The organism is Pseudomonas sp. 313 (assembly GCF_000316965.1).
Taxonomy (GTDB): Bacteria; Pseudomonadota; Gammaproteobacteria; order Pseudomonadales; family Pseudomonadaceae; genus Chryseomonas; species Chryseomonas benzopyrenica.
Genome location: NZ_ANBZ01000061.1, coordinates 227,017 through 283,082 on the forward strand (window position 1 = coordinate 227,017; position 56,066 = coordinate 283,082).

Sequence of the window (56,066 nt, forward strand, 5' to 3'; positions counted from 1 at the left end):
TCACCGACTCTTCCCGCTCGCCCGGCAGGTACTGCCAGATCTCGTCGGCGGTAAAGGACAGGATGGGCGCGATCCAGCGCACCAGGGCCTCGGCGATCAGATACAGCGCGGTCTGGCAGGAGCGGCGCGGCAGGCTGTCGGCCCCGGTGGTGTACTGGCGGTCCTTGATGATGTCGAGGTAGAAGCCGCCCAGCTCCTGCACGCAGAAGTTGTGCACCTTCTGGTAGACGTTGAGGAAGCGGTACTCGGCGTAGGCCTGCTCGATTTCCTGTTGCAGCAGCAGCGCACGATCCACCGCCCAGCGATCCAGGTCGATCATGTCTTCGGGAGCGACCCGATTCACCGCCGGATCGAAGCCGGAGAGGTTGGAGAGCAGGAAGCGCGCGGTGTTGCGGATACGGCGATAGGAGTCGGCGCTGCGCTGCAGGATCTGGTCGGAGACCGCCATCTCGCCGGTGTAGTCGGTGGAGGCGACCCAGAGGCGCAGGATGTCGGCGCCCAGGCTGTCGATGACCTTTTGCGGGGCGACCACGTTGCCCAGCGACTTGGATTGCTTGCGGCCCTGCTCGTCCACGGTGAAGCCGTGGGTCAGCAGTTCCTTGTAGGGCGCGTGGCCGTCGATGGCGCAACCGGTCAGCAGCGAGGAGTGGAACCAGCCACGGTGCTGGTCAGAGCCCTCAAGGTAGAGATCGGCCGCCGGACCCTGCTGGTGCGCCAGTTCGGCATGGGAGCCGCGCAGCACGTGCCAGTGGGTGGTACCCGAGTCGAACCAGACGTCAAGGGTGTCGCGGCTCTTGTCGTACTGGCTGGCTTCTTCGCCAAGCAGTTCGACCGGATCGAGCTTGAACCAGGCTTCGATGCCTTCACGCTCGACGCGCTGGGCGACCTCCTCCATCAGCTCGACGGTGCGCGGGTGCAGCTCGCCGCTTTCCTTGTGGGTGAAGAAGGGAATCGGCACACCCCAGTTGCGCTGGCGCGAGATGCACCAGTCGGGCCGGCCGGCGATCATGCCGTGCAGCCGCGCCTGGCCCCAGGCCGGGACGAACTGGGTCTGCTCGATGGCCGCCAGGGAGCGCTCGCGCAAGGTAGCGCCTTCGTTGGGCTGCTTGTCCATGCCGACGAACCACTGGGCGGTGGCGCGATAGATCAGCGGGGTCTTGTGCCGCCAGCAATGCATGTAGCTGTGATTGATCGCCTCGTGCTTGAGCAGTGCACCCGCCTCTTCCAGCGCGGCGACGATGGCCGGATTGGCCTTCCAGATGAACTGGCCACCAAACAGCGGCAGCGACTCGGCGTAGACGCCATTGCTCTGCACCGGATTGAGGATGTCGTCGTTGCTCAGGCCGTACTGCTTGCAGATACGGAAGTCATCTTCGCCGTAGGCAGGCGAGCAGTGCACGATGCCCGTACCGGCGCCCAGTTCGACGTATTCGGCCAGGTAGATGGGCGACAGCCGCTCGTACAGCGGGTGGCGGAAGTTGATCAGTTCCAGGGCGGTACCCGGGGCAGTGGCGATCACCTCGCCCTGCAGGCCGTAGCGCGCCAGGCAGCTTTCCACCAGCTCCTCGGCCAGCAGCAGCAGGCGATCGCCGACGTCCACCAGCGCATAGGTGAACTCGGGATGTACGTTGAGCGCCTGGTTGGCCGGGATGGTCCAGGGGGTGGTGGTCCAGATGACGATGGCGGTGGGCTTGGCCAGCGCGCCGAGGCCGAAGGCGGCCGCCAGCTTGTCGGCATCGGCGACCGGGAAGGCCACGTCGATGGCGTCGGAACGCTTGTCCTGGTACTCCACCTCGGCCTCGGCCAGGGCCGAGCCGCAGTCGAAGCAGAAGTTGACCGGTTTGAGGCCCTTGAAGACGAAGCCCTTCTTGACCAGTTCGCTCAGGGCACGGATCTCGCCGGCCTCGTTGGCGAAGTTCATGGTCAGGTAGGGATTGCTCCAGTCACCCAGTACGCCCAGGCGGACGAAGCCGGCCTTCTGCTCTTCGATCTGCTCGCTGGCATAGGCGCGGCAGCGCTCGCGGGTCAGGTCCGCCGGCTGATTCTTGCCGAAGGTGGTCTCCACCTTGTGCTCGATGGGCAGGCCATGGCAGTCCCAGCCCGGCACATAGGGGGCATCGAAGCCGGCCAGGGTCTTGGACCGGGTGATGATGTCCTTGAGGATCTTGTTCAGCGCATGACCGATGTGGATGCTGCCGTTGGCATAGGGCGGACCGTCATGCAGGATGAAGGTCGGCCGGCCCTTGCCGATGGCGCGCAGCTTCCCGTACAGGTCGATGTCCTGCCAGCGCTTGAGCGCTTCCGGCTCGCGCTGCGGCAGGCCGGCTTTCATCGGGAATGCCGTTTCCGGCAGATTGAGCGTCGCTTTGTAATCGGTCATGTCAGTCCAGGCTCGTTGACGGTTGCCCCTGCCAGTAGGCGCGGGCCGTGGCGACGTCCGCTTCGATCGCCGCCTTGAGGGCCTCCAGAGAGGCGAATTTCTGTTCGTCGCGGACCTTCTGTACGAAGGTCACGCTGAGGTGGCGGCCATAGAGGTCGCCGGCAAAGTCCAGCAGATGGATCTCCAGGTGCGGACGACCATCGCCCTGCACCGTCGGCCGCTGGCCGATGTTGGCCACGCCTGGCACCACCCGCCCATCGATCAAGCTGCTGACCAGATAGACGCCGCGCAGCGGCGGCCGGCGCCGCTTGAGCTGGACGTTGGCGGTGGGCCAACCCAGCTGACGCGCCAGCTTCTGGCCATGCAACACCCGCCCCGAAAGGCTGTAGGGTCGTCCCAGCATGCGTGCGGCCAGGGCCAGATCGCCATCGGCCAGGGCCTGGCGGATCAAGGTACTGCTCACCCGCAGGCCATCCAGCTCGACGGTGGTGGCAGCTTCCAGGGTGAAACCGTGGTCGCGAGCGGCCAGATTCAGGTAGGTGAAGTCGCCGGCACGGTCGCAGCCGAAACGGAAGTCGTCACCGATCTCCAGGTGCTTCACCCCCAGGCCGTCCACCAGCACCTGCTGGACGAAGGCCTCGGCGGACAACTCGCGCAGCCGCCGATTGAAATTCAGGCAGAGCACGTTGTCGACGCCCAGGCGCGCGAAGCATTCCAGCTTCTCGCGCAGGCGGGTCAAGCGCACCGGCGCGATGTCAGGCAGGAAGAATTCGCGGGGCTGCGGTTCGAAGATCACCACGCAACTGGGCACCCCGAGCTCCGCCGCCCGCTCACGCAGCCGCGCGAGGATGGCCTGGTGCCCCAGGTGAACCCCGTCGAAGTTGCCGATGGTGGCAACGCAGCCCTTGGGAAAGGCGTCGAGATGATGGAGACCGCGAAACAGCTGCATGGGTAGGGATTGCTCAGAAATTAATCGATTATATCTGGATGCCCGCCGCGAGGACAGGCGCACACCCGGCCATGTGCAATCACAGCACCGCCCGCCGATTGAAGTCGCGCAGGCGGAAACCGAGCAGGAACAGGCTGGCGAAATAGGCCAGTACGCCCGCCGCGACTAGGCCGCCCAGACGCAGCAGGCGCTGCCACATCAGCCCTTCGCTCCAACTGGGCAGCAGCTGCATCAGGCCGAACAGGACGGCGCTCATCACCGCCACCGCGATCAGCAGTCGCAGCAGGAAGCCCGTCCAGCCGGCCTGGGGAATGAACAGGTTATGGCGGCGCAACTGCCAGAATAAAAGGCCGGCGTTGAGACAGGCCGCCAGACCTATTGCCAAGGCCAGGCCGACGTGCTGCAGCGGCCCGATCAGGATCAGGTTGAGCACCTGGGTCACCGCCAGGGTGAAGATGGCGATCTTTACCGGCGTCTTGATGTTCTGCTGGGCATAGAAGCCCGGCGCCAGCACCTTGACCAGGATGATGCCGAGCAGTCCCACGGCATAGGCAACCAGCGCCCGCTGGGTCATCAGGGCGTCATGGGCATCGAAGCGACCGTACTGGAACAGCGAGACGGTCAGCGGCTCGGACAGCAGCGCCAGGGCCGCGGAACAGGGCAGCACCAGCAGGAAGCACAGCCGCAGGCCCCAGTCGAGCAGCCGCGAGTATTCCTGGCGATCGGCCTTGGCATAGGTCCGCGACAGCGCCGGCAACAGGATGGTCCCCAGGGCCACGCCGAGTACCCCCGAGGGCAATTCCATGAGGCGATCGGCGTAGTACATCCAGGACACCGAGCCGGCGGCCAGGAAGGAGGCGAAGATGGTGTTGATGATCAGCGAGATCTGGCTGACCGAGACCCCGAGGATCGCCGGCCCCATCTGTTTCATGACCCGCCAGACACCGGCGTCGCGCAGATTCAGCCGCGGCAGCACCAGCATGCCGATGCGCTTGAGGTGCGGCAGCTGATAGAGGAACTGCGCCAGGCCACCCACCAGGGTCGCCCAGGCCAACGCCATGATCGGCGGATCGAAATAGGGCGTCAGGAACAGCGCGAAGATGATCATGCTGATGTTGAGCAGGGTCGGCACGAAGGCCGGTACGCTGAACCTGTTCCAGGTGTTGAGCACGGCGCCGGCCAGGGACGCCAGGGAGATCAGCAGGATGTAGGGAAACGTCACCCGCAGCAGGCTGGAGGTGAGGGCGAATTTCTCCGGGGTGTCGGCGAAACCCGGCGCGGTGATCCAGATCACCAGGGGCGCAGCCAGCATGCCCAGCACCGTGACCACGGCCAGCACCAGGGTCAGCAGGCCGCTGACGTAGGCCAGGAAGGTGCGGGTGGCCTCCTCGCCCTGCTGGGCCTTGTATTCGGCCAGGATGGGTACGAAGGCCTGGGAGAAGGCACCCTCGGCGAAGATACGCCGCAAGAGATTGGGCAGCTTGAAGGCGACGAAAAAGGCATCGGTGGCCATGCCGGCGCCAAAGGTGCGGGCGACGATGGTGTCGCGCACGAAACCCAGCACGCGGGACAGCATGGTCATGGAGCTGACGGCGGCCAGGGACTTGAGCAGATTCATGACTGAGAGAGCACTCGGTGAACGCAGCGGGAGGTGACGAAAGATGCGCGTGAGCGCAGTCGCGCGATGGGCACAAGCGATCGAGTGTAACGACGCACTTCATCGGCGACCAGCCGGATATCCATCCAGACAGCCTTGACAGCCGCCGCCAGGGGCGTCAAGATTCGCGACCTTAATTTAGCTCTGTACTCGCTACAGAGTTCGCTCTGTACCCAATACAGTCTTTTTCGAAGGAGCTCCACGGTGGCTAACTCCCCCTCCGCCAAAAAACGCGCCAAACAGGCTGAGAAGCGTCGCAGCCACAATGCGAGCCTGCGCTCCATGGTGCGCACCTACATCAAGAACGTCGTCAAGGCGATCGACGCCAAGGACCTGGAAAAAGCCAAGTCCGCCTATATCGCTGCCGTTCCGGTCATCGACCGCATGGCCGACAAGGGCATCATCGACAAGAACAAGGCCGCTCGCCACAAGAGCCGCCTGAACGCTCACATCAAGGCCCTGGCTACCCCCGCCGCCGCCTGATCAGCGTTCGAATAGAAAACCGGCCTCGGCCGGTTTTTTATTGCCTGCGATTTGAGAACACAACGCCTCCGAAGAGGCGCCAGGATCGACGATCGTCAGACCAGGACCAGATTGTCCCGATGGATCAGCTCGGGCTCGTAGACGTAACCCAACTCGACGACGATGGCATCCGAAGGTCTTCCCAGGATGCGTCGCGCCTCGGTCGCACTGTAGTTGACCAGACCACGCGCCACTTCGCGCCCATCCGGACCGACGCAGGCGACCATCTCGCCACGCCGAAAGCTGCCCTCCAACTCCCGCACACCCACCGGCAGCAGACTACGATGCCCGCCCACCAGGGCCTGCACCGCACCGGCGTCCAGGCGCAGGGTGCCACGCACCTGCAAATGCCCGGCCAGCCACTGCTTGCGCGCCGCCACCAGGCCGCGCTCGGGTGACAGCAGGGTGCCCAGCTGCTCGCCCTGCTGCAGGCGACTGAGCACCTGCTGGATACGGCCACCGACGATGACGGTATAGGCACCGGAGCGCGCCGCGAGACGAGCCGCGCGCAGCTTGGTCTGCATGCCGCCACGCCCCAGGGCGCCGCCGGTACCGCCAGCGACCAGATCCAGGGCCGGATCGTCGGCGCGCGCCTCGCTGATGAGGCTGGCGTCGGGGTTGTTGCGCGGATCGGCGTCGAACATGCCATCGCGATCGGTGAGGATGACCAGCAGATCGGCCTCGACCAGGTTGGCCACCAGGGCAGCCAGGGTGTCGTTGTCGCCGAAGCGGATCTCGTCGGTCACGACGGTATCGTTCTCGTTGATCACCGGCACCACACCCAGGCTCACCAGGGTGCGCAGGGTGCTGCGGGCATTGAGATAGCGCTTGCGATCGGACAGGTCGTCATGGGTGAGCAGGATCTGCGCGGTCTGCACCTGATGCTCGGCGAAACTGGATTCCCAGGCCTGCACCAGCCCCATCTGCCCCACCGCCGCCGCGGCCTGCAACTCGTTGATGGCGGTCGGGCGCTGCGCCCAGCCGAGCCGACTCATACCAGCCGCCACCGCCCCCGAAGAGACCAGCACCAGCTCGATGCCGGCCTGGTGCAGCGCCACCATCTGCTCGACCCAACCGGCCATGGCCCCGCCGTCCAGGCAACGACCGTCGTCGGTCAGCAGGGCACTACCGATCTTCACCACCCAGCGCTGGGCGCCAGACACCTGATCACGCATGGGCAAGCTCCTTTCTTACCGTACGTAGAAGATTTCCGGACCGTCGCCGTCGTCTTCGTCATCGAAGTCGTCATCGGCATCGTCCACTGCCTTGACTCCGGAACGACGCAGCGCACGCTGGTCGTCCAGCGCCTGCAGCCGCGCCCGCGCCTCGTCCTCGATGCGCTGATCGAGTTCTTCCAGCGCCTCGGCATAGGCCGGATCCTCGGCAAGACGCAGGGTACGCTCGTCGAGGTACTGCATGATCGCCTGACAGAGCTGCTCGGTGCCTTCCCGCTCCAGGGCGGAGATGACGAAGACCGGACCCTGCCAGTCCAACCGCTCGACCACCGCCTTGAGGCGCTCTTCGCGCTCGTCATCGAGCAGCTGGTCGGCCTTGTTCAGCACCAGCCAGCGATCACGCTCGCCCAGCGCCGGGCTGAACTTGGTCAGCTCGTTGATGATGGTCTCGGCAGCCTCGGCCGGATCGCTCTCGTCCAGGGGCGCCATGTCGACGAGGTGCAGCAGCAGGCGGGTGCGCGCCAGGTGCTTGAGGAAACGAATCCCCAGGCCCGCGCCTTCCGAAGCGCCTTCGATCAGCCCCGGAATGTCGGCGACCACGAAGCTCTTGAAACGCCCGACGCTGACCACGCCTAGGTTCGGCACCAGGGTGGTGAAGGGATAGTCCGCCACCTTGGGCTTGGCGGCCGACACAGCACGGATGAAGGTGCTCTTGCCGGCATTGGGCAGGCCGAGCAGACCGATGTCCGCCAGCACCTTGAGCTCCAGCTTGAGGTCGCGCTCTTCACCGGGCTTGCCGGGGGTGGTCTGCCGCGGCGCGCGATTGGTACTGGACTTGAACCGGGTGTTGCCCAGGCCGTGCCAGCCGCCTTGGACGACACGGATGCGCTGACCGGGCTGGGTCAGGTCACCAATGATTTCCTGGGTCGCCGCATCGATCACCGTGGTGCCCACGGGAACCGGCAGCACTAGGTCTTCACCCTTGGCGCCGGTGCACTCGGTGCTCCCGCCCTTCTCACCGTTCTGCGCGGTGAAACGCCGGGTGTAACGGTAATCGACCAGGGTGTTCAGGTTGATGTCGGCTTCGAGCCAGATCGACCCGCCATCACCGCCATCACCGCCATTGGGGCCACCCTTCTCGATGAATTTCTCCCGGCGGAAACTCATCATGCCGTTGCCGCCGTCACCCGCTTTTACGTGTATGGATACTTCATCGACGAATTTCATCTGGACCTCCCGCGCTCGCGGGCCGCTGCAAACAAGGAAATAGCTTAACTACAAGGGAAATAGCTTAACTACAAACGAAAAAGCCCCGTCGGGTAGACAGGGCTTTTCTTTCGTCACGGGCCTTAGGCGGCGGCGACGATGCTCACGTAACGACGGCCGAAGGCGCCCTTCACGTCGAACTTGATCACGCCGTCCACTTTCGCGAACAGGGTGTGATCCTTGCCGAGGCCCACGCCGTAACCGGCATGGTACTGGGTGCCGCGCTGACGCACGATGATGTTACCGGCCTTGACGACCTGGCCGCCGTACAGCTTCACGCCAAGGCGTTTGCTTTCGGAATCGCGACCGTTACGAGTAGAACCACCCGCTTTTTGTGTGCCATGAGTCAATTCTCCGTTAGAGGCGAGATCAGGCCTGGATGCCAGTGATCTTGATTTCAGTGAACCACTGACGGTGGCCCTGACGCTTCATGTGATGCTTACGACGACGGAATTTGATGATGGTGACCTTGTCGTGACGGCCCTGGGCGGTCACTTCGGCGGTCACTTTGGCACCATCAACGACCGGCAGACCGATCTTGACGTCGTCACCGTTGCCAACCAGCAGAACCTGGTCGAAGGTGACGGTTTCACCGGTGGCGATGTCGAGCTTCTCGACCTTCAGGTACTCGCCTTCGGCGACCTTGTATTGCTTGCCACCGGTAACGATAACTGCGTAGGACATGGTAAATCTCCGTTAAACCTGCTCACCCGGTGCTTTATAAGAGGTATCGTCGACCGGCATGGCTGCACGGGACCGGAAGGAGCGCCGCGCAATTGCGTAAGACAGGGGGTTAACCCTAGGAATGTTCAGGGCCCGCGATTCTACGCAAGCCAAGGCCCGGAGGCAAGAGCCGCCCGCCCGCGCCTTGACAGTCCCCCACCCCACCCCTAGCATGCCGCGCAACCTCGTTCAGCGGCCATGCCGGGCCGGTGCCCAACCGAATCGGCAGGAGCGGCGAGCCGCGGGAGCGCGATGGCAATCCCTGGGCATGGCACTGGTGCCGGTCCCTAGGGCATAGTCTGGCGGTCATGCGCCATCCGGCCGCCTGAATATTGCCCGGACCTCCAGTGGACACCTCTCAATGACGCAGCAATCCCAGTCCTTCTATCGCGTGGTGACGGACGATTTCGCCGCCGTAGACGGCATCATCCGCCAGCAGCTGACCTCGCGCGTGCCGCTGGTCGAGAAGATTGGCGACTACATCGTCTCCGCCGGCGGCAAACGCCTGCGTCCGCTGCTGGTGCTGCTGGCCGGCAAGGCCCTCGGGCGCGCCGACCACGATCTGCAGTTGCTGGCGGCGACCATCGAATTCCTGCACACCTCCACCCTGCTGCACGACGATGTCGTCGATGCCTCAGGTATGCGCCGCGGCCGTTCCACCGCCAACGCCCTCTGGGGCAATGCCCCCAGCGTGCTGGTCGGCGATTTCCTCTATGCCCGCTCCTTCGAGATGATGGTGGCGCTGGGCTCCATGGAGGTGATGCGCATCATCTCCCAGGCGACCCGCGTCATCGCCGAAGGCGAGGTACTGCAGCTGTCGAAGATCCGTGACGCCAGCACCACCGAAGATATCTACATGGAGGTCATCCGCGGCAAGACCGCCATGCTCTTCGAAGCCTCCACCCACAGCGCGGCGATCCTAGCCGGCGCCAACGCCGAGCAGGCCGAAGCCCTGCGCCGCTATGGCGATCACCTGGGCGTGGCCTTCCAACTGGTCGATGACCTGCTCGACTACCAGGGCGACGCCGTGGCCCTGGGCAAGAACGTCGGTGACGACCTCGCCGAGGGCAAGCCGACCCTGCCGCTGATCGTGACCATGCGCGAAGGCACTGCCGAACAGGCGGCGCTGGTGCGCCAGGCGATCCGCCAGGGCGGCAGCCAGGACCTGGAAAGCGTGCGTGCCGCCGTCGAAGCCGCCGGTGCCCTCGACTACACGGCGCGCAAGGCGCAGGAATTCGCCGAGCGGGCCATCGCCTGCCTGGACGCCCTGCCCGCCAGCGAATATCGCGACGCCCTCGCCGACCTGGGTCGTTTCTCGGTGGCCCGGACTCACTGACGCTTGCGCCGACCGATCGAGCCCGCCGTCGCCAGACCGCGGGCTTTTTCATGTCCGACCAAAAAAGTCAGGTAATCCCTTGCTATTTATTGAATAAGAATTATTCTCATAAATAGCACAGCAGGAGCCTTGCCATGACTTATCTGATCGACGCCTGGCTGGACCGGCCTCATCCCTATCTGCGCATCCTCAATCGGGAAACCGGCAAGGTTTGCGCGGAGTTGGACGAGACGGCCCTGGAAGAACTCAAGGACCTGGGCGAGCTGGATCTGCACAGCCTCACTTCCAGCGAACCGCGGGTGGTGAAGGAGCAGATCCGCCAGGTCTTCCTGTTCAGCTACGCCCTGGCGCTGCGCCCGGAAAACGAGGCGCTACGCCTGGACTGCTAGCGTTAGAGAACGTCGAGCAACTCGACGTCGAACACCAGCACGCTGTGCGGCGGGATGCCGCCGACGCCTTGGGCGCCATAGGCCAGTTCGCTGGGCACATGCAGGCGCCACTTGCTACCGGCGGGCATCAGTTGCAGGGCTTCGGTCCAGCCAGCGATCACGCCGCCGACCGGAAACTCGGCCGGCTGGCCGCGCTGGTAGGAGCTGTCGAACACGCTGCCGTCGATGAGGGTACCATGGTAGTGGGTGCGTACCTGGTCTTCGCGGGTTGGCGTAGCGCCCTCACCTTGGGTGAGCACTTCATATTGCAGACCGGATGGCAGCACCACGACGCCAGGGCGCTCGGCGTTGGCCTTCAGGTAGTCGACGCCTTCCTGGGCCGCTGCGGCGGCCTTGGCCTGGGCTTCTGCCTGCATGCGCTCGCGGATGACGCGGAAGCTGGCATTCAGCGACTCGACGTCCACCCGGGAATCCTGGCCATCGAAGGCTTCGGTCAGGCCCGCGAGCACGGCAGCCAGTTGCATGCCGGGGACCGGATTCTGGCGCAGCTGATCGCCCAGCTGGCGGCCGATGCCGTAGCTGACGCGAGCTTCGTCGGTATCGAGCAGGATGTCGTTCATAGCAGCCTTTCCATCGTGAAAAAAGGAGCCGAGCCTAGCACATCAGGGTCCCGGCTCGCCGCCGAGGCTGCCGCGCTGCCGGCGACAGCGCTCGGAGCAGTAGCGCACCTCGTCCCAGCTGCGCTCCCATTTCTTGCGCCAGGCGAAGGGCCGCTGGCAGACCGGACAGACCTTGGTGGGCAGATCGCCCTTCTTCATAGGGATTCTCCCGCGTCGAGACGCGCCAGCAGGGCCTCGCCACGCTGCCAGAGGGCCTGCTGCCGCTCCGGGGCCTGGCGGTCGAGATTGCGATAGAGATTGAGCATACGCGGATACTGGGCGAACCGCTCGCGATGGCGGATCAGGAAGTGCCAGTAGAGGGCGTTGAAGGGACAGGCCCTGTCGCCCAGCGCTTCCGTGACCTGGTAGTGGCAGCCCTTGCAGTAGTCGGACTGGCGACGGATGTACTGGCCGCTGGCGCAATAGGGCTTGCTCGCCAGATAGCCGCCGTCCGCATGCATCACCATGGCCTGGGTATTGGGCAGCTCGACCCACTCGAAGGCATCCAGGTAGACCGCCAGATACCACTCGCCGATGGCCTGGGGCGCGATACCGGCCAGCAGGGCGAAATTGCCGGTGACCATCAACCGCTGGATATGGTGGGCGTAGCCCAGCGCCAGAGTCTGGCCGATGGCCTGGCGCATGCAGGCCATGTCAGTGGCTCCGGTCCAGTAGAAGTCCGGTAGCGCCCGGGTATTGCCCAGCACATTGAGCTCCCGATACTCGGGCATGCGCAGCCAGTAGACGCCATGGACATACTCCCGCCAGCCGATCAGCTGGCGCAGGAAGCCCTCGGCACTGTTGAGCGGCACCCTCCCCTCACGATAAGCGGCATCCACCTCCGCGCAGAGCTGGCGCAGGTCGAGCAGCCCGATATTGAGCGCCGCACTGATCCGGGCGTGATGCAGATAGGGCTCGCCGCGGGCCATGGCGTCCTGGTAGGTACCGAAGTCGCGCAGCCCTGCATCCAGGAAGTGCCGCCAGAGGCGCTCGGCATCCGCGCGGGTCACTGGATAGTCGAAGCCGTCGAGCCGGCCATAGTGGTGAGCGAAGCGCTGCCCGACCAGCTCGAGCACTTCTTGGGTACAGGCATCGGGCGGACAGCTGAAGGGCTCGGGAACAGGATGGCCCCTGGGCAGCGCCTTGCGATTGTCCTTGTCCAGATTCCAAACGCCACCGCAAGGCTCGTCTGGTCCCTCCATCAGCCAGCCGTGGCGCCGGCGCATGCCGCGGCAGAAGGCCTCCATGCGCAATTCGGTGCGGGTTCCGGCCCAGCGGGCGAAGGCGGCGCGACTGCAGAGAAATCGGTCGTCGCCGTGCCAGCGCACAGGCACCGCCAGATCGAGCCCGTGCAGCGCCTGCTCCAGTCGCCATTCGCCGGTCTCGGTCAGATGGACCTCGTGCGCGCCCGACGCCCTGACCCAGCAGGCGATCTCGGCCGGCAGCGAGCCCTGGTTGTCCGGGTCGTCCAGGGTACGGTAGTGGACCTGGAAGCCACGCGCGCGCATCTCGATGGCGAAATGGCGCATGGCACTGAAGATCAGGGCGATCTTGCGCGGATGGTGAGGCACATAGCTGGCCTCGCTCATGACCTCGGCGAGCAGCAAGACGTCCTGCGCGGGATCGGCGTCGCGCAGGGACGCCAGCTGGGGCGACAGCTGATCGCCGAAGACCGGTAGCAGGCGCCGGACGGCGCCCTCGCTCAAGAGGCGTTCCGGTAGTTCAGCGGGATCTTCAGCGGCTCGGTCGAGCGTGGCGCCATGCCGACCATCTCGTCGTAGGCGCTGTGCTGGATGAGAAAGCACGGCAGTGCCGGCAGATCGGCCAGCAGGCGGCGGGCCTGGGCGGCCGAGCCCAAGCGGTAGAAGTGCCCGTCCCGTCCGGTCAGCCGCGTGCGACCGTCCTGAGTGAGCACCTCGAGCACATAGAAGCCGCCCTCGATGGACAGCAGGTTGAGTTCACGGACCTCGCCGGCCTGGGCGCGCTGGGTCAATTCCGGCAATTGCATGGGAACCTCCGGGTCGAGATCGACATCCGGGATGACGTCGATTGGCAGCTGTGAGCATTCGACAACCTAGGACAGGCAAGCGCAGCGGCGCAATCCACAAAGCGTAAGCGGAGATGCCCGGAACGGACGAGCGGCTGCCCTACCCTAGTGCTTGGTCAGACGATCCAGGTAGCCCATGGCAAAGGCAGACACTACGAACACCAGATGGATGATCACGTACCACTTGAGGTATTCGGGATTGGTGTTCTGGGCATCCATGAAGATGCGCAGCAGGTGGATCGAGGAGATGGCGACGATGGAGGCGGCCACCTTGTTCTTGAGCGACCCCGAATCCATCTTGCCCAGCCAGCTGAGCTTTTCCGACCCTTCGTCGATGTCCAGCTGGGATACGAAGTTCTCATAGCCGGAGATCATCACCATGACCAGCAGACCACCCACTAGCGCCATGTCGATGAGCGACAGCACCAGCAGGATCAGCTCGGCTTCGGTGGATTCGAAGATATGCGGTAGGACGTGGAAGACTTCCTGAAAGAACTTGAGCGCCAGCAGAACCAGCGCCAACGACAATCCCAGATAGATGGGCGCCAGCAGCCAGCGGGAGGCGTAAAGGGCTTTTTCGATCAGACGTTCCATGCAGACTCGCTCGGTTTATCAGGGCCGGGCGAGTATACCGGGGCGTTGCGGACGGACCAATGCGGCAGGTTGTACCGTTGCTCAGGCGTCGGGACCTACCTGGAAGCGAACCTGCTGATGGGCGCGTTCGCCATTCATCTTGCGCAGTTCACTCTGCATGTGCAGGCGCCAGATCTGGGTCTCTTCGACCTGGATATAGCCCTGTTCGACCAGGTTCTCGGCAATGGCGGTCATGACGCCTTCGGCCGCCTTGGGCCCGTGGAAAGGCCCCTGGGCCTTGATGGCGGTGGGCTGCTGGCCATTGAGGCCGGCAGCGCACAGCAGGGTCCAGAGGCCCTGTTCCTGACCGAGCGGCTTGATTTCGCATTCGATACGGGTGACGAGGCCCAGGCAGGGACGGATCAGGGTAATGGTGCGGGACATGGCGTCATCCTCTCGAAGCGCTCAATGCTCGCCGGTCCTAGGCCAGAGGTATCCACAAAGGCTGTGGACAACCCTGTTGGTCAACAGGGGGCAAGCGGGTCTGGGCGCCGTGCTACTTGGGCTACGACGCCTTGTACAAAATCCGACCTGCCCCCTGGACCTCAGTTCTCCTCCGCTTCGTTGTTTTTCCCTTTTGCCTTGGAGTTATCACTGAGTTTGTCGGCCAGTTCATCTTCCAGTTCGAGCTCGGCGATTTCCTTGAGACGCTGTACCACGCGCGCATTGACGCTGCCGTCGGGGAAGCGGCCCTTGGCATCAGGCGCCCCGGCCGGCTCGCCCACCAGCAGCGACAGGGCCTCGTCCGCCTGACGTACGGCATAGACATGGAACAGCCCTTCACGAACCGCTTCCAACACGGTTTCGTCGAGCATCAGGTTGGTGACATTGGCGCGCGGGATGATCACGCCCTGCTCGCCGGTCAGGCCGCGGGCTTGGCAGAGGCGGAAGAAGCCTTCGATCTTCTCGTTCACGCCGCCGACCGGCTGGACCTCGCCGAACTGGTTGATGGAGCCGGTGATGGCGAAGCACTGCTTGAGCGGCGTGCGCGACAGCGCGGAGATCAGGGTACAGGCCTCGCCCAGGGAGGCACTGTCGCCATCGACGTAGCCATAGGACTGTTCCAGGGCGATGCTGGCCGAGATCGACAGGGGGAATTCCTGGGCATAGCGACTCCCCAGGTAGCCGGTCAGGATCATCACCCCCTTGGAGTGGATGGGTTGGCCCAGACTGACCTCGCGTTCGATGTCGAGGATGCCGCTGGCGCCCGGATAGACGGTGGCCGAGATGCGCGCTGGCATGCCAAAGGCGGAGTCGGCCACTTCCAGCACCGTCAGGCCGTTGCACTTGCCCACCGCGGCGCCCTGGGTGTCGATGAGGATGAGCCCGGTGAGCATGTCGTCCAGCACCCGGGCACAGACGCGTCCGGTGCGGGTTTCCTTGGCCTTGAGGGCGCGCTCGACATGGCCCTTGTCAGTGCGCTCATCACCGGCCAGATGACGGATGAAATCGGCTTCGCTGACCAGTTGGAACAGATCGCCGATACGCGCTGACAGCCGCCCCTGGTGCTCGGCCAACCGGGCACTGTAGGTGGCCAGACGGGCCACGGCCGCCGAGGTCAGGGGCGCCATGCCCTCTTCCGAGGTGCGCGTCTTGAGCAGCTGGGCGAACTGCTCCAGGCTCTCGTCACGCAGCGGCAGTTCTTCGTCGAAGTCCACCAGCACCCGGAACATCTCCTGGAAGTCCGAATCCAGCTCCTGCAGGGTGTAGTAGATGTTGCGCGAGCCGATGATGATGACCTTGAGCTGCAGCGGGATTTGCTGGGGCGCCAGGCTCATGGCGGTGAGGCGCCCCAGCTCGGCCAGTGGCGATTCCATCTTCAGCTGGCGCGAATGCAGGGCACGCTTGAGCGCGTCCCAGACGAAGGGCTCGGTCAACAGCTTGTCGGCTTCGACGATGAGGAAGCCGCCATTGGCACGATGCAAGGCGCCCGGGCGCAGCTGGCGATAGTTGGTGTAGAGCGCGCCCTGATCGGATTGGTACTCGATGCGACCGAAGAGATTGTCGTAGGTAGGGTGGGACTCGAACACCACGGGTGCACCGCCGGTGACGTGGTGGCCGATGATCAGATTGGGCTCGTACTGCTCGCGCAATTCCTTGCGCCGCTGCATGTCGGGCTTGGCGTCGTCGGCCAGTTGCTCGACCACCGTCTTGAGTAGATCCACCTGCATGGCCTGCAGATAGGCGCAGACCCCGGGGTTGTCGTTGTACTTCTCCGACAAGGGCGCCAGCAGCGGCTGCAGGGCCTGGATGATGGTGTCTTCGTTCAGGGCGCGCAGCTGGTTGCTCGACTCGCGCCGCCATTGCGGCAGGCTGGACAGTTCTTCGTTGAGGCGTTCTTCGAGGCTGGAGATATCGGCGTGAAAGCGCTCGCGCTCGGCTTCGGGCAACTGGGCGAAGTCGGCCTCATCCAGCGCCTTGCCGTCCTTCATGGGGGTGAAGGCGACATTGTTGGCGTCGCGGTAGAGGGCGATCTCCTTTTCCAGGGCGAGCTTTTCCACCACATCCAGGGCCTGATCGTAGCGCTGGTTGAAGGCACGCTCGATCGCGTTCTTCTTCTGCTGGAACGCCGGGTGTTCGAACACCGCCGGAAAGGTGGCCAGCAGGTTGTCGATGAAATGGGCCATGTCGGCCACGAAGGCCTCGCCCTCGCCAGGTGGCAGTTCCAGGGCTCCCGGTGCGCGCGGCTCTTCGAAGTGATTCAGGTACACCCAGTCGTTGGGCGTCGGCTGCCGCTTGGCCTCGGCCTTGAGGTAGCGTTGCACGAAGGAGAAGCGACCGGTGCCCGGCTCGCCCATGACAAAGACGTTGTAGCCGGGCCGCGGCATGGCCACCCCGAACTGCAGGGCTTCGACCGCGCGCTCCTGGCCCAGGATGCCACGGAAGGGTTCGAGCTGATCGGTATCGGCAAAGGAGAATTGTTCGGGAGCGAAGGGGCGGGTCAGCTCATCGGGAGCGAGCCGGAGACCGGCCGCGACGGGATCGTGCATCGTAAGTCCTTGTCAGGCATGCAAGCAGTGTCCGCATTCTGCGACCGGGATGACAGCGGAGGCAAGGCAAGCCGCGCTCCCCTGCGTATTTAAACGCAGCGGTTCGAAGGGGCTGACATGACGTCTGTCGGTATTTTCCGACCCCAGCGTTTTTTGACGAAATTCTCACCAGACGCCTACTAAGCTTTCTATAGGGGGATCAGTCGTAGGATCCCGTGAGGAGGCCCCATGGCTGGCTCTCGTCGTTTCATTCCGCTGTTCTTCCTGCTGTCCGCGCTCGCGGCCTGCACCAGTTATCACGACCAACTGATTGCCAAAGGCTATCCGCCGGCCTATGCCGACGGCTTCAGCGACGGCTGCCAGACCGGCAAGCAGGCAGTCAATGGCATTGGGTACGAACACAAGGATGCGCGCCGCTTCGTCGCGGAGAAACCCTATCAGCAGGGCTGGGACGCGGGCTACGCGCAATGCGTGCAGGTGGCCCAGCGCGAAGAGCAGCAGCGCTTCATCGAGCAGGTCCGGGAAAACCGCGAAGGCGCGGAGCAACTGCATCTGCGCTCCAAAACACGTTGAGGTCGCAGCCATCCTTGCAGCACAGATAGGATGACCTATGCTGGCGGGCCCGCTTGTTGAGCTCAGCCAATGTCCGCCCGTTCGCCGCTGTTCGCCGTCGCCCTGCTGCTGGTCGCCATGACCTCGATCCAGACCAGCGCGAGTCTGGCCAAGACGCTGTTCCTGCGCCTCGACCCGGTGGGTGTCACCACCCTGCGCCTGATCTTCGCCGCCCTGGTCCTGCTGATCGTGCTGCGTCCCTGGCGCAACTTCCGCCGCGAAGCGCTGGGCAGTCTACTGGGCTATGGCGTCGCCATGGGCGTGATGAACCTGACCATCTACATGGCCATGCAGCGCCTGCCGATCGGCATCGCCGTCGGCCTGGAATTCGTCGGCCCCCTGGTGGTAGCGCTGTGCGCCCTGCGCCGCTGGCTGGACCTGCTGTGGATCGTGCTGGTAGTCGCTGGCCTGGCCGTGCTCCTGCCCTTCGGTCACAACGCCTCGGCGCTGGATCCCCTCGGTACCAGCCTGGCACTGGGTGCCGGCGCCTGCTGGGCGTTGTACATCGTGCTGGGCAAGCGCGCGGGCGCGGTCCATGGCACCGGCACGGTGGCCTTTGGCGCTTCCATCGCCGCCCTGGTGATCCTGCCCATCGGCATCGTTCATAGCGGCAGCAATCTCTTGCAACCGGAAATTTGGCCACTGGCACTGGCCTTGGCACTGATGTCCACGGCCATTCCCTATGCCCTGGAAATGGTCGTGCTCACCCGCCTGCCGGCCTCGACCTTTGGCACCCTGATGAGTCTGGAACCCGCGCTGGGCGCCCTTTCCGGCTGGGTGTTCCTCGGCGAGATCCTGGGTGTCGCCCAATGGTTCGCGCTCGCCTGCATCATCGCCGCCTCGATCGGCGCCACCTGGAGCAGCCGTCTGACCCCGGAGCAAACGCCGCTCTAGGGACTCTATAACGAGGCGAATCCTCACGCGGAGTACCGACGATGATCTATCTGATAATGGGCGTCTCGGGCAGTGGCAAGACCACCCTGGGCGAACTCCTGGCCAGCCGACTAGGCTGCCGTTTCGACGATGCCGACACCTTTCACAGCCAGGCCAACAAGGACAAGATGGCCAAGGGTATCGCCCTCACCGACGAGGATCGCTGGCCTTGGCTGGATGCTATCCACGATGCCATGCAGCAGGCGCGGGCCGAGGGCACCACCCGGGTGTTCGCTTGCTCGGCGCTGAAGAAAGTCTATCGAGATCGCCTGCTGAACGGCCTCGAAGGTGTGCGTCTGCTGTTTCTCAAGGGCTCCCCGGAGCTGCTCGCCGAGCGTATCGGCAGCCGCCGTGGGCACTTCTTCGATCCCAAGCTGTTGCAGAGCCAACTCGATACCCTGGAAGCGCCCGACCACCTGGAGGCCCAGGTGCTGGACGTGCGCCAGTCGCCGGAGCAACTGGTGGACGAGGTGCTGGAGCACGACCGCAGCGCCTGAGGGCTGCGAGCACGGCGTCAGACCGCGACCGGCGCCTTGATGTGCGGATGGGCCTGATAGCCTTCCAGCTCGAAATCCTCGAAGCGGAAGGCGAACAGGTCCTGTACCGCTGGATTGAGCTTCATGGTCGGCAGCGGCAGCGGTTCGCGGGTCAGCTGCAGATCGGTCTGCTCCAGGTGATTGGCATAGAGGTGGCAATCACCGCCGGTCCAGATGAATTCGCCCGGTTGCAGCCCGGTGACCTGCGCCACCATCAGGGTCAGCAGCGCATAGCTGGCGATATTAAAGGGCACGCCGAGGAAGATGTCGGCGGACCGCTGGTAGAGCTGGCAACTCAGGCGGCCATCGGCGACATAGAACTGGAACAGCGCATGGCACGGCGGCAAGGCCATCTCGTCCACCAGCGCCGGATTCCAGGCCGAGACGATCAGGCGGCGTGAATCGGGCTTGGCGCGGATCATGTCCACTACCCCGGCGATCTGGTCGATATGGCGACCATCCGGTGCCGGCCAACTGCGCCACTGGTAGCCGTAGACCGGGCCCAGTTCGCCATTCTCGTCGGCCCACTCGTCCCAGATGGAGACGCCGTTGTCCTTGAGATAGCGGATGTTGGTCTCGCCCTGCAGGAACCATAGCAGCTCGTGGATGATGGATCTGAGATGGCACTTCTTGGTGGTGACCAGGGGAAAGCCCTCGGCCAGATCGAATCTCATCTGGTAGCCGAAGACGCTGTAGGTCCCGGTGCCGGTGCGGTCGCTCTTGAAGGTGCCGTGTTCGCGCACGTGGCGCATCAGGTCGAGGTACTGTTTCATGGCGGGAGCGCTACCTGGCAAAAGCCAAATGGTATCAAATCGCGCCCTGCGGGAGCGGTCGCGCTTGTCGCAGCCAGCAGCGGGGCACAAAAAAAGCGGCCCGAAGGCCGCTTCTCGTCGTTTAGCTGTTAGCTGTTGGCCGGCGGCGCCGTGAGAGTCGCCGTCTCGCGCTCGCGCTGGGTGATCTCCGAGGCCGTGGCGTCCATGGCCTCCTGCAGCCCCTGCAGGCGCTTCTTCTCGGCACGCCGGGTGAAGTACCAGGCGAAGAAGGTGAACAGCGAGACCGCCAGCAGGATTAGGCTGGCGATGGCGTTGATCTCCGGCTTCACGCCCAGGCGCACCGCGGAGAACACCTCCATGGGCAGGGTGGTGGAGCCGGGACCGGACACGAAGCTCGCCAGCACCAGATCGTCCAGCGACAGGGCGAAGGACATCATGCCACCCGCCGCCAGCGACGGCGCGATCATGGGAATGGTGATCAGCAGGAACACCTTCCAGGGCCGGGCACCCAAGTCCATGGCCGCCTCTTCGATGGACAGGTCCAGTTCGCGCAGGCGCGAAGAGACCACCACCGCCACATAGGAGGCACAAAAGCTGGTGTGGGCGATCCAGATGGTTGTCACGCCGCGGTCCTGCGGCCAGCCGATCAACTGCGCCATGGAGACGAACAGCAGCAGCAGCGACAGACCGGTGATCACCTCGGGCATCACCAGCGGCGCCGTGACCATGCCGCCGAACACGGTACGGCCGCGGAAGCGCGGGATCCGGGTCAGCACGAAGGCCGCCAGGGTGCCGAGGATCACCGAGGAGATGGCCGTGTAGAAGGCGATTTCCAAGGAGCGGAACACCGCGCTCATCAGTTGGCTGTTGTCCAGCAGGCCGACGTACCACTTCACCGACCAGCCACCCCAGACGGTCACCAGGCGCGACTCGTTGAAGGAGTAGATGACCAGGATGACCATCGGCAGATAGATGAACAGCAGTCCGAGCACCAGCATCAGGTTGGTGAACTTGAGGCCTCTCATAGCTTGCCCTCCAGTTCCTTGGCTTGGTTGCGATTGAACAGCACGATGGGCACGATCAGGATCAGCAGCATCACCACCGCCAGGGCGGAGGCCACCGGCCAGTCACGGTTGTTGAAGAATTCCTGCCAGAGCACGCGGCCGATCATCAGGGTCTCCGGGCCGCCCAGCAGCTCGGGAATGACGAATTCGCCCACCGCCGGAATGAACACCAGCATGCAGCCGGCGATGATGCCGTTCTTGGACAGTGGCACGGTGATCTTCCAGAAGCTGGTGAAGCGACTGGCACCCAGGTCGCCGGCGGCTTCCAGCAGGGTCAGGTCGTGCTTCACCAGGTTGGCGAACAACGGCAGGATCATGAACGGCAGGTAGGAATAGACGATCCCCAGGTACACCGCGAAGTTGGTGTTGAGCATCTGCAGCGGACTGCTGATGATGCCCAGATTCATCAGGAAGCTGTTGATCAGGCCATTGGTGGAGAGCAGCCCCATCCAGGCATAGACGCGGATGAGAATGGCGGTCCAGGTCGGCATCATGATCAGCAGCAGCAACACCGTCTGCTTCTCGCGACTGGCGCGGGCGATGGCATAGGCCATGGGATAGCCGATCAGCAGGCAGATCAGGGTACTGATGCCGGCCATCTTCAGCGAGCCGAGATAGGCATCCAGATACAGCGGATCGCCGGCGAACATCAGGTAGTTGCCGAAGTTGAGCGCGATATCCAGTTGCTGATCGGCGTAGCTGAACAGCTCGGTATAGGGCGGGATGGCCACGTCCGCCACCGAGAAGCTGATCTTGAGCACGATCAGGAACGGCAGCAGGAAGAACAGGAACAGCCAGACGAAGGGCACGCCAATGGTCAGGCGGCGGCCATCGAGCAGGCGCTTGAGCAAGGGAGGTCTGGTCATGCTTGCAGTACCACGCCGCTGTCGTCTTCCCAGTACACCACCACGGCGTCGTCCCAGGTGGGTCGTTTGCCGAGACGCTCGGCGTTGGCGATGAAGCACTGGACGATGGGCCCGGTCCCCAACTTGACGTGATAGACCGAGTGCCCACCCAGGTAGGCGATGTCATGCACGGTGCCGCTGCACCAGTTGTAGTCGGGATGCTCGTGATCCGCCGGCAGGCTGGTGCCCATCAGCAGCTTCTCGGGCCGCAGGGCGAAGGTGACCTGCTTTTCCTGGGCGCGGGTGCTGATGCCGTGACCGATGTAGATCGGCCGCTCCAGTTGCGGACTGTGGATGATGGCATGGTCGGCGCCATCGTCGGTCAGCTCGCCGTCGAAGATGTTGACGCTGCCGATGAACTCGCAGACCAGCCGGCTCGCCGGGGTCTCGTAGATGTCCATGGGGCTGCCCACCTGGGCGATCCAGCCCAGGTGCATGATGGCGATGCGCTCGGCCATGGTCATGGCCTCTTCCTGGTCGTGGGTCACCATCACGCAGGTCACGCCCACGCGCTCGATGATCTCCACCAGCTCCAGCTGCATCTGCGAGCGCAGCTTCTTGTCCAGGGCGCCCATGGGCTCGTCGAGCAACAGGAGCTTGGGTCGCTTGGCCAGGGAACGCGCCAGGGCCACCCGCTGGCGCTGGCCACCGGAGAGCTGGTGCGGCTTGCGCTTGGCGTACTGGGTCATGTGCACCAGCTTGAGCATCTCGGCCACGCGGGCGTCGATCTCGGCCTTGGGCAGCTTGTCCTGCTTGAGGCCGAAGGCGATGTTCTGCTCCACGCTCATGTGCGGGAACAGCGCATAGGACTGGAACATCATGTTGATCGGCCGCTCGTAGGGCGGCATGTCGGTGATGTCCTCGCCATCGAGGAAGATGCGCCCTTCACTGGGTCGCTCGAAGCCGGCCAGCATGCGCAACAGGGTCGACTTGCCCGAACCCGAGCCGCCGAGCAGGGCGAAGATCTCACCCTTGTTGATGGTCAGGGAGACGTCGTCGACAGCGACGGTTTCGTCAAATTTCTTGGTGACCCGGTCGATCTTGACCAGGACTTCCTTGGCTTTCTTGTCGCCGGTGGCGGCTTTCTTGAAGGCACTGGTGGCGGTCGCCATGTACATCTCCCCAGGAAAATCGGGGACCGGCCGGGCCGGTCCGCTTAGCGTTGGTTATTTGCCGGACTTGACCCGCGTCCAGCTACGGGTTTCCAGGCGCAGGAGTTGCGGGGGCAGCTCCTTCATGACGTACAGCTTGTCCATCACCGCCTGAGGCGGATAGACGGTTTCGTCCTGCCGCAGCTCGGCATTCATCAGCTCGCCCGCCTTGGGATTGGGGTTGGCGTAGCCGACATAGTCACTAACCTTGGCGATGACCTCGGGCTGCAGCAGATAGTTGATGAAGGCATGGGCCTCCTTCACGTTCTTGGCATCCTTGGGGATGGCCAGGAGGTCGAACCAGAGGTTCGCGCCCTCCTTGGGAATCGCGTAGCCGATGTTGACGCCCTTCTTCGCTTCCTCGGCACGCGAACGCGCCTGAAAGACATCGCCGGAATAGCCGAAGGCCACGCAGATGTTGCCGTTGGCCAGGTCGGAGATGTACTTGGAGGAATGGAAATAGGTGATGTAGGGCCGCACCTTGAGCAGCTGTGCCTCGGCCTTCTTGTAGTCGTCAGGGTTGGTGCTGTTGGGATCGAGTCCCAGGTATTGCAGTACCGCCGGATAGACCTCATCGGGCGAATCCATGAAGGAGACGCCGCACTTGCTCAGCTTCTTGAGGTTCTCGGGTTCGAACAGGATGGCCCAGGAATCGAGCTTGTCGGTACCCAGCGCGGCCTTGACCTTGTCGACATTGTACCCGATGCCGTTGGTGCCCCACAGGTAGGGCACGCCGTATTGATTGCCCGGATCGCTCTTTTCCAGTTGCTTGAGCAAGGCCGGGTCGAGATTCTGCCAGTTCGGCAGCTGACTCTTGTCCAGTTTCTGGAAGGCGCCCGCCTTGATCTGCTTGGCCAGGAAGTTGCTCGAAGGCACCACCACGTCGTAGCCGGTGTGGCCGGCCAACAGCTTGCCTTCGAGGGTTTCGTTGGAATCGAAGACGTCATAGACCGGGGTGATGCCGGTGGCCTTCTGGAAGTCATCCAGCGTGGTCTCGCCGACGTAATCGCTCCAGTTGTAGACACGTACCGTCGGGTCGGCGACAGCGGTTCCCATGACGGTCAGGGTGGCCATGGCCAGCAGGGTTTTACGCAACGAAAGCACGGGCGGCTCCTTTCATGATGGGCATCGACGACGACACCCTTTCAGCGGTCCATACAGACGTACGGCACGCCGGAGCGACTCCGGCGTGCCGTCCTTTCAGCCGCACGCGGCGGCAGCACTCACTTGCCGGACTTGATGGTGGTCCAGGTACGGGTCATCAGACGCTGGGTCTTGGCCGGAAGATCCGGGAAGGCATACAGCTTGGTCATGGTTTCCTGGGTCGGATAGATCCCCGGGTTGGTGCGGATCTCTTCGGCCACCAGCGGGGTGGCCGCCTTGTTGCCGTTGGGATACTGCACATAGTCGCTGACCGCCGCGATCACCTTGGGCTCCATCAGGTAGTTGATGAACTTGAGCGCGCCTTCGGAGTTCTCGGCATCCTTGGGAATGGCCATGGTGTCGAAGAAGGTACCGGCGCCTTCCTTGGGAATGTTGTAGGCCACGGTCACGCCGTTCTTGGCATCGGCGGCACGGGCCTTGGCCTGAGCGATGTCGCCGGAGTAACCGACCGCCACGCAGACGTTGCCATTGGCCAGGTCCGAGATGTACTTGGAGCTGTGGAAATAGGTGATGTACGGCCGCACCTTGAGGAACAGCTCCTCGGCCGCCTTGATCTCCTTGGGATCCTGGCTATCCGGCTTGTAGCCGAGGTAGTGCAGGCCGGCGGGAATGATCTCGGTGGGCGAATCCAGCACCGCCACGCCGCAGCCCTTGAGCTTGGAGAGATTCTCGGGCTTGAAGATCAGGTCCCAGGAATCCACCGGGGCATTGTCGCCCAGGGCAGCCTTGACCTTGGCCGGGTTGTAGCCGATGCCGATGGTGCCCCACAGGTAGGGGATGGCGTACTGGTTGCCCGGATCGCTGACTTCCAGGGTCTTCATCAGCTGCGGATCCAGGTTGCTGTAGTTGGGCAACTTGGACTTGTCCAGCGGCTGGTAGACGCCGGCCTTGATCTGCTTGGCCAGGAAGGAGTTGGACGGCACCACCACGTCGTAGCCGGAACGACCGGCCAGCAGCTTGGCCTCGAGGGTCTCGTTGCTGTCATAGACGTCATAGACCACCTTGATCCCCGACTCCTTCTCGAAGTTGGCGATGGTGTCTTCGGCAATGTAGTCGTTCCAGTTGTAGACGTGCAGGACCTTGGGGTCCGCCGAGGCGTTGCCGGCAAAGAGGCCGGCCAGGCTCAGCGCTAGAAGAGTCTTGCCAAAAACATTCATGCGGTGGTGCTCCTCAAGTCATCGTTGGTCTTTTGATTCGGTGCGCGGCCAGCGCCCGCGCGCAGTCTGGCAAGGTCCGCCGCCGCGCTCAAGCCTTGCCGGCCATTAGCCACGTTGACGTAGCACCGCATGGGTCTGATCGAGACTCAGGCGCGCCAGGGTGACGAGCTCGTCGATGGACTCCGGCGTGATGACCAAAGGCGGGGCGATGATCATGGTATCGCCCACCGCACGCATCACCAGCCCATTGCGGAAGCAGTGCTCACGGCAGAGCATGCCCGCCCCACCCTCGTACCTGGTCCGCGTCTTCTTGTCGCGCACCAATTCCAGCGCCGCCACCATGCCGACCCCGCGGGTCTCGCCCACCAGCGGATGGTCGGCCAGCTCGGCCCAGCGTTTCTGCAAATAGGGTGCCGTGGCGTTGCGAACCCGGTCGACGATGCCTTCGTCACGCAGGATGCGGATGTTTTCCAGGGCCACGGCGGCGGCCACCGGATGCCCGGAATAGGTGAAGCCGTGATAGAACTCGCCACCCTCGTCGAGCACCCTGACCACTTCGTCGCGTACCACCACGCCACCCATGGGCACGTAGCCGGAGGTGAGCCCCTTGGCGATGGGCATCAGGTCCGGGGCATTGCCGTAGTACTGGCTACCGAACCATTCGCCGGTGCGACCGAAGCCGCAGATGACCTCGTCGGCGATGAAGAGGATGTCGTACTTGTCGAGGATCTGGCGCACTCGCGGCCAATAGCTTTCCGGCGGCACTATCACCCCGCCGGCACCCTGGATGGGCTCGGCGATAAAGGCGGCGACACGCTCTTCGCCGACCTCGAGGATCTTCTGCTCCAACTGATCGGCCGCCCAGACGCCGAACGCCTCCGGACTCATCTCGCCACCTTCACCGAACCAGTAGGGCTGCGGAATATGCACGATGTCGGGCAGCAGACCGCCCTGTTCGTGCATCGCCGCCATGCCGCCCAGGCTGGCGCCGGCCATGGTCGAGCCGTGGTAGCCATTCCAGCGGCCGATGACTACCCGCTTCTCCGGCTGGCCCTTGGTTGCCCAGTAATGGCGCACCAGACGCAGCACCGTGTCGTTGGCCTCCGAGCCCGAACCGGTGAAGAACACGTGATTCATGCCCTCCGGTGCCAGTTCGGCGATGGCCTTGGCCAGCTCCAGCGCCGGCGGGTGGGCGGTCTGGAAGAACAGGTTGTAGTAGGGCAGCTCACGCATCTGGCGACTGGCCGCTTCGACCAGCTCTTCACGGCCGTAGCCGACGTTGACGCACCAGAGCCCGGCCATGCCGTCGAGAATGCGCTGACCCTCGCTGTCCCAGAGGTGCACACCCTCGGCACGGGTAATGATGCGTGCGCCCTTCTCGTTGAGCTGGCGATAGTCGGTGAAGGGCGCCAGCAGGTGCCGACGACTCAGGTCCTGCCAATGGGCGGTGGTAAAGGTAGTCACGAAGCCTCTCCTTGAATCGCGGTCAGACGCTGAGCAGCAGGAATTCCCGCTCCCACGAACTGATCACGCGCTTGTAATTCTCATGTTCGGCGCGCTTCACCGCGACGTAGCCACGGGTGAAACGACTCCCCAGATAACGCTCCAGGGTGGCCGACTGCTCCATGCGCTCCAGGGCGGCTTCCAGGGTCAGCGGCAGGCGCAGGTTGCGGCGCTCATAGCCGCGGCCCTGCACCGGGGCGCTGGGCGAGACGTTCTCGACCATGCCCAGGTAGCCACACAGCAGGCTGGCGGCCAGGGCCAGATAGGGGTTGGCATCGGCGCCGGCCAGACGATTCTCAACCCGGCGATTCTGCGGATCGGAATCCGGTACCCGCAGGCCCACGGTGCGGTTCTCCTCACCCCACTCCACGTTGACCGGCGCCGAGGTGTCGGGCAGGAAGCGGCGGAAGGAATTCACATTGGGCGCGAACAGCGGCAGCGCCTCGGGAATGTATTTCTGCAGACCGCCGATGTGGTGCAGGAAGAGCTCGCTCATGCTGCCATCGGGGTTGGAAAACACCGTCTTGCCGGTCTTGAGATCCACCACGCTCTGGTGCAGGTGCATGGCGCTGCCGGGCTCGCCGGTCATGGGTTTGGCCATGAAGGTGGCGGTGACGTTGTGCTTGAGCGCCGCCTCGCGCAGGGTGCGCTTGAAGACGAAGATCTGGTCGGCCAGGTGCAACGGATCGCCGTGACGGAAGTTGATCTCCATCTGGGCGGTGCCTTCCTCGTGGATCAGGGTATCCAGATCCAGCTCCTGGGCCTCGCACCAGTCGTACATGTCCTCGAACAGCGGATCGAATTCGTTGGCCGCGTCGATGGAAAAGGACTGGCGCCCGGTTTCCTGGCGACCGGAGCGCCCTACCGGCGGCTGCAGCGGATAGTCGGGGTCGTCGCTGCGCTTGGTCAGGTAGAACTCCATCTCCGGCGCGACGATGGGCTGCCAGCCGTGCTCGGCATAGAGCTTGAGCACCTTCTTGAGCAGGTTGCGCGGCGACAGCTCGATGGGGATGCCGCGCTTGTCGTAGGTGTCGTGGATCACCAGGGCGGTGGGTTCCAGCGCCCAGGGCACCAGGAACACCGCGCGATCGTCCGGGCGACAGTGCATGTCGATGTCGGCCGGGTCGAGCAATTCATAGTAGATGTCGTCGTCGACATAGTCCCCGGTCACGCTCTGCAGGAGCACGCTCTCCGGCAGGCGCATGCCCTTTTCGTTGAGAAACTTGGCGGTGGGAGAAATCTTGCCGCGGGCGATGCCGGTCAGGTCGGCTACCAGGCATTCCACTTCAGTGATCTTGCGTTCTTTCAACCAGGCGGTGAGCCGGTCAAGCGGGGTGCTCATAAAGACCTCGAAGGTTCGAGCGGGGTGAACAGCATCAGCGACCGGCAGCGCGCTCCTTGCAGGCCTTGCCGAACGCCTTGAATAAAGCGAGATAGACCGGGTGACTGCGTACCTTCCACTCCGGGTGCCACTGCACACCACAAGTGAAGGCGCGGGCCTCGGGAAGCGAGACGGCTTCGATCAGGCCATCGGGGGCCAGCGCCTCGGCGCGCAACCCCGGCGCCAGGCGCTCGATACCCTGGCCATGGATGGAGTTCACCTCGAAGCGCGTCGGCAGATCCAGGGTCTCGAACAGGCCACCTGGCTGGACCTCGACCAGATGGTGCAAGCCATAGTGCTCTTCCAGGGTCTCGCCGCGCTCGCGGTGATCCATGAGGGAAGCGACCTCATGCACCTTCTGGTGCAGGCTGCCGCCAAAGGCCACGTTCATTTCCTGGAAGCCCCGGCAGATGCCCAGCACCGGCACGCCCGCAGCCACCGCGGCGCGCAACAGCGGCAGGGTCACGGCGTCGCGCGCCGCATCGTGCAGGGTGCCGGGCTCGCTGGGCGGGCCCTGGTAATGGCGAGGTTCGACATTGGACGGCGAACCGGTGAACAGCAGACCGTCCAGACGCTCCACCAGGGTCTCGGTGGCGATGAGGTCGGCGAGGGCCGGAATCACCAGCGGCATGCCCTCGGCCCCCTCCACCACCGCGCGCAGATACTTGTCGCCAGCGATGTGAAAGGGATGCAGGCCTAGTTGCCTGGTACAGGCTGTGACACCTATGAGGGGCAGCGCGGACATGGGGCACCGGGTTGAACAGGAATCATCCGAGCCTAGTCTTGTTCGTTATTTTTCACAACCACCGGTAAAAAGTTTCGGGATTCTGCACAGAAGCGGCGCAACAGAGGCGTTCTAGCGCTCATGAATGCGCCAAAAACAGGCACCTGCGCACCACCCCTGAGCAGGCTTTCCGCCAGTTGACTTTGCTCCGCCTTTCGGATTGACTCCAGGGTGGTAACTCCGCTGATTGATATTTTTAACAGGGGCGCTGGCAAAGCGTCGGAGCGCAGGCGAGACCGTACTCTCAGGTCGCTGTCGGATCGACAGCGGGCACTCGTGCCCTCACTGCGGTTGGCCCACTGGGCAAACAGGCGCATCAGGCGCTAACCGTTTTGTCGAGCGCAGCCAAAAGCAAAGGTGTTTCATCATGTCGGTACCCCCGCGTGCCGTTCGTTTGGATGAAGCGACCGACTTCCTCAGGGAGCACCCTGAGGTCCAGTTCGTCGATCTTCTGATTGCGGATATGAATGGCGTGGTGCGTGGCAAACGCATCGAGCGCAACAATCTGCCCAAAGTCTTCGAGAAAGGAATCAACCTCCCCGCTTCGCTGTTCGCCCTCGACATCACCGGCTCCACCGTCGAAAGCACCGGTCTCGGGCTCGACATCGGCGATGCCGACCGCGTCTGTTTCCCCATCACCGATACCCTCTCCATGGAGCCCTGGCAGAAGCGCCCCACCGCGCAGCTGCTGATGACCATGCACGAGATGGAAGGCGAGCCCTTCTTCGCCGATCCCCGCGAGGTCCTGCGCCAGGTCGTCCAGCGCTTCGACGAGCTCGGACTCACCGTCTGCGCCGCCTTCGAGCTGGAGTTCTATCTGATCGATCAGGAGAACATCAACGGCCGCCCGCAACCGCCGCGCTCACCCATTTCCGGCAAGCGTCCGCAGTCGGTCCAGGTCTACTCCATGGACGATCTGGATGAATACGCCGACTGCCTGCAGGACATCATCGACGGCGCCCGCGCCCAGGGCATTCCGGCCGACGCCATCGTCGCCGAATCGGCGCCAGCGCAATTCGAGGTCAACCTCAATCACGTCGCCGATCCGATCAAGGCCTGCGACTACGCCGTACTGCTCAAGCGCCTGATCAAGAACGTCGCCTACGACCATGAGATGGACACCACCTTCATGGCTAAGCCCTATCCGGGCCAGGCGGGCAATGGTCTGCATGTGCACATCTCCCTGCTGGACAAGGAAGGTCGCAACATCTTCGCCGGCGAGGATCCCGAGCAGAACGCCGCATTGCGTCATGCCATCGGCGGTGTGCTCGAGACCCTACCCGCCTGCATGGCCTTTCTCTGTCCCAACGTGAACAGCTATCGGCGCTTCGGCTCGCAGTTCTTCGTGCCCAATGCCCCGAGCTGGGGCCTGGACAACCGCACCACCGCCCTGCGCGTCCCCACCGGTACGCCGGAGGCACACCGCATCGAGCATCGAGTGGCTGGCGCCGACGCCAACCCCTACCTGCTGCTGGCCGGCGTCCTGGCCGGGGTACACCACGGCCTGACCCGGCAGATCGAGCCCGGCCCGGTCACCGAGGGCAACTCCTACGAGCAGCACGAGCAGAGCCTGCCGAACAACCTGCGCGATGCCTTGCGCTACCTGGACGACAGCTCGGTGATGGCGGAGTACATCGATCCGAAGTACATCGACATCTTCGTCGCCTGCAAGGAGCACGAGCTGGAGGAGTTCGAGCACTCCATCTCCGACCTCGAGTACAACTGGTACCTGCACACCGTGTAAGCACCGCCTGCCGACCGGTCCTGCACCGGTCGGCAGGTGCGCTGCAGTACCGCCGGAGCCCTGCGCGTAATCACGCTCGTGGCGCCCTGCCGATCTTTCCCTTTATCACCCACGACGACTCTGGACGGAGAGCTTCGCCATGACCACCCTCACCACGCCGCGTGCCGATGGCTTCCACATGCCGGCCGAATGGGCCGACCAGCGCCAGATCTGGATGGTCTGGCCCGAGCGACCGGACAACTGGCGCCTGGGCGGCAAGCCTGCCCAGGCGGCCTTCACCGCCGTGGCCCAGGCCATCGCCCGCTTCGAGCCGGTCACCATCGGTGCCTCGGCGCAGCAGTACGAAAATGCCCGCGCCCGCCTGCAGCATCCGAACATCCGGGTGGTGGAAATCAGCAATGACGACGCCTGGTGCCGCGATTCCGGCCCGACCTTCGTCAGCGACGACCAGGGCGGCGTGCGCGGTGTGGACTGGAGCTTCAATGCCTGGGGCGGCCTGGACGGTGGTCTCTACTTTCCCTGGCAGCGCGACGACCAGGTAGCGGGCAAGATCCTGGCGATCGAGAATCTGCCGGGCTATCGCACCCCGGACTTCGTCCTCGAAGGCGGCTCCATCCATGTCGACGGCGAAGGCACCCTGATCACCACCGAGGAATGCCTGCTCAACGCCAACCGCAATCCACACCTGGATCGTGCGCAGATCGAGCGTTACTTGAGCGACTACCTGGCGGTGGACAAGGTCATCTGGCTGCCCCACGGTCTCTACAATGACGAGACCAACGGCCACGTGGATAACTTCTGCTGCTACGTGCGCCCGGGCGAGGTGCTGCTGAGCTGGTGCGACGACCAGGCTGATCCCAACTACGGCCGGTGCCGCGAGGCCCTGGCCGTGCTGGAGCGTGAAACCGATGCCCGCGGCCGCACCCTCAAAGTGCACCGCATTGTTACCCCAGGTCCGCTGTTCGCCAGCGAGGAAGAATGCCGCGACGTAGACGCCTGCCTGGGTACCCAGCCGCGCCGGGCTGGCGAGCGTCTGGCCGCCTCCTACGTCAATTTCCTGATCGTCAACGGCGGCATCATAGCGCCGACCTTTGGCGTCCCCGAGGATGCCGAGGCCCTGCGTACCCTGCAGGCCTGCTTCCCGGAGCACCAGGTGATCCAGGTCCCCGGACGCGAGATCCTGCTGGGCGGTGGCAACATCCACTGCATCACCCAGCAGCAGCCGACCGGCCGCTGATTTCCGGCGGAAACGAAAAAAGCCCGTCTTTCGACGGGCTTTTTTCTGACCTGAGCGCGGCTTAGAGCAGCGGCAGGGTGTAGCTGACGATGAAGCGGTTTTCGTCCTGATCGCGCTGACCCGGAACGCCCTGGGTGCTGGCTGCCGGCAGGTCGGAGCGCAGCGAAGCGTTACGCCAGGTGAAGCCCAGACCTTTCAGCTGGCCTTCCGGGACCACGTAGCTCAGCGTCAGATCGCGTTCCCACTCCATGTAGTCGCCATTGCGGGTGCGGATGTTATCGCCGTACTGGTAAATGATACCGGCGGTCAGACCCTTCATACCCAGCTGACCGAAGTCATAGGAGTAGCGAGCTTGCCAGGTGTCTTCACCGGAGCGGGCGAACTTGTTGATCTGCAGGTCGGTGATGATGTAGGCGGAAGCGCCATCACCCTGGTTCAGGAAGGGGAAGTCGCTGTTGCCATTGCTACCCTGGTAGCCAGCGCCAAAGGTATGGCCCTTGATCGAGTAGGTGAACAGGGCGCTGTACAGACGGTTGTCCACTTCGCCACGGGTAACGGCGCCAGTGGCGGTGCGGCCGTAGTAACCGCTGGACGCATAGAGCGCGCCTTGGGTGTCGGCATTCTTGTTAGCGCCATCGCCGTTGCTGTCGAAGTAGCGCAGATCGGTCTTGAAGGTACCTTCACCCAGCTTGACGCTGTGGGTCAGACCCAGGAAATGCTGGCTGTAGAAATCTTCCAGCTGACCGAAGTAGTACTGCAGCGTCAGGTCCTTGGTGACCTTGTAGTCGGCACCGGCGAAACGGAACTGGTTGCTGTCACGCGCGGTGGAACCACTGTTGGAGCCCGCGATGGACATTTCTTCGTAGTTGCTGGAAGCACGGCCCTTGACGTGTTCGATCTGACCAGCAGTCAGAGTCACGTCCTTGATTTCCTTGGAGGTCACCTGACCGCCCAGGAAGGTCTGCGGCAGGATACGACCATCGTTGAAGGTGATGACCGGCAGCTTGGGCATCAGGGTGCCGTAGCGCAATTCGGTCTGGGAGATCTTCATCTTGGCAGTAGCGCCAACGGTGCTGAATTCGTCGACGGAGCTGCCGTCGGTTTCACGCGGGAACATGGTGCCCGGCTGATTGGAGCCGTCGGTCTTGCCGGCACGGCCGCCGCCATCCAGACGCAGACCCAGCATGCCGATCGCGTCGACACCGAAGCCAACGGTGCCTTGAGTGAAGCCGGACTGATAATTGAGCAGGAAGCCCTGACCCCATTCCCGGTTGGTCGACGGGTTGGCGGTGCCATTGCGGTTATCGAGATTCTCGTAGAAGTTGCGCAGGCTCAGGGTTGCTTTGCTGTCCTCAATAAAGCCGGCAGCGTTGGCGGCGGCAATGAGGGACAGGTTCAGACAGGCCGCGGAGACCGCGACCACCAGTGGCTTCTTGACCATGTGTGCTCCAGGGGTGAATCGTTGTTATGCAGCCACCAGAGGTGTCAGCGTCTGCTGGTGGTATGCCCGACGGGCCGTGCGGAAGGGAAAGCTAGAGGGCTTTTGTTTCAATTTGGAGAATTATCCCGGGCTTGGTCGACTTTTAATTTGCGACTTCAAGCACAGGTCCCCTGCCACCGTCTTCCACGTTGCGAAAGCTAATTGCAAAAAAGCATTTCGTCTAGCGATACCTCGTTGAAAACCCGCTCTGTGGTCTTCCCCTTAGACTGGTCGGTCATGGCTGTAGGGAACCTTCCCCGCATACCGCACCGGAAAGGCTGGCCTTTTCCTGAAAAAAGGCCAGCTCATAGCCTGCGACTTTCCGCTCTAGGACGGGCTTTTCAAGGCATTGGAAAACCCTTGCAGTCCGTCATCGAATGCTGGATCCAGAGAAATTCCCTGCGCTCTTCAAGGACTTGTAATTTTTTGCTACGGCTTCCAGGGCCGACTCGCCCAGCACATGACACGCCTCGTCCGCCGCGTGAAACCTGACATCCCGCATCACAGTGGTTACGACGCGTTAGCGGCTTGGAAACAGACTTTCCATTCAGCGGGTGCCAACTCGCCGGCTTCCACAAACAGCTGTGGATAGCGTCAGGCTGCCGGGGCAAGAGGGGGAAGAAAGGAGTCCATGCCAGCTGACTGGGGAGAGGATGAAGCTACCGGGCACCGAGGACTAGGCTAGGCTAGGCTAGGCATGATCGGAACTGGCACGCTGGTATCCGAGAGCCAGACCTGGAGGTACGGCTCTGGAACATCTGCCAAGGGCTTCAGCCTTGGACGACTTGATCCTTGCCCTGGCGCTTGGCCTTGTACATGGCCTCGTCGGCCCGTACATAAAGAGTGTCGAGGGACTCATCGCCCTCACGCAGGACGGTGACACCCTGACTGATGGTGACCTTCAGCGGCCCCTCGGCGGTGGGTACGGCCAATTGGCGCACGGCGCGCTGTAGTCGGCCCCCGATCTGCAGTGCGAGGTCGCTGTCGCAACCTGGCAACAAGAGGGCGAATTCCTCGCCGCCGATGCGGCCGAACAGATCGCCTCGACGAGTGGTCTGGACCCCGCACTCGGCAACACGCTGTAACACCTGGTCGCCCATCTGGTGGCCGAAGCGATCATTGATCTTCTTGAAGTCATCAATGTCGAGCAGCAGGAAGGCCAGCGGCTCGCCTTCGTTCTGAGCGAATTCGAAGGCGCGCTGGGCACTTTCGAAGAAGTGCCGACGATTGCTGCTGCGGGTCAGGACGTCGGTGGTGGCGAGCCGCTGCAGCTCCTCCTCCATACGCTTCTTGTCGGTGATGTCTTCGGCGATGCCCACCACCAGGAGCGGCATGCCCGCCTCGCTGCGTTGACTGACAAAGCACTTGTCGCTGAGCCAGCGGATTTCGCCATCGGCGCGGATGATGCGGTATTCGCGCGACTCTATGGCGCCTTGCTCTATCACCTGTTCCAAGGTGCGCTGGGCGTATTCGAGGTCGTCCGGGTAGATATTATTGAGCCAGGTGCTGTAGTCGGTCAGTACCAGCGACTGGGAGCGGCCGAAGATCTGTTCGTAGGCGGGGCTGACATAGATGATCTGGCGAGTGCGCCAGTCCAGGGCCCAGAGCACTGCGTTGACGCTTTCCAGCAGCGCGCTGAACAGCTGCTCCCGGTCACGCAGGCGATCTGTCTCGGCCCGCGAATGCAGGAGAGCCAGCAGATTCTCTTCCGGAGTGGGAAGAGCAGACAGAGAGAGTTGTTCATCCATATACACATGCGCCTACGCGGGGTCCTGAGGGAGTTAGAGACAGCTGAAACCAGCCTGGTTCAATCCCCGCATAGAGCAGCCCACCGCTTCGGTGGGCTTTTGTGAAGCCTTTCTCAGGCGGTTCCAGCCGGCCGCAAGGAATAGGTTTTCAGCTGTTCGGCGAATTCGCGTAGCGACTGGATGCCGCTGGCTTCGGCCTCGCCGATCCACTGCCGGGTCGCGGCCAGCATGTCGTGACCGTTGGCACTGGTCCGCGCCCAGATCTGCTGCAGCGCAAGGCGCTTTTCGTAGATCAGCTTGAGTGCCTGGCTGTGTTCGAGCAATTCATCGATACGCACCTGATGACGGGCCTTGAGCAGACTGGTTTCCCGCGCCAGCAGGCCGCGCGCCCGACGGAACAGCGGGCGCTGGGAGGGCGTGGCACTGCCTCGCTCCTGCCGCAGCAGTGGCCCGATCACCTGCTTGCGATACTGGGCCATGATCTGGAAGCGGTTGTTGAGGATGGCCATGGCGGTATCCATATCCAGCTGACCCTTGCCTTCGATGCGATGGGCGATGGGGGCGACGCGATTGACCTTGGCCAGGCGCAGCCAGGTGAACAGCTTGATCCAGGCCCAACCCATGTCGAACTCCCAGCGCTTGACCGACAGCTTGGCCGAGTTGGGATAGGTATGGTGGTTGTTGTGCAACTCTTCGCCACCGATGACGATGCCCCAGGGGATGAGGTTGGTGGCGGCATCGCGGCATTCGAAGTTGCGATAGCCCACGGCATGGCCCAGGCCATTGACCACGCCAGCAGCCCAGAAGGGAATCCAGACCATCTGTACGGCCCAGACGGTGAGGCCCAGGGCGCCGAACAGGGCGATGTCGATCAACAGCAACAGCACCACACCCAGGTTGCGGGTGCGGGGATTGGAGTAGAGCTTGCGCTCGATCCAATCATCCGGGCAGTTCTTGCCATAGATGCGCAGGGTATCGGCATTGTTCGCCTCGGCCTTGTACAGCTCGGCGCCGCGCCGGACCACGGTGGCGAGGCCCTTGTGCACCGGACTGTGCGGGTCGTCTTCGGTTTCGCATTTGGCGTGGTGCTTGCGGTGAATGGCGGTCCATTCACGGGTATTCATCGCCGTGGTCAGCCACAGCCAGAAGCGGAAGGCGTGCTTGAGCGCGGGATGCAATTCCAGCGAGCGGTGGGCGGAGTAGCGATGCAGGTAGACGGTGACACTGACAATGGTCAGGTGGGTCAGCAGCAGGGTGACCACCACCAGTTGCCAGACCGACAGGTCGAGCAGGCCGTTGTAACTCATGGACGCAAAGGACCTCGCGCGGGTTGTGTAGTGCAACTGTCACCTAAAGTTCAGTGAACAGGCGTTCGCGCATTATTGCCAGGGTGGGTGATAAATCCAGCCCTCCCTTTTGCTACACAACGTGTCCTTCACAGAGTGTTAATTCTAAAAACGAATAAACAAAGCATTATTAGCAATTTTAAGAAATAAAGATCAGCCCCCTAAGATGGCACCACTCTTTCGCCCACCTCTGCACATGAGGACGCCATCCATGAGTTCCGTTCCGTTCCGCAGCCTGGAAAACCAGGACGAAACCGCACTGCTCCGCGATATTCAGCAGGCTTTGCGCGGGCTGAGATTCGGCGCCATCGAGATCACCGTGCACAACGGTCAGGTGGTGCAGATCGAGCGCAAGGAAAAATTCCGGCCCCAGAGCGGCCAAGCCAACAAGCATTGAATTCTCGAGGTCAGCGGACGAGCGGGCACGGTGCCCGCCAGACGGTGTCCGGCTTTCTCACGTCAAGGAGTCCTTTCATGTCGATTCGCCGTTTCGCTCTGGCCGCGCTGGCCGGTGCCCTGTTCGCCACCCAGGTCCATGCCGTTGAATTGCTCAACGTGTCCTACGACCCGACCCGCGAGCTCTATCAGCAGTACAACGCGGCCTTCGCCAAGCACTGGAAGGCCGAAACCGGCGAAGACGTGAGCATCAAGAATTCCCATGGCGGCTCCGGCAAGCAGGCGCGCTCGGTGATCGATGGCCTACAGGCCGACGTGGTGACCCTGGCGCTGTCCGGCGACATCGATGCCCTCAACCTGCACCAGCAACTGGTCGACCCCAACTGGCAGAAGCGCCTGGCGGACAACAGCACCCCCTACACCTCGACCATCGTCTTCCTGGTACGCAAGGGCAATCCCAAGGGCATCAAGGATTGGGACGATCTGGTGAAGAAAGACGTCCAGGTCATCACGCCCAATCCCAAGACCTCCGGCGGTGCCCGCTGGAACTTCCTCGCCGCCTGGGCCTATGCCAAGGCCAAGTACGGCAGCGATGCCGAGGCGCTGAAATTCGTCACCGAGCTCTATCGCCACGCCCCGGTGCTGGACACCGGCGCCCGCGGCGCCACCATCAGCTTCGTGCAGCGCCAATTGGGTGATGTGCTGATCGCCTGGGAAAACGAAGCCTATCTGTCCCTGAAGGAAGAAGGCGGCGACCAGTTGGAGATCGTCACCCCGTCGTTGTCGATCCTGGCCGAGCCGCCCGTAGCCGTGGTGGACAAGGTGGTCGACAAGAAGGGTACCCGCAAGCAGGCCGAGGCCTATCTGCAGTATCTCTACAGCCCCGAGGGTCAGCGCATCGCCGCGCAGAACTTCTATCGTCCTCGCGATGCCAAGGTGGCGGCGGAATTCAAGGATCAGTTCAAGCCGGTCAAGCTGGTGACCATCGACCAGGAATTCGGCGGCTGGAAAGCGGCGCAACCCAAGTACTTCGCCGACGGCGGCGTGTTCGACAAGATCTTCGCCGACATCAACAAGTAGCACCGCAGCCGGGACGGCTCACGCTGACCGGCCCGGAACAGGTATCGTTCCACCCCTCTGCGCCCTGGCGAATGCATCGCCGGGGCGCCTTGCAGAAGGACGCCTCATGTCTCGCCGTCTCTCCCCGGTCATACCCGGCTTCGGGTTGACCCTGGGCTTCTCCCTGACCTACCTCGCGCTGATCGTGCTGATCCCGCTGGGCGCCATGTTTCTCCATGCCAGCCAGCTGAGCCTAGGGCAATTCTGGTCGCTGATCACCGGTCGCCAGGTGTTGGCCGCGCTGCAGCTGTCCTTTGGCACCGCCCTGCTCGCCGCCTTCGTCAACGGCATCCTCGGCACCCTGCTGGCCTGGGTGCTGGTGCGCTACGAGTTCCCTGGGCGCAAGCTGATCGATGCCATGGTCGACCTGCCCTTCGCCCTGCCCACCGCGGTGGCCGGCATCGCCCTGACCGCCCTCTATGCCCCCAACGGCCTGATCGGCTCGCTGTTTCCCTTCAAGATCGCCTATACCCCGATCGGCATCACCCTGGCGCTGATCTTCGTCACCCTGCCCTTCGTGGTGCGCACCCTGCAGCCGGTGCTGGCGGACATCCCCAAGGAGATCGAGGAAGCCGCCACCTGCCTGGGTGCCCGCCCCTGGCAGGTGTTTCGCTATGTGCTGGTGCCGACGCTGTTGCCAGCCTGGCTGACCGGCTTCGCCCTGGCCTTCGCCCGCGGCGTGGGCGAGTACGGCTCGGTGGTGTTCATCGCCGGCAACATCCCGTTCAAGACCGAGATCCTGCCGCTGCTCATCGTCTCCAAGCTGGACCAGTACGACTACACCGGCGCCACTGGCATCGGCGTGTTCATGCTGCTGGTGTCCTTTGTCATGCTGCTGCTGATCAACATCCTGCAGCGCCGCATCCAGCCCAACATCTAAGGAGTCCGCATGAGCCTCATGACGTCGACCAAGGCGGATGCGCGCGCCAACAAGCAGCGCACGCCGGTGGCCATCGCGCTGATCGCCAGCGCCTGGCTGATCTTCCTACTGATCCTGGTGCTGCCGCTGTACATGGTACTGAGCCAAGGCCTGGCCAATGGCATCGGCGCCTTCTGGGACGCCATCAGCGAACCGGATGCGATCTCGGCGCTCAAGCTGACGCTGTTCGCCACCGCCATCTCGGTGCCCCTGAATCTGGCCTTCGGCCTGGCCGCGGCCTGGTGCGTCACCAAGTTCGAGTTCACCGGCAAGAGTCTGCTGATCACCCTGATCGACCTGCCCTTCTCGGTCTCGCCGGTGATCGCCGGTCTCATCTATGTGCTGCTGTTCGGCGCCCAGGGATTGATGGGTCCTTACCTGCAGAGCGTCGATGTGCAGATCGTCTTCGCCGTGCCCGGCATCGTGCTGGCGACGATCTTCGTCACCTTTCCCTATGTGGCCCGCGAACTGATCCCGCTGATGCAGGAACAGGGTACTCAGGAAGAAGAAGCGGCGCGCCTGCTGGGCGCCAGTGGCTGGCAACTGTTCTGGCACGTGACCCTGCCCAACGTGAAGTGGGCACTGATCTATGGCGTGGTGCTCTGCACCGCGCGGGCCATGGGCGAGTTCGGCGCGGTGTCGGTGGTCTCCGGCCACATCCGCGGCCTGACCAATACCCTGCCGCTGCACATCGAGATTCTCTACAACGAATACAACATCGTCGCCGCCTTCAGCGTGGCGATCCTGCTGCTGATGATGGCCCTGGTGATCCTGCTGCTGCGGCAGTGGAGCGAGAGTCGCCTGAGCCACCAACTGCAGCACCGTGACGAGGAATAAGGCGCCATGAGTATCGAGATCCAGGATATCAACAAGAGGTTTGGCGCCTTCCAGGCGCTCAAGGACATCAACCTGCACATCGAGAGCGGCGAACTGGTCGCCCTGCTCGGCCCCTCCGGCTGCGGCAAGACCACCCTGCTGCGCATCATCGCCGGCCTGGAAGCACCGGACACCGGCAACATCGGCTTCCACGGCGAAGACGTCTCCGGACGTGACGTGCGCGATCGCAACGTCGGCTTCGTCTTCCAGCATTACGCGCTGTTCCGCCACATGACGGTGTTCGACAACGTGGCCTTCGGCCTGCGCATGAAGCCGCGCCGGGAGCGGCCGAGCGAGGCGCAGATCGCCAGCAAGGTGCACGAACTGCTGAACATGGTGCAGCTCGACTGGCTGGCCGACCGCTATCCCGAACAGCTCTCCGGTGGTCAGCGCCAGCGCATCGCCCTGGCCCGTGCCCTGGCGGTGGAGCCCAAGATCCTGCTGCTCGACGAACCCTTCGGCGCCCTGGATGCCAAGGTGCGCAAGGAGTTGCGCCGCTGGCTGGCACGGCTGCACGAGGAGATCCACCTGACCTCGGTGTTCGTCACCCATGACCAGGAAGAGGCCATGGAAGTGGCCGACCGTATCGTGGTGATGAACAAGGGGCAGATCGAGCAGGTCGGCTCGCCCGGCGAGGTCTATGAGCAACCCGCAAGCGACTTCGTCTACCACTTCCTGGGGGACTCCAACCGCCTGGCGCTGGGTGAGCAGGAGGTGCTGTTCCGTCCGCACGAGGTGGAGCTGGAGCGCGAGCCACGGCCGGGTTATCACGCCGCCGAGGTGCGCGACATTCGCCCGCTGGGGGCCATCACCCGGGTGACCCTGAGGGTGCCGGAGCAGACCGAGGTGATCGAGGTGGAACTGGTCAAGGACCACCCGGCGCTGGTCGGTCTGCAACGCGGTGCGCCGCTGCATTTCCTGCCGCGTACGCCCTGAGCTGCAGCAGGCGGCTAAGACCAAAGTCGTAGCCGCCTGGATCAGACAGCGGTTGCAACCTCCGGAAAGCTGGCTCCATGATCGACGAAGCTGATCCGCGTCACATTCGTAACTGATCGAGCCGAATCACAAGGAGGTCGCATGCCCAGGCGCTGGCCCGTCGTGTTGTCGCTTCACCTGGCCATGCTCGTGGCTGCGCTGCTGCTCTGGCAGTGGCTGGCGCTGCCCTCCACCGCCGGCCTGGGACTGGTTCTCGTGGCGGCCCTCTGGCCTTGGCTACTGCTGCTGCGCAAGCCTGTCGCGCCGCCGGCTCCGGCCCAGTCCTTCGACGAACTGACCAGCGATCTTTCGCGCAGTACGGCGCGCAATGCCGTGGCCATCGCCGGGGTGGCCTTCGCCGCTCAGCAACTGGCGGCCCGGGTGCAATCTCAAGCCAGCACGGCCGCACAGATTTCCAGCAGCGCCACGTCCCTTACCCAGACCGAGCACGACAGCGCCGGCAGCGCCCGCCAGGCCCTGGCGGTGGCGCAGCAGGTGCACCAGCGCAGCGAGGCCGGTCGGGAAGCCCTGAACTCAGCGATCGCCGCCATCCGCGCCCTCAGCGAGCACGCCCGCCAGAGTCGGGAACTGATCGCGGGTCTGAGTGCCCGCACCGACAAGATCCAGCAGGTCACCGAGGTCATCCAGGCCATCGCCAGCCAGACCAACCTGCTGGCGCTCAATGCCGCCATCGAGGCCGCGCGCGCCGGGGAACACGGGCGCGGCTTCGCGGTGGTCGCCGACGAGGTCCGTGGCCTGGCGGCGCGGACCTCCAGCGCGACCGGCGAGGTGGGCGTGATCGTGGCCGATATCGGCCAGCAGACCGGGGCCGTGGTGGCGCAGATCCAGGAACTGGCCCAGGCGCTGGAAGATGGCGTGCGCCAGGTCGAACGCACGGGCGAAGGCCTCCAGGAGATCGCCCAGCTGGCGCAGACCGCCGAGCGCCAGGCGGCGGACATCGCCCAGGGCACCTCGGCCAATCTCGCCCAATTGGAAAGCCTGGCCCAGGCGGTGGAGCAGGTGCACAGCGATCTCGCCGACAGCGAGCGTCAGACCAGCCGCCTCAGCGGCGCCGCCGATGAATTGGTGGACATGGCCGAAGCCAGCAGCGAACGCCTGGCCGAGGTCGGCCTGGACAGCTATCACCAGCGCATCTTCGAACTGGCGCGCCAGGGCGCGGATGCCATCGGTCGCCGCTTCGAGGAAGACCTGGCCGCCGGACGCATCACCCAGGACGCCCTCTTCGACCGCCAGTACCAGCCCGTGCCCGGCAGCCAGCCGGCCAAGTACCGCACCCGCTTCGACAGCTACACCGATGGCGTGCTACCGGCGATCCAGGAGCCGCTGCTGGACCAGCATCCCGGCCTGGTCTTCGCCATCGCCTGTACGCCTGAGGGCTATGTGCCTACCCACAACCGCGCTTTCGCCCAGGCGCCCACCGGCGATGTGGCGGTGGATACGGCGCGTAGTCGCAGCAAGCGCCTCTTCAGCGATCGCACCGGCAAGCGCTGCGGCAGTCATCAGCGCCGCCTGCTGTTGCAGACCTATATGAGGGACACCGGCGAGGTGATGCACGACCTCTCGGTGCCGATCCTGGTGAATGGCCGCCACTGGGGTGGACTGCGCCTGGGCTATCGCCCCGATATGGCGCGCTAGCCTAGCTTGAGCTGGGTGACGGCCAGCTGCCAGACCGCCGCCTCCAGCCCCAGCATGCGCCCGGCCTTGTGCTCCAGCAGGGTTTCGAGGGACTCGCCCGGGGCGGGATTCGCCGCCTGCGCCGCCAGGTGCAGGATCAGCGATGGCTTGGGCAACACGCCGTGCAGGCTGTGCACCGCGGCCACCAGTTCGCGCAACTCCAGCGGCAGCCGCCAGTGCCGCTGCAATTCCGCGGAGAACTCCAGGCTGTAGCTCAGCAGAGCGCGCTCCAGCGCTGCCTCCTCGAGAACGCCGCCCCCGTCGCACCAGCGTTGCACACCTTGCAATACGGCCAACTCACCCAGCCGATGGAGCAGACCGGCGGTATAGCAGCGCTCGGCGTCTTCGCGCGCATAGCGCAGCGCCAGCAGACGCGCGCAGTCGGCGGCACGTTGGGCCAGGTGCAGATAGCCTTCGGCGCGCGTGGCCAGCAGCGGGTCGGTCAGACGCGTCGCCCGTCGCAGACTCAGGCCCAATACCAGATTGAGCGTAAAGCCGACGCCCAGCCGCGGTAGGGCCTGGCTGAGGGTCTGGCAGGACTGCCCGACGCGCTGGGAGGCGCTGTTGGCTGCGGCAATCAGGGTCGCCGTGACCAGCGGATCCTGGCCGAATTCGGTTTCCAGCTCGCCCAGGCTGCAGCTCTCGCTCTCGCGGCAGCGCTGGATGATAGCGGGCAGATCGGCGAACAGCGGCACGGCGTCGATTTCGGCGGCCATGCGCTGCAGATGATCGTCCAGCGAGCCCAGGGCCGCGGCACTGGCTGCCTGAGCGGCGTCTCCCGCAGGTGGCAACAGACTGCGCAGACGGCGCAACACCTCTTCCGCTGCATAGGGTTTGACCAGATAGGCCGTTGGTGCCAGGCGCAAGGCGGCGCGCACATAGGCGGCATCGGAATGGTCGGACAGCAGGATCACCGGCTGCAGTGGCTGGGCACCGCGCTGGCGGATGCGCCGCAGCAGGTCGAGGCCGTCGCAATCGGCCGGTCGCTCGACGATGATCAGGGCGCATCTCTTGCGCTGATCCAGTTCGGCGAGGGCCTGATAGCCATGGCCGTATTCATGCACCAGGGCATCGGCGCGCACGGCCAGCACCAATGACTTGAGCAGGTCACGGGTCCAGGGATTGGCGTCGACGATGAGTATCAGGGGCGGCATCCCAACCCACTCCTGCTTGAGGAAAGCGAAGCGGCGGATGATGCGTCAAAGCAGAAATAATGCCAAGTACATCACAGAAAAACCGCCCTCCAGGAGGGCGGTTTGGGCAGGACTCAGGCCAATTCGGTGAAACACTCGCCGATAATGGCCAAGCCGCGATCCAGCTCTTCGTCGCTGGCGGTCAGGGGGACGAGGATGCGCAGCACATTGCCGTAGCTGCCGCAGCTAAGCAGGATCAGGCCCTTCTGGCGTGCGCGGACCACGATCTGGCTGGTCAGCTCGGCGTCGGGCTGCTCGATATCGCCACCCTTGCCCAGCTCCATGGCGATCATGGCGCCCAGACCCCGGACGTCGCAGATCTGCGCGTGCTTGGTGGCCAGTTCGCGCAGGCCGGCGGTGAGGCGCTCGCCCACGGCCTTGGAGCGGTCCAGCAGTTTCTCTTCTTCGAAGGTCTCGATCACCGCCAGGGCTGCGGCGCAGGCGATGGGGCTGCCGGCGTAGGTGCCACCCAGGCCACCAGGGGTGACGGCATCCATCACCGTGGCCCGGCCGGTCACGCCCGACAGCGGGAAGCCACCGGCGATGGACTTGGCGAAGGTCACCAGGTCGGCGTCGACGCCCATCTGCTCCATGGCGAAGAAGGTGCCGGTACGACCGGCGCCGGACTGGACTTCATCGGCGATCAGCAGGATGCCGTGGGTGTCGCACAGCTTGCGCAGGCGCTGCATGAATTCCTTGGGCGCGGCATAGAAACCGCCCTCGCCCTGCACCGGCTCGAGGATGATGGCCGCTATGTCGCCAGGGGCCGCATCGTTCTTGAAGATGCGCTCGACGCTGGCGATGGCGTCATCGACGCTGATGCCGTGCAGTTCGCAGGGATAGAGCGCGCGATAGACGCCGCCGGGCATCAGGCCCATGCCGGCCGAATAGGGCGCGACCTTGCCAGTCAGCGACAGGGTCATCATGGTGCGGCCGTGGTAGGCGCTGGAGAAGGCGATGACGCCAGCGCGCTGGGTAGCGGCGCGGGCGATCTTGACGGCGTTCTCCACGGCTTCGGAGCCGGAGTTGAACAACGCGGTCTTTTTCGGGAAGTTGCCCGGCACCAGTTCGTTGAGCTTTTCGCAGACCTCGACGTAGGGCTCGTAGGCCAGCACCTGGAAGCAGGTATGGGAGACCTTGGTCAGCTGCTCCTGCACGGCCGCCACCACGCGCGGATGCAGGTGGCCGGTGTTGAGCACGGCGATGCCGCCGGCGAAGTCCAGGAACTCGTTGCCCTCGACGTCCCAGACCTTGGCGTTCTCCGCACGGGCGACGAAGATCGGGTGGGTCTGGCCGACGCCACGGGCGACGGCGGCACTGCGACGGTGCATCAGGGAATCATTGGTGTGGCTCATTGCAGTCCTCGATGGCCGCTCATCGTGGCGGCCGGCTACGGGAAAGACGCGGACCGGATTCCGGGCAGCATACGATGATCGACTGCCAACGGCCCGGCGTCCGCGCCGGGAAAAACTTTGGATCAGGCTGAGGGGCTGTTGGGCTTCGACGGTGAAACCGTCTCAACACAACCTACCTCGACCGTAGGTTGGGTTGAGCTCCGCGAAGCCCAACAGATCCAGCTAGCAGCGGTATCAGACGCCCAGGCAGAGGTACTTGATCTCCAGGTACTCTTCGATGCCGTACTTGGAGCCTTCGCGGCCCAGGCCCGAGGCCTTGACGCCGCCAAAGGGCGCGACCTCGTTGGAGATCAGGCCGGTGTTGATGCCGACCATGCCGTACTCCAGCGCCTCGGCCACGCGGAACACGCGGGACAGATCGCGGGCATAGAAGTAGGAGGCCAGGCCGAACTCGGTGTCGTTGGCCAGCTCGATGACCTCGGCCTCGTCCTTGAAGCGGAACAGCGGCGCCAACGGGCCGAAGGTCTCTTCCTTGGACACCTTGGCGCTCTTGGGCACGTCGGCGAGGATGGTCGGCTCGAAGTAGCTGCCCCCGTTGGCGTGGGCCTTGCCACCGGCGATGACCTTGGCGCCCTGGCTCACGGCGTCGTCGATGTGTTCCTTGACCTTGGCCGCGGCCTTGGCGTCGATCAGCGGGCCGATGGTGACGCCCTCTTCCAGGCCATTGCCGACCTTGAGCTTGGCCACCGCGGCCTTGAACTTCTCGGCAAAGGCGTCATACACGCCGTCCTGAATATAGAGGCGGTTGACGCAGACGCAGGTCTGGCCGGCGTTGCGGTACTTGGAGGCAATGGCGCCTTCCACGGCCTTGTCCAGGTCAGCGTCGTCGAAAACGATGAAGGGCGCGTTGCCGCCCAGCTCCAGCGACAGCTTCTTGATGGTGGGCGCGCTCTGCTCCATCAGCTTGGCACCGATCTCGGTGGAGCCGGTAAAGGAGATCTTGCGCACGATGGGGCTTTCGGTCAGCTCGGCGCCGATCTCGGCGGCGGAGCCGGTGACCACGCTCAACACACCCTTGGGAATGCCGGCGCGCTCGGCCAGTTCGACCAGCGCCAGCGCCGAATAGGGGGTCTGGCTGGCGGGCTTGATCACCATGGTGCAACCGGCGGCCAGGGCCGGACCGGCCTTGCGGGTGATCATCGCGGTGGGGAAATTCCACGGCGTGATGGCGGCGGTGACGCCGATGGGCTGCTTGATCACCAGAATGCGCTTGTCGGCCTGATGGCCGGGAATGGTGTCGCCATAGATGCGCTTGGCTTCTTCGGCGAACCACTCGATGAAGGAGGCGGCGTAGACGATCTCGCCCTTGGCCTCGGCCAGCGGCTTGCCCTGCTCCAGGGTCATCAGCCGGCCCAGGTCGTCCTGGTTCTCGATCATCAGCTCGTACCAGCGCCGCAGCTTGGCCGAGCGCTCCTTGGCGGTCAGCGCACGCCAAGCCGGCAGGGCGCGGTTGGCAGCGTCGATGGCACGCTTGGTCTCGGCGCGACCGAGCTTGGGGATGGTGCCTAGGGTCTCGCCGGTGGCCGGGTTGTCCACCTGGACGGTGGCACCGCTGTCGGCGTCGATCCAGGCGCCGTCGACATAGGCTTGCTGGCGAAACAGGGAAGCGTCTTTGAGCTGCATTACGGTCTCCTTGGCTGAAAGGGCCGGAAGCAAGGGCATGACACCCCTGCGCCTGCGATAGGATCAGGCCTGGAAACGCTGGCATCGCCACCGTTCAGCGCCCGCTCGAGCAACGTCCGAACCGCTATGGGCGTTCGAAATATTGAACGCATCCTAGGAGAATATTGAACCCCCGCGCAAGAGCGCCGGAGCGGTTTTCGCGCGGCCCTCCTCCTTGTTTATGCAGCCCTTGCCACGACCCGCGAAACAGTCGTTCAAAATCAACAACATCGTGCATCCGGGCATGGACGCTCAAGGGCAAGATGAGTATGATAGCGACCGATTCAGCGTCATCGAATCGCTGCACTCGTAGCTCAGCTGGATAGAGTACTGCCCTCCGAAGGCAGGGGTCGTGGGTTCGAATCCCGCCGAGTGCGCCATCTCCCGTTCACCGCTGCGTGAACCTCAGCAAAGCCCGCCATCGAGCGGGCTTTGTTGTTTCTGACGGTCTCTCAGGCTGTCCCAAGGCGCGAAGAGCGTTCATGAAAGGGACGTAGCCAGATTACCGGCGAAAATTATCTGACCATTATCACCATCCCTCGCGCGATCCTGATCTAAGCTCTGACCTCTAGACCCGCTCCAACCAGCCGGCCGGATGCCGATACCCTGGTGATCACTTCGCAAGGACGCCTCATGAAATACCTCCTGACCAGCTCGGTCACCCTCTTTCTCGCCGCTCCGCTCTTGACCGAAGACACCGCCCTGGCCCAGGCCGGCCATGCCCTTCGTCCGGGGATAGAGGCAGCGGCGCACTCCCTCAATCTGTCGCTCCTCCAGAGCAGCGCGGTGGGTAGAGGCCCGGTGGCCGACGGGGCTCGGCTGCAGTTGGCGGCGCTGGAGCGACAAGCGCGGTTGGACGACTAGTCTCAGGGCTTTGCCAAGGCCCGGCGCAGAGGCCTTCTTGAACGAAGCGCCCGCTCTGAGCTCTCAAGGTCTCCACTACGGCCACCCCGAGGAGACCTTGATGAAATCCTTGATTCCCCTGTTGCTGCTGCCCCTCGCCCTGGGCGCCTGTACCCGAGAGCCGGTTCGGCAGGACGACCTCGGCCTGCCGAGCTGCAATCTCCAAGAGCAACGCGCCGTGCCGGGAGAACTGGGCGGATCGATCACGGATCCGCGGCAGGCGCATGTCTCGATGCGGGCCAATGTGCTGCTGGCGGATGTGAGCACGGCGCGCAAGGCGCGGCGGATCAGTCAGGAGCAGGCGACAGCCTTCAGCGAGCGCATCGCCGCAGTGCGCAGCCAGACCGATGCCTTCGTACAGCAGCAAGGCTTTCTCAGCGCGGCTGAGCGGGCCAGTTTCGATCGGGAATTCGACGAGATCGCCGCGCAGATCTGCCAGCCACGTACGGCGCAGTGATCTCTGCCTAGCCAGGACGGGTCGAAAGACCGCCGCTCGAACGGCTAGGATAGCGGGGCCGATCAAGCGGTAAGGACCTTTGCCGCCCTTCTCTTCCAGCCCAAGGGACGACCCCGGCGATCGGTGGGCAGCGCTCCGGGACGGCCCGGTTTCACAGGAGGCCGTCTTTGGCTTGGTTCTATCTGGTTTGTGCAGGACTGCTCGAGGTGGTCTGGGCGTTCTACATGAAGCAATCCGCGGGCTTCACCCGCCTCACGCCGACGATCATCACCGGGGTCGCCATGGTAGCGAGCGTGGCGCTTTTGTCGATCTCCATGCGCAGCCTGCCACTGGGTACCGCCTATACCATCTGGACCGGCATCGGCGCAGTAGGCGCCTTCATGGTCGGCATCCTGCTGTTGGGCGAGGCGGCGAGTCCGCTGCGCATCCTGGCCGCGGCGCTGATCGTCAGCGGCCTGGTGCTGATGAAGCTGACGTCGTCCTGAGCGCTTGCCCCTAGCGCAGGTCCCCTGCTCGGTCGGCTTTTGGTCGGGCCAGCCAGATGAACAGCAAGCCTCCCACCAGGCCGCCCACGGCCATTGCCAGCAGGCCATCCAGGGTACGGGTGGCGTAGATGAGCACCGGCATGGGGGCGAAGGCGTCGATCAGGCGAATGGCGGCGATCAGGCTGACACTGGTGGCTAGCGGCACCACGCAGGCTAGATAGTCACCCATGCGACGGCCGAGCCAAAAGGCGGCGGCAAAGGCTGGTAACCAAGCGGCGAGCACGATGGCGGCGTAGATGGGTCCGAAGCCCAGCAGATCCTGTAGCGACGTCTGCCAACGGGTGGCGGCGTCTATCGACTGTCCCAAGCCCTGCAGCGCGGCCAGGTTGTACTGGGTCTGCACCAGGCTGCCCCAGGCGGTGGCCAGCAACAGGGCGGCGGCGAACGCCAGCAGCGGGCGGGGTCTGAACAAGGCGCGCCAGAGCGGTTTGGACATGATCGATCAGTCTCGAAGAGAGGTAGTGATGGTAACGACAGCGGATGCCTGCGGTAGACCTCGGCCGTCACGTAAAGCTTCCCGGCGTGGGGTCTGGTTTGTGTTGCTAACCGTTGTGCTGGGAAGCCCGTTGGCCACGGCGGCGCCCGCTTACCGGATCGAGACGGTAGCGACCGGACTCGAGCGGCCTTGGTCGCTCGCCTTTCTGCCCGATGGCCGGGCGCTGTTGACCGAGGGTGCCGGGCGTTTGCGGCTGCTGGTGCCGGATGGCCAGGGCCGACTCAGCCTGCAGGCGGAGGCCGTGAGCGGACTGCCCGAGCTCTATACTGAAGGCCAGGCCGGTCTGTTTGAGGTCATGCCGGATCCAGATTTCGCCCGCAACCAGCTGATTTATCTCTCCTATGCGTCAGGCACGCGCCAGGCCAATCACCTCAGGGTGGTGCGCGCGCGGCTGAACGGCGGACGCCTGCAGGACGTCCAGCCGCTGTTCACCAGCCAGCCGGCCAAGGCGTTCGGCCAGCACTTCGGGGCGCGGATGGCCCTGCTCGGCGACGGCACCCTGGCCATCGCCCTGGGCGACGGCAACGTCGAGCGCACCGACGCCCAGCGGCTGGATACCCATCTGGGCAAGATCGTGCGCATCACTCGGGACGGCCAGGTGCCGGCGGACAACCCCTTCCTCAAGCGACCCGGCGCCCTGCCGGAGATCTACAGCCTCGGCCATCGCAATCCCCAGGGCCTGGTGTGGGTGGCCGAGCGCCAGGCCCTGTACGAGCACGAACACGGCTCCAAGGGCGGCGATGAACTCAATCTGATCCGCGCCGGGGCCAACTATGGCTGGCCGCTGACCACCGGCGGCGTGGACTACACCGGCGCGCGCATCACGCCCTTTCGTGAATTACCGGGCATCACCCCGCCGCTGTTGGAGTGGACGCCCTCCATCGCTCCCGCCGGCCTGACCTGGTACGACGGCCAGGGCTTTCCCACCTGGCGCGGCAGTCTGTTCGTGGCGGCGCTGCGCGAGAAGTCGGTGCGGCGGATACCGCTGGTGAACGGCGTGCCTGGCGAGCAGGAGCTCTTGTTCCAAGAGCTGGACCAGCGTTTGAGAGACGTGCGCAGCGGACCGGACGGTAATCTCTGGCTGCTGACCGATGGCGAGGACGGCCAGCTGTTGCGGGTGGTACCGGGGTAGAAGGGGCCACTGCAGGAGACCCCGACTGCCCGATCAGACGGCGATGAAGGTGTTGTTGGCGCCCAGCAGGGTCAATTCGTCGATGGGATTGTTGTAGGCGTCGTAGACGAAAGCCTCCGGCAGATAGACGCTGTACTGGTGCCCTTGCTCTAGGTCAGTCGCCAAGCGGATGTCTACCAAGTTGGTCAGATGACGCACCGTGGTAGCGAGCTCGAAGCCAATCTTCGTGCCTGTGGTGACATCGAGTAGGAAGGCCTTCTCCAATAGCGTCGGGTCCACCTTCACAGGCGTCGGATAGGCTTCCGAGTAGAGATCCCGTGTCCCACGATAGATGGAGCTATCAAACAACAGATTGATGTGATCATCAGCACCAGGGCTGTAGTAGGACTGCTGATCGATACCGATCAGCAGCGGCGGCGTGAGGTCGGCGGGCAGAACCTCGAGGTCACGCGATAGGGCCGTCACCGCGACATTGCCGGCGGTATCGGTGGTCTCCACCAGGATCGAGCCCTGCGCATAGAAGCCCGGCTCCAGCTTGGGTGCGGGCCAGCCTCCCTCCCCCTGCTGCCAGGTCTGACCGCCATCGCTGGAACTACGCCACTGCTCGATGTCGCCATCGTCGAAGAAGCGGAACTGCAATAGGTTCTCAGTGGTGGCGCCACGGGTGGTGAACAGATAGAGTTGCGCGCCCTGGGTGTCGACCTTCCATTGAGCTTCGTTCGTCAAGGTTCGGCCGTTACCGTCGCCAGCAAGATAACTAACCTGCAGCTGACCTGCCTGGTAGTAGCCCGCGCCTAGTTGCAAGGTATCACTGCCGGCGCTCGCCACGGTCCAGCTCTGCCCTCCATCCAGGCTGTAACGCCACTCCTTCACCCCTTCCGGCAGGGTCACGTCCACCTGGCCGTTGCGGGTGATGCCGTCAGTGGCCGACACCCCGGTGTCTTCGTGCAGGGCCAGGCCCGGCGTGAGCGGCTGCCATTGTTCGAGCCGCGTCTGGAACAGCTGCTGGTCGGCGCTCTGGCCATCCGGGCGGCTCAGATAATCGATCATCTCGACGATGACCGCTGCCCTGGCGTCCTGCTGGGTACTGCCCAGGGTCTCCAGTCGGCCCAGCCAGAAGGCCTTGCCGTCGGCATCGGCGTTGCGTCCGAGCAGGTCGCCATAGCAGCCGTCGATGAAGGCGCTGGCGCTCTCCTCGGCCGGTTGCGCCTGCAGGCGCTCGGCGCCGTTGAGGAACAGGCGGACGAGTTGCTCATTGCCCAGGCCCTCGTCCAGTTTGGCGACCCAGAAACGGAAGCCTTCCGCGTCCGGGGCACGGCCCAACACCCCCCAATAACAGGCGTTCACCCGCGCTGCATTGTCCACGATCATGGTCTTTCCTCCTTGAAGCGGCCACCCACCGTGGCCGACCACTGGCTTATAGAAGGTGTCGCCAAGTGGTGCAGACCTGTGTCCGGATTCCTGTGGTGGGATCGACAGCCTTTCGCCTAGAGCGATAAGCAACAGGACGGATGAAAAGAAGGTCCTGGTCGAATCGTCGAGGTACTCGACGTTTCGTCAAATAAGGGACGACACTTCGACGCTCTGACGCTCACATCTGGCAGCGCCGTTTTTTAAGCTGGAGCCTCAACCACGGAGGATCCGCCATGAACGTCACCCTGCTCGGCGCCGGCCACATCGGCTACACCATTTCGCAATTGCTGCACGCCAGTGGCGACTACCGGGTGACGGTGGCGGATCGTGACGAACGTGCCCTGGCGGCCATCGCGGCCCTGGGCGTGCAGACCCGCACCCTGGACACGTCCGACGCCAGCGCCCTGACCGCGGCCCTGGACGACCAGGACGTGGTGCTCAACGCCCTGCCCTACCACCTGGCGATTCCCGTCGCCCAGGCGGCCAAGGCCACCAACACCCACTACTTCGACCTGACCGAAGACGTCAAGGCGACCAAGACCATCCGCCAGTTGGCCGAGGGCGCGAGCAATGCCTTCATGCCCCAGTGCGGTCTGGCGCCTGGCTTCATCGGTATCGCCGCCCACTCCCTGGCCAAGCGCTTCGACAGTGTGCGCGAGGTGAAGATGCGCGTCGGCGCCCTGCCGGAATTTCCCACCAATGCCCTGAAGTACAACCTGACCTGGAGTGTCGACGGTCTGGTCAACGAGTACTGCCACCCCTGCGAAGCGGTGCGCAATGGCGAACTGCAACTGGTGCAGCCGCTGGAAGGCCTGGAGCATTTTTCCCTGGATGGCGTGGAATACGAGGCCTTCAACACCTCGGGCGGTCTGGGCACCCTGTGCGAGACCCTGCAGGGCCAGGTGGAAACCCTGGATTACAAGACCGTGCGCTATCCGGGTCACCGCGACCTGATGAAGTTCCTGCTGGAAGACCTGCGTCTGGCCGGTGACCAGGAGCAACTCAAGAACATCCTGCGCGGCGCCGTGCCCACCACCATGCAGGACGTGGTGCTGGTGTTCGTCACCGTCAGCGGGATGCGCGGCGGCAAGCTGGTGCAGGAGGTGTTCAGCCGCAAGATCTTCGCCGCCGAGCGTGATGGCCGCGTGACCAGCGCCATCCAGATCACCACCGCCGCTGGCATCTGCACCGCCCTGGATCTGTTCCGCGAAGGCAAGCTGCCACAGCGCGGCTTCATCGCCCAGGAGCAGGTGGACATGGACGCCTTCCTGGCCAACCGCTTCGGCAAGGCCTACCAGCCGGTCTGATCGACGAAGCCTAGCGGCGCACCTGGGGTCCATAACGGTACGACCACTGTTAGAGGACCCTTTTTCATGCTCAGCGTCGCCATCGTCGGTTGCGAACAGATCCACGCCCAGGACTACCTGGACACCAGCCTGGCCGATCCGCGCGTGCGGGTGGTGGCCGTGGCCAGCGAACGCGATCCCGCCCGCGCCCGGCGCCTTGCCGCCCCCCATGGGCTGCCGGTGCTGGACGATTTCGCCCAGTTGCCCGAGGTGGATCTGGCCTTCGTCACCACCGCCATCGAGGATCACGAAGCGGCGGTGAGCGCCCTGCTCCCGCGCGCTCGCCATCTGTTCGTGGAAAAGCCCCTGGCCGTCTCGGCTGAACGCGCGACGGCGCTGGCGGCGCAACTGGCCGGACGTTCCTGCTTCAGCGGCTTCTATCTGCGTACCGACCCGGCCCTGCGGCAGCTGCGCCAGCTGGCGCGGGACGGGGCCATCGGCAGCCTCAGCCACCTGTCGCTCACCGCCGGGCACCCCGGGTTGCTGGAGGGCTGGCTGAGCGATTGGCCCGCGCATCTGGACGAGACGCGCATGGGCTATGGCGCCTTTGGTGACCTGGCGGTGCATCTGCTGGATTTCAGCGCCTGGCTGACTGGTGAAGCCCTGACGGTCGAGTACTGCCGCCTGGAACGCGATGCGCGCTGGCCACTGGATCATGGCGGCGAGGCGTTGCTCCGGGCCGGCCACCTGCCGATCCAGCTGCGGGCCAGCGCCACCCTGCGCGGTCCGCGATTGGCCATCCGGCTGGATGGCAGCACGGGCACCCTGGAGCTCACCGCTGGGCGTCTGCTGCTGCACGAGACCAGTGGTGAGAGCCAGGTGCTGGCCGAGGCGATCGCACCCGGTGTTCCCCAGGGCGCCCAGGCGGTATTCGATCAGCTGCTCGGTCAACCGCGTCCAGAATTGGCCAACCTGGAGGATGCCCTCGCGGCCAACGGCCTGCTGGATCGCCTCTATGGACGCGACTAGAACGTCAGGCCAGGCCGTGTTGGCCACCGTTACCGAGAGACCGGAGGGGTTAAAGGTCAGTCTGATGGTGCCGATAGCGAGGCATCCGGCGCAGTTCGGCTGGCATCCCCGTCGCTGAAAGGAATTCCCAATGGTCTGGTTCAACAATCTGGCGCTGGCGAAAAAACTCGCCGTGGCCTTTGGTCTTTGTACGCTCATTACCCTGGGCATAGGCGCAGCGGGCATGAGTGGACTCAACAGCCTCAATGCGCTGCTGAGCACCTTGCTGAATGACAATCTGCGCTCCATCGTTCAACTCAACGATGCCAAGAGCAACGTGATCGGTCATAACCGCGACATCTTCCGCCTGATGTCCATGGCCTATGCCAATGCGCCCCAGGCCGAGCAGGATCGCATCATCGCGTCTCTGCGCTCCAACCAGGCCGATGCCGAAAAACCCTTCGCCGCCTATCGCGCCACGCCCTTGGAGCCTGATGAAAAGGCCGCGGGTGATGCCTACGAGGGTGATTGGAAAACCTATCTGGCCGGCATCGACGCCGTACTGGCCCGGCTGGCCGCCAAAGACGTAGCCGGTGCCAACCAGTTGCTCAACGAGCAGGTTCAACCCAGCTATCGCAAGACCATGGCTTCTTTCAAGATCATGGTGGAATCCAACAAGCGGCAGAGTGCCGAAGCCGGTGTCGAGGCGCAGACCACGTACGATAAGGCGTTCTGGACGCTCACCGGTGGTCTGCTGTTGGCCACACTCTGCGCCCTGGCGCTGGGCATCGTCATTACCCGCCTGATCGTGGCACCGATCCGCGAGGCCGTTTCCAGCGCCGAGCGTGTCGCCCAGGGCGATCTGACCCTGCCGATCCAGAGCAGCCGGCGTGACGAAGCGGGCCAGCTGCTGCAAGCTCTGGGCGGCATGCAGCGCAGCCTGAAGGACACCGTGCAGCAGATGGCCGGTGCCGCCAGCCAGCTCGCCGCGGCAGCCGAGGAACTGCATGCCGTGACCGAGGAGACCTCCCGGGGCCAGGTTCGCCAGCACGACGAGGTGCAGCAGGCCGCCACCGCCGTCAACCAGATGACCGCCGCCGTCGAAGAGGTAGCACGCAACGCCACCTCCACCTCGACCGCCTCCCAGGACACCAGTCGCGAGGCCCAGCAGGGTCGCGAGCAGGTGCAGCAGGCGGCCCAGGCCATGGCGGTGATGACCCGCGAGATCACCGACTCCACCGAGAAGGTGCAGACCCTGGAAGGCCAGGTACGCGAGATCGGCAAGGTGCTGGAAGTGATTCGTGGCATCGCCGAGCAGACCAACCTGCTGGCGCTCAACGCCGCCATCGAAGCGGCCCGCGCCGGCGAGCAGGGTCGTGGCTTCGCCGTGGTGGCGGACGAAGTTCGCGCCCTGGCCCATCGCACCCAGGGGTCCACCGGCGAAATCGAACGGATGATGAGCGCCGTGCGCAGCAGTGCCGAAGAAGCCGTGAGCGCCATGCACAAGAGCCAGTCCCTGGCAGGGGATACCCAGGAGCGCGCCAACCGTGCCGGCGAAGCCCTGAACCGCATCACCACCGGGGTCGCCCAGATCGAGGAGCGCAACCTGGTGATCGCCAGCGCCGCCGAGGAGCAGGCTCAGGTGGCCCGCGAAGTGGACCGCAATCTGGTCAATATCCAGGACCTGTCCACCCAGACCGCCACCGGTGCCCAGCAGACCGCCGCGTCCAGTCAGGAGCTGTCGCGACTGGCCAATTCCTTCCAGGGCCTGGTCGCGCAATTCCGTTATTGATCGGTCATCCAGGAAACTTCCGACCAGCGGACGACCTGCCCTCACCCCGGTGAGCGGCAGGCCGCAAGCGCAGCGGTAGCCCTCCCGGTTCAATACCCTGGGACAGGGAATTGAACATTGCCCGTCAGCGCGGCTCTGACCTGAACCCCCTGAATGGATGCTCCCATGCGCTTTACCTACGATGCCCGCCGCAGCTATCGCCTGATCGGCCTGGACGACGGACGTCTGGCAGGTCAGTTACTGCGTGGGCAGCTGTACATCATGGTCGCCGGCGATGGGAAGCAACCGCAGTCCTATGCCCAGCTCGAAGACGATCAGCTGCGTACCGCCGAAGGCCGTCTGATCGGTTGCCGCGAGGCGGATATCCTCACCCTGCAGCGGACTGGTGTCGCCTTGCGTCTGGAGCCACTCGACGTCTGAATCGAGGCGGCTCCGAAATCGGCGCAGCCTTTAAAGGCAGGTTGATAAAGCCGTCCGGGCCGAGACACCCATCACCTATCAGTGGGAACCTCTCCCGCGAATTGTTGCTCCATTTCCTTG

Annotated in this window: 53 protein-coding genes and 1 tRNA gene (1 of these 54 running past the window's edge); 23 read left to right on the top strand and 31 right to left on the bottom strand. The window is 64.1% G+C overall.

Features of this window, described 5'->3' with window-relative positions; translation table 11 throughout:
- The 3 genes from ileS to murJ all read right to left on the bottom strand — a co-directional run.
- Positions 1-2,380, bottom strand: partial view of an isoleucine--tRNA ligase gene (gene ileS / locus C722_RS0112675; protein WP_017640852.1) — the 5' portion only. It extends 455 nt beyond the left edge of the window; the window shows 2,380 of its 2,835 coding nt (coding positions 1-2,380); it begins with the start codon at positions 2,378-2,380; its stop codon lies beyond the left edge, outside the window.
- A gap of 1 nt (position 2,381) precedes the next feature.
- Positions 2,382-3,329 carry a bifunctional riboflavin kinase/FAD synthetase gene (gene ribF, locus C722_RS0112680; RefSeq protein WP_017640853.1) on the bottom strand — a complete coding sequence of 316 codons (948 nt, stop codon included), beginning with the start codon at positions 3,327-3,329 and terminating at the stop codon, positions 2,382-2,384.
- A gap of 79 nt (positions 3,330-3,408) precedes the next feature.
- Positions 3,409-4,947: a murein biosynthesis integral membrane protein MurJ gene (gene murJ / locus C722_RS0112685; protein ID WP_017640854.1), complete on the bottom strand. Its 1,539-nt coding sequence runs from the start codon at positions 4,945-4,947 to the stop codon at positions 3,409-3,411.
- A gap of 243 nt (positions 4,948-5,190) precedes the next feature.
- Between murJ and rpsT the strand changes: the two genes are divergently transcribed.
- Entirely contained in the window at positions 5,191-5,469 is a 279-nt protein-coding gene (rpsT, locus tag C722_RS0112690; protein WP_017640855.1) for a 30S ribosomal protein S20, read from the top strand.
- A 95-nt stretch (positions 5,470-5,564) separates the two neighbouring features.
- On the opposite strand, the gene proB is transcribed toward rpsT, so the two are convergent.
- From proB to rplU, 4 genes are all read right to left on the bottom strand, one after another.
- The gene (proB, locus tag C722_RS0112695) at positions 5,565-6,683 is read right to left on the bottom strand and encodes a glutamate 5-kinase (RefSeq protein WP_017640856.1); all 1,119 of its coding nucleotides are present in this window, start codon (positions 6,681-6,683) and stop codon (positions 5,565-5,567) included.
- Positions 6,684-6,698: 15 nt separating this feature from the next.
- Positions 6,699-7,910 (bottom strand): Obg family GTPase CgtA, encoded by a 1,212-nt coding sequence (gene cgtA, locus C722_RS0112700; RefSeq protein WP_017640857.1) that lies wholly within the window; start codon positions 7,908-7,910, stop codon positions 6,699-6,701.
- A gap of 122 nt (positions 7,911-8,032) precedes the next feature.
- Positions 8,033-8,299, bottom strand: a complete 267-nt coding sequence (gene rpmA, locus C722_RS0112705) for a 50S ribosomal protein L27 (protein WP_026083820.1) — start codon at positions 8,297-8,299, stop codon at positions 8,033-8,035.
- Positions 8,300-8,318: 19 nt separating this feature from the next.
- Positions 8,319-8,633, bottom strand: a complete 315-nt coding sequence (gene rplU, locus C722_RS0112710) for a 50S ribosomal protein L21 (RefSeq protein ID WP_007160791.1) — start codon at positions 8,631-8,633, stop codon at positions 8,319-8,321.
- A 400-nt stretch (positions 8,634-9,033) separates the two neighbouring features.
- Between rplU and C722_RS0112715 the strand changes: the two genes are divergently transcribed.
- Both C722_RS0112715 and C722_RS0112720 read left to right on the top strand, forming a co-directional pair.
- Complete coding sequence (locus C722_RS0112715) at positions 9,034-10,008, top strand: polyprenyl synthetase family protein (RefSeq protein WP_017640859.1); 975 nt, start codon at positions 9,034-9,036, stop codon at positions 10,006-10,008.
- Between the two features lie 134 nt (positions 10,009-10,142).
- Positions 10,143-10,397: a hypothetical protein gene (locus tag C722_RS0112720; RefSeq protein WP_017640860.1), complete on the top strand. Its 255-nt coding sequence runs from the start codon at positions 10,143-10,145 to the stop codon at positions 10,395-10,397.
- Positions 10,398-10,399: 2 nt separating this feature from the next.
- Here C722_RS0112720 and C722_RS0112725 read toward each other — a convergent pair whose 3' ends face one another.
- The 7 genes from C722_RS0112725 to C722_RS0112755 all read right to left on the bottom strand — a co-directional run bounded on the left by C722_RS0112725 (position 10,400) and on the right by C722_RS0112755 (position 16,726).
- Positions 10,400-11,017: an FKBP-type peptidyl-prolyl cis-trans isomerase gene (locus C722_RS0112725; RefSeq protein ID WP_017640861.1), complete on the bottom strand. Its 618-nt coding sequence runs from the start codon at positions 11,015-11,017 to the stop codon at positions 10,400-10,402.
- A 42-nt stretch (positions 11,018-11,059) separates the two neighbouring features.
- Positions 11,060-11,215, bottom strand: a complete 156-nt coding sequence (locus C722_RS25805; protein WP_017640862.1) for a DUF2256 domain-containing protein — start codon at positions 11,213-11,215, stop codon at positions 11,060-11,062.
- Complete coding sequence (locus C722_RS0112735) at positions 11,212-12,762, bottom strand: cryptochrome/photolyase family protein (RefSeq protein WP_017640863.1); 1,551 nt, start codon at positions 12,760-12,762, stop codon at positions 11,212-11,214. The genes C722_RS25805 and C722_RS0112735 overlap by 4 nt, the downstream gene beginning before the upstream one ends.
- The gene (locus C722_RS0112740; protein ID WP_017640864.1) at positions 12,759-13,064 is read right to left on the bottom strand and encodes a DUF6482 family protein; all 306 of its coding nucleotides are present in this window, start codon (positions 13,062-13,064) and stop codon (positions 12,759-12,761) included. Before C722_RS0112740 ends, C722_RS0112735 begins: the two co-directional genes overlap by 4 nt.
- A gap of 144 nt (positions 13,065-13,208) precedes the next feature.
- Entirely contained in the window at positions 13,209-13,697 is a 489-nt protein-coding gene (locus C722_RS0112745; protein WP_017640865.1) for a TIGR00645 family protein, read from the bottom strand.
- A gap of 81 nt (positions 13,698-13,778) precedes the next feature.
- Positions 13,779-14,120, bottom strand: coding sequence for a hypothetical protein (locus C722_RS0112750; protein WP_007160783.1), 342 nt, complete (start codon positions 14,118-14,120; stop codon positions 13,779-13,781).
- A 161-nt stretch (positions 14,121-14,281) separates the two neighbouring features.
- Positions 14,282-16,726 carry a Lon protease family protein gene (locus C722_RS0112755; protein ID WP_017640866.1) on the bottom strand — a complete coding sequence of 815 codons (2,445 nt, stop codon included), beginning with the start codon at positions 16,724-16,726 and terminating at the stop codon, positions 14,282-14,284.
- 228 nt (positions 16,727-16,954) lie between these two features.
- On the opposite strand from C722_RS0112755, the gene C722_RS0112760 reads away from it, so the two are divergent.
- The 3 genes from C722_RS0112760 to C722_RS0112770 all read left to right on the top strand — a co-directional run bounded on the left by C722_RS0112760 (position 16,955) and on the right by C722_RS0112770 (position 18,768).
- A complete protein-coding gene (locus tag C722_RS0112760) occupies positions 16,955-17,299 on the top strand; it encodes a hypothetical protein (protein WP_017640867.1) in 345 nt (114 codons plus the stop codon).
- Between the two features lie 69 nt (positions 17,300-17,368).
- Positions 17,369-18,232 (top strand): EamA family transporter, encoded by an 864-nt coding sequence (locus tag C722_RS0112765; RefSeq protein WP_017640868.1) that lies wholly within the window; start codon positions 17,369-17,371, stop codon positions 18,230-18,232.
- Between the two features lie 41 nt (positions 18,233-18,273).
- Entirely contained in the window at positions 18,274-18,768 is a 495-nt protein-coding gene (locus C722_RS0112770) for a gluconokinase (protein WP_017640869.1), read from the top strand.
- A 17-nt stretch (positions 18,769-18,785) separates the two neighbouring features.
- On the opposite strand, the gene C722_RS0112775 is transcribed toward C722_RS0112770, so the two are convergent.
- The 9 genes from C722_RS0112775 to C722_RS0112815 form a co-directional block, all read right to left on the bottom strand.
- On the bottom strand, positions 18,786-19,580 hold the full coding sequence (locus C722_RS0112775) for a thymidylate synthase (protein ID WP_017640870.1): 795 nt from the start codon (positions 19,578-19,580) through the stop codon (positions 18,786-18,788).
- Positions 19,581-19,708: 128 nt separating this feature from the next.
- Positions 19,709-20,605 (bottom strand): ABC transporter permease subunit, encoded by an 897-nt coding sequence (locus C722_RS0112780; protein WP_017640871.1) that lies wholly within the window; start codon positions 20,603-20,605, stop codon positions 19,709-19,711.
- On the bottom strand, positions 20,602-21,510 hold the full coding sequence (locus tag C722_RS0112785; RefSeq protein WP_017640872.1) for an ABC transporter permease subunit: 909 nt from the start codon (positions 21,508-21,510) through the stop codon (positions 20,602-20,604). Before C722_RS0112785 ends, C722_RS0112780 begins: the two co-directional genes overlap by 4 nt.
- A complete protein-coding gene (potA, locus tag C722_RS0112790) occupies positions 21,507-22,661 on the bottom strand; it encodes a polyamine ABC transporter ATP-binding protein (RefSeq protein ID WP_017640873.1) in 1,155 nt (384 codons plus the stop codon). The genes C722_RS0112785 and potA overlap by 4 nt, the downstream gene beginning before the upstream one ends.
- Before the next feature lie 54 nt (positions 22,662-22,715).
- A complete protein-coding gene (locus C722_RS0112795; RefSeq protein WP_177323662.1) occupies positions 22,716-23,774 on the bottom strand; it encodes a polyamine ABC transporter substrate-binding protein in 1,059 nt (352 codons plus the stop codon).
- Between the two features lie 149 nt (positions 23,775-23,923).
- Complete coding sequence (locus C722_RS0112800) at positions 23,924-25,021, bottom strand: polyamine ABC transporter substrate-binding protein (protein WP_017640875.1); 1,098 nt, start codon at positions 25,019-25,021, stop codon at positions 23,924-23,926.
- Between the two features lie 105 nt (positions 25,022-25,126).
- On the bottom strand, positions 25,127-26,485 hold the full coding sequence (locus tag C722_RS0112805; RefSeq protein WP_017640876.1) for an aspartate aminotransferase family protein: 1,359 nt from the start codon (positions 26,483-26,485) through the stop codon (positions 25,127-25,129).
- A 22-nt stretch (positions 26,486-26,507) separates the two neighbouring features.
- Positions 26,508-27,866 (bottom strand): glutamine synthetase family protein, encoded by a 1,359-nt coding sequence (locus C722_RS0112810; protein WP_017640877.1) that lies wholly within the window; start codon positions 27,864-27,866, stop codon positions 26,508-26,510.
- A 34-nt stretch (positions 27,867-27,900) separates the two neighbouring features.
- On the bottom strand, positions 27,901-28,650 hold the full coding sequence (locus C722_RS0112815) for a gamma-glutamyl-gamma-aminobutyrate hydrolase family protein (RefSeq protein ID WP_017640878.1): 750 nt from the start codon (positions 28,648-28,650) through the stop codon (positions 27,901-27,903).
- A 406-nt stretch (positions 28,651-29,056) separates the two neighbouring features.
- On the opposite strand from C722_RS0112815, the gene C722_RS0112820 reads away from it, so the two are divergent.
- On the top strand, positions 29,057-30,433 hold the full coding sequence (locus tag C722_RS0112820) for a glutamine synthetase family protein (protein WP_007160769.1): 1,377 nt from the start codon (positions 29,057-29,059) through the stop codon (positions 30,431-30,433).
- A gap of 139 nt (positions 30,434-30,572) precedes the next feature.
- Positions 30,573-31,670: an agmatine deiminase gene (gene aguA / locus C722_RS0112825; RefSeq protein ID WP_017640879.1), complete on the top strand. Its 1,098-nt coding sequence runs from the start codon at positions 30,573-30,575 to the stop codon at positions 31,668-31,670.
- Between the two features lie 61 nt (positions 31,671-31,731).
- Here aguA and C722_RS0112830 read toward each other — a convergent pair whose 3' ends face one another.
- From C722_RS0112830 to desA, 3 genes are all read right to left on the bottom strand, one after another.
- A complete protein-coding gene (locus C722_RS0112830) occupies positions 31,732-33,111 on the bottom strand; it encodes an OprD family porin (protein ID WP_017640880.1) in 1,380 nt (459 codons plus the stop codon).
- Positions 33,112-33,920: 809 nt separating this feature from the next.
- Complete coding sequence (locus C722_RS0112835) at positions 33,921-34,898, bottom strand: sensor domain-containing diguanylate cyclase (RefSeq protein WP_017640881.1); 978 nt, start codon at positions 34,896-34,898, stop codon at positions 33,921-33,923.
- A 113-nt stretch (positions 34,899-35,011) separates the two neighbouring features.
- Entirely contained in the window at positions 35,012-36,205 is a 1,194-nt protein-coding gene (gene desA, locus C722_RS0112840; RefSeq protein ID WP_017640882.1) for a delta-9 fatty acid desaturase DesA, read from the bottom strand.
- Positions 36,206-36,455: 250 nt separating this feature from the next.
- Between desA and oscA the strand changes: the two genes are divergently transcribed.
- The 6 genes from oscA (at position 36,456) to C722_RS0112870 (ending at position 42,185) form a co-directional block, all read left to right on the top strand.
- A complete protein-coding gene (oscA, locus tag C722_RS0112845; protein WP_017640883.1) occupies positions 36,456-36,641 on the top strand; it encodes a sulfur starvation response protein OscA in 186 nt (61 codons plus the stop codon).
- Positions 36,642-36,718: 77 nt separating this feature from the next.
- Positions 36,719-37,720, top strand: a complete 1,002-nt coding sequence (locus C722_RS0112850; RefSeq protein ID WP_017640884.1) for a sulfate ABC transporter substrate-binding protein — start codon at positions 36,719-36,721, stop codon at positions 37,718-37,720.
- Between the two features lie 106 nt (positions 37,721-37,826).
- Entirely contained in the window at positions 37,827-38,639 is an 813-nt protein-coding gene (gene cysT, locus C722_RS0112855) for a sulfate ABC transporter permease subunit CysT (RefSeq protein ID WP_017640885.1), read from the top strand.
- 9 nt (positions 38,640-38,648) lie between these two features.
- Positions 38,649-39,515, top strand: coding sequence for a sulfate ABC transporter permease subunit CysW (gene cysW, locus C722_RS0112860; RefSeq protein WP_017640886.1), 867 nt, complete (start codon positions 38,649-38,651; stop codon positions 39,513-39,515).
- Between the two features lie 6 nt (positions 39,516-39,521).
- Entirely contained in the window at positions 39,522-40,490 is a 969-nt protein-coding gene (locus C722_RS0112865; protein WP_017640887.1) for a sulfate/molybdate ABC transporter ATP-binding protein, read from the top strand.
- Positions 40,491-40,673: 183 nt separating this feature from the next.
- Positions 40,674-42,185, top strand: coding sequence for a methyl-accepting chemotaxis protein (locus tag C722_RS0112870; protein WP_371099788.1), 1,512 nt, complete (start codon positions 40,674-40,676; stop codon positions 42,183-42,185).
- On the opposite strand, the gene C722_RS0112875 is transcribed toward C722_RS0112870, so the two are convergent.
- The 3 genes from C722_RS0112875 to gabD all read right to left on the bottom strand — a co-directional run bounded on the left by C722_RS0112875 (position 42,182) and on the right by gabD (position 46,455).
- Positions 42,182-43,378, bottom strand: a complete 1,197-nt coding sequence (locus tag C722_RS0112875) for an HDOD domain-containing protein (protein WP_017640889.1) — start codon at positions 43,376-43,378, stop codon at positions 42,182-42,184. The two genes, C722_RS0112870 and C722_RS0112875, sit on opposite strands and share 4 nt — an antisense overlap.
- Before the next feature lie 113 nt (positions 43,379-43,491).
- Positions 43,492-44,772 carry a 4-aminobutyrate--2-oxoglutarate transaminase gene (gene gabT / locus C722_RS0112880; protein ID WP_017640890.1) on the bottom strand — a complete coding sequence of 427 codons (1,281 nt, stop codon included), beginning with the start codon at positions 44,770-44,772 and terminating at the stop codon, positions 43,492-43,494.
- A 234-nt stretch (positions 44,773-45,006) separates the two neighbouring features.
- Positions 45,007-46,455, bottom strand: a complete 1,449-nt coding sequence (gene gabD / locus C722_RS0112885; protein WP_017640891.1) for an NADP-dependent succinate-semialdehyde dehydrogenase — start codon at positions 46,453-46,455, stop codon at positions 45,007-45,009.
- Between the two features lie 342 nt (positions 46,456-46,797).
- Here gabD and C722_RS0112890 point away from each other — a divergent pair.
- From C722_RS0112890 to sugE, 4 genes are all read left to right on the top strand, one after another.
- Positions 46,798-46,874, top strand: a tRNA-Arg gene (locus tag C722_RS0112890).
- Positions 46,875-47,127: 253 nt separating this feature from the next.
- Positions 47,128-47,358, top strand: a complete 231-nt coding sequence (locus tag C722_RS0112895; protein ID WP_017640892.1) for a hypothetical protein — start codon at positions 47,128-47,130, stop codon at positions 47,356-47,358.
- 100 nt (positions 47,359-47,458) lie between these two features.
- On the top strand, positions 47,459-47,854 hold the full coding sequence (locus tag C722_RS0112900; RefSeq protein ID WP_017640893.1) for a hypothetical protein: 396 nt from the start codon (positions 47,459-47,461) through the stop codon (positions 47,852-47,854).
- A gap of 167 nt (positions 47,855-48,021) precedes the next feature.
- Positions 48,022-48,339, top strand: a complete 318-nt coding sequence (sugE, locus tag C722_RS0112905) for a quaternary ammonium compound efflux SMR transporter SugE (protein WP_017640894.1) — start codon at positions 48,022-48,024, stop codon at positions 48,337-48,339.
- 10 nt (positions 48,340-48,349) lie between these two features.
- Here sugE and C722_RS0112910 read toward each other — a convergent pair whose 3' ends face one another.
- Entirely contained in the window at positions 48,350-48,835 is a 486-nt protein-coding gene (locus tag C722_RS0112910) for a hypothetical protein (RefSeq protein WP_017640895.1), read from the bottom strand.
- Positions 48,836-48,935: 100 nt separating this feature from the next.
- On the opposite strand from C722_RS0112910, the gene C722_RS0112915 reads away from it, so the two are divergent.
- On the top strand, positions 48,936-50,027 hold the full coding sequence (locus tag C722_RS0112915) for a PQQ-dependent sugar dehydrogenase (protein WP_026083822.1): 1,092 nt from the start codon (positions 48,936-48,938) through the stop codon (positions 50,025-50,027).
- Positions 50,028-50,060: 33 nt separating this feature from the next.
- Here C722_RS0112915 and C722_RS0112920 read toward each other — a convergent pair whose 3' ends face one another.
- Positions 50,061-51,398, bottom strand: coding sequence for a DUF4214 domain-containing protein (locus C722_RS0112920; protein WP_017640897.1), 1,338 nt, complete (start codon positions 51,396-51,398; stop codon positions 50,061-50,063).
- Positions 51,399-51,673: 275 nt separating this feature from the next.
- Between C722_RS0112920 and C722_RS0112925 the strand changes: the two genes are divergently transcribed.
- The 4 genes from C722_RS0112925 (at position 51,674) to C722_RS0112940 (ending at position 55,946) form a co-directional block, all read left to right on the top strand.
- Positions 51,674-52,747, top strand: a complete 1,074-nt coding sequence (locus tag C722_RS0112925; RefSeq protein ID WP_017640898.1) for a saccharopine dehydrogenase family protein — start codon at positions 51,674-51,676, stop codon at positions 52,745-52,747.
- Between the two features lie 66 nt (positions 52,748-52,813).
- The gene (locus C722_RS0112930) at positions 52,814-53,755 is read left to right on the top strand and encodes a Gfo/Idh/MocA family protein (RefSeq protein ID WP_017640899.1); all 942 of its coding nucleotides are present in this window, start codon (positions 52,814-52,816) and stop codon (positions 53,753-53,755) included.
- Between the two features lie 130 nt (positions 53,756-53,885).
- The gene (locus C722_RS0112935; RefSeq protein ID WP_017640900.1) at positions 53,886-55,526 is read left to right on the top strand and encodes a methyl-accepting chemotaxis protein; all 1,641 of its coding nucleotides are present in this window, start codon (positions 53,886-53,888) and stop codon (positions 55,524-55,526) included.
- A gap of 165 nt (positions 55,527-55,691) precedes the next feature.
- The gene (locus tag C722_RS0112940) at positions 55,692-55,946 is read left to right on the top strand and encodes a hypothetical protein (RefSeq protein WP_017640901.1); all 255 of its coding nucleotides are present in this window, start codon (positions 55,692-55,694) and stop codon (positions 55,944-55,946) included.
- The last annotated feature ends 120 nt before the right edge of the window (positions 55,947-56,066 follow it).

What these genes read in the sequence shown, in the direction of transcription:
- ribF (WP_017640853.1), bottom strand. Translation starts at nt 3,329, where the DNA reads ATGCAGCTGTTTCGCGGTCTCCATCATCTCGACGCCTTTCCCAAGGGC.
- murJ (WP_017640854.1), bottom strand. Translation starts at nt 4,947, where the DNA reads ATGAATCTGCTCAAGTCCCTGGCCGCCGTCAGCTCCATGACCATGCTG.
- proB (WP_017640856.1), bottom strand. Translation starts at nt 6,683, where the DNA reads ATGCGTGATCAGGTGTCTGGCGCCCAGCGCTGGGTGGTGAAGATCGGT.
- cgtA (WP_017640857.1), bottom strand. Translation starts at nt 7,910, where the DNA reads ATGAAATTCGTCGATGAAGTATCCATACACGTAAAAGCGGGTGACGGC.
- rplU (WP_007160791.1), bottom strand. Translation starts at nt 8,633, where the DNA reads ATGTCCTACGCAGTTATCGTTACCGGTGGCAAGCAATACAAGGTCGCC.
- C722_RS0112715 (WP_017640859.1), top strand. Translation starts at nt 9,034, where the DNA reads ATGACGCAGCAATCCCAGTCCTTCTATCGCGTGGTGACGGACGATTTC.
- C722_RS0112720 (WP_017640860.1), top strand. Translation starts at nt 10,143, where the DNA reads ATGACTTATCTGATCGACGCCTGGCTGGACCGGCCTCATCCCTATCTG.
- C722_RS0112725 (WP_017640861.1), bottom strand. Translation starts at nt 11,017, where the DNA reads ATGAACGACATCCTGCTCGATACCGACGAAGCTCGCGTCAGCTACGGC.
- C722_RS25805 (WP_017640862.1), bottom strand. Translation starts at nt 11,215, where the DNA reads ATGAAGAAGGGCGATCTGCCCACCAAGGTCTGTCCGGTCTGCCAGCGG.
- C722_RS0112740 (WP_017640864.1), bottom strand. Translation starts at nt 13,064, where the DNA reads ATGCAATTGCCGGAATTGACCCAGCGCGCCCAGGCCGGCGAGGTCCGT.
- C722_RS0112745 (WP_017640865.1), bottom strand. Translation starts at nt 13,697, where the DNA reads ATGGAACGTCTGATCGAAAAAGCCCTTTACGCCTCCCGCTGGCTGCTG.
- C722_RS0112750 (WP_007160783.1), bottom strand. Translation starts at nt 14,120, where the DNA reads ATGTCCCGCACCATTACCCTGATCCGTCCCTGCCTGGGCCTCGTCACC.
- C722_RS0112755 (WP_017640866.1), bottom strand. Translation starts at nt 16,726, where the DNA reads ATGCACGATCCCGTCGCGGCCGGTCTCCGGCTCGCTCCCGATGAGCTG.
- C722_RS0112760 (WP_017640867.1), top strand. Translation starts at nt 16,955, where the DNA reads ATGGCTGGCTCTCGTCGTTTCATTCCGCTGTTCTTCCTGCTGTCCGCG.
- C722_RS0112765 (WP_017640868.1), top strand. Translation starts at nt 17,369, where the DNA reads ATGTCCGCCCGTTCGCCGCTGTTCGCCGTCGCCCTGCTGCTGGTCGCC.
- C722_RS0112770 (WP_017640869.1), top strand. Translation starts at nt 18,274, where the DNA reads ATGATCTATCTGATAATGGGCGTCTCGGGCAGTGGCAAGACCACCCTG.
- C722_RS0112775 (WP_017640870.1), bottom strand. Translation starts at nt 19,580, where the DNA reads ATGAAACAGTACCTCGACCTGATGCGCCACGTGCGCGAACACGGCACC.
- C722_RS0112780 (WP_017640871.1), bottom strand. Translation starts at nt 20,605, where the DNA reads ATGAGAGGCCTCAAGTTCACCAACCTGATGCTGGTGCTCGGACTGCTG.
- C722_RS0112785 (WP_017640872.1), bottom strand. Translation starts at nt 21,510, where the DNA reads ATGACCAGACCTCCCTTGCTCAAGCGCCTGCTCGATGGCCGCCGCCTG.
- potA (WP_017640873.1), bottom strand. Translation starts at nt 22,661, where the DNA reads ATGGCGACCGCCACCAGTGCCTTCAAGAAAGCCGCCACCGGCGACAAG.
- C722_RS0112795 (WP_177323662.1), bottom strand. Translation starts at nt 23,774, where the DNA reads ATGGCCACCCTGACCGTCATGGGAACCGCTGTCGCCGACCCGACGGTA.
- C722_RS0112800 (WP_017640875.1), bottom strand. Translation starts at nt 25,021, where the DNA reads ATGAATGTTTTTGGCAAGACTCTTCTAGCGCTGAGCCTGGCCGGCCTC.
- C722_RS0112810 (WP_017640877.1), bottom strand. Translation starts at nt 27,866, where the DNA reads ATGAGCACCCCGCTTGACCGGCTCACCGCCTGGTTGAAAGAACGCAAG.
- C722_RS0112815 (WP_017640878.1), bottom strand. Translation starts at nt 28,650, where the DNA reads ATGTCCGCGCTGCCCCTCATAGGTGTCACAGCCTGTACCAGGCAACTA.
- C722_RS0112820 (WP_007160769.1), top strand. Translation starts at nt 29,057, where the DNA reads ATGTCGGTACCCCCGCGTGCCGTTCGTTTGGATGAAGCGACCGACTTC.
- aguA (WP_017640879.1), top strand. Translation starts at nt 30,573, where the DNA reads ATGACCACCCTCACCACGCCGCGTGCCGATGGCTTCCACATGCCGGCC.
- C722_RS0112830 (WP_017640880.1), bottom strand. Translation starts at nt 33,111, where the DNA reads ATGGTCAAGAAGCCACTGGTGGTCGCGGTCTCCGCGGCCTGTCTGAAC.
- C722_RS0112835 (WP_017640881.1), bottom strand. Translation starts at nt 34,898, where the DNA reads ATGGATGAACAACTCTCTCTGTCTGCTCTTCCCACTCCGGAAGAGAAT.
- desA (WP_017640882.1), bottom strand. Translation starts at nt 36,205, where the DNA reads ATGAGTTACAACGGCCTGCTCGACCTGTCGGTCTGGCAACTGGTGGTG.
- oscA (WP_017640883.1), top strand. Translation starts at nt 36,456, where the DNA reads ATGAGTTCCGTTCCGTTCCGCAGCCTGGAAAACCAGGACGAAACCGCA.
- C722_RS0112850 (WP_017640884.1), top strand. Translation starts at nt 36,719, where the DNA reads ATGTCGATTCGCCGTTTCGCTCTGGCCGCGCTGGCCGGTGCCCTGTTC.
- cysT (WP_017640885.1), top strand. Translation starts at nt 37,827, where the DNA reads ATGTCTCGCCGTCTCTCCCCGGTCATACCCGGCTTCGGGTTGACCCTG.
- cysW (WP_017640886.1), top strand. Translation starts at nt 38,649, where the DNA reads ATGAGCCTCATGACGTCGACCAAGGCGGATGCGCGCGCCAACAAGCAG.
- C722_RS0112865 (WP_017640887.1), top strand. Translation starts at nt 39,522, where the DNA reads ATGAGTATCGAGATCCAGGATATCAACAAGAGGTTTGGCGCCTTCCAG.
- C722_RS0112870 (WP_371099788.1), top strand. Translation starts at nt 40,674, where the DNA reads ATGCTCGTGGCTGCGCTGCTGCTCTGGCAGTGGCTGGCGCTGCCCTCC.
- C722_RS0112875 (WP_017640889.1), bottom strand. Translation starts at nt 43,378, where the DNA reads ATGCCGCCCCTGATACTCATCGTCGACGCCAATCCCTGGACCCGTGAC.
- gabT (WP_017640890.1), bottom strand. Translation starts at nt 44,772, where the DNA reads ATGAGCCACACCAATGATTCCCTGATGCACCGTCGCAGTGCCGCCGTC.
- gabD (WP_017640891.1), bottom strand. Translation starts at nt 46,455, where the DNA reads ATGCAGCTCAAAGACGCTTCCCTGTTTCGCCAGCAAGCCTATGTCGAC.
- C722_RS0112895 (WP_017640892.1), top strand. Translation starts at nt 47,128, where the DNA reads ATGAAATACCTCCTGACCAGCTCGGTCACCCTCTTTCTCGCCGCTCCG.
- C722_RS0112900 (WP_017640893.1), top strand. Translation starts at nt 47,459, where the DNA reads ATGAAATCCTTGATTCCCCTGTTGCTGCTGCCCCTCGCCCTGGGCGCC.
- C722_RS0112910 (WP_017640895.1), bottom strand. Translation starts at nt 48,835, where the DNA reads ATGTCCAAACCGCTCTGGCGCGCCTTGTTCAGACCCCGCCCGCTGCTG.
- C722_RS0112920 (WP_017640897.1), bottom strand. Translation starts at nt 51,398, where the DNA reads ATGATCGTGGACAATGCAGCGCGGGTGAACGCCTGTTATTGGGGGGTG.
- C722_RS0112925 (WP_017640898.1), top strand. Translation starts at nt 51,674, where the DNA reads ATGAACGTCACCCTGCTCGGCGCCGGCCACATCGGCTACACCATTTCG.
- C722_RS0112930 (WP_017640899.1), top strand. Translation starts at nt 52,814, where the DNA reads ATGCTCAGCGTCGCCATCGTCGGTTGCGAACAGATCCACGCCCAGGAC.
- C722_RS0112935 (WP_017640900.1), top strand. Translation starts at nt 53,886, where the DNA reads ATGGTCTGGTTCAACAATCTGGCGCTGGCGAAAAAACTCGCCGTGGCC.
- C722_RS0112940 (WP_017640901.1), top strand. Translation starts at nt 55,692, where the DNA reads ATGCGCTTTACCTACGATGCCCGCCGCAGCTATCGCCTGATCGGCCTG.